Below are 57,671 nucleotides of genomic sequence, written 5' to 3'. Positions count from 1 at the left end.
GCAAGTGAGAGAGTTAACTCAGGCGCAGGTTACCTTTAGTGCCAACTCCGCAGAGTTAGTGTTAGTTGCAGCAGCCAAAGAAGACCCTGACACGTTATTTTTTCAGCGTAAGCTGAATATTGAAGGGGATACAGAATTGGGGCTTGAGGTGAAAAACCTATTACTCAGCATCGAATTTTCAACAATGCCAACGCCGATACGTCTGAGTATCGAAAAGCTGGCAGCGATCATTGAGCGATTACAAATAGAGGCTAAGCCAACGGTGATTCTGAGTAAATCCCCCAGTTTTAACTAGGGCGTGTTGATATTTCGAGATTAATATTGTTTGGTAGGGATAAAGCAAAAGCCCTGAGTTTACTCTCAGGGCTTTTTGATTAGTGGCACCTATGACTAGATCTTTTGTGTTAGCACTGCAAATTTGACTAACAGTTCGTCCTGCGACTCAACATGATTCGGATTGGGGTCGATACAATCAATTGGGCAAACAGAGACGCAGGTCGGTTTATCATAATGACCAACGCATTCAGTGCAGCGATCAGGGTCGATTTCATAGATCTCTTCACCCATAGTGATCGCCTGATTAGGACACTCAGGCTCGCACATGTCGCAGTTGATGCAGCTATCGTCGATCAGTAATGCCATACCTTAACCTAGTTCATGTGGGTTGCGAGTATCCTGACCTTGGGGCAGGTTACGCAGTAAAATACCGTGGCTTAAATCGACTTCCTTCGGTACGGGCAGATATACAGTGTGCCCTGAACCAAGACCTGCTTCAACCGCTTCAGCTTTGCGATTTTCTAGGTGTTCAATTGTTAGGTTCATATTACCCTGCGGCGTCATTAGCTCGACACTGTCACCCACGGAAAACTTATTTTTTACTTCGATTTCAGCAAGGCCTGCTAGGTTACGTTTGCCTGTCAGTTCACCCACAAATTGTTGTGTGTCACTGACCGAGTAACCATAGTCGTAGTTTTGATATTCATCATGCACATGGCGACGTAAAAAGCCTTCGGTATAGCCGCGATGGGCGAGCCCTTCTAACTGGTTCATCAGGCTACGATCAAAGGTCTTACCCGATGCGGCATCTTCAATGGCTTGGCGATAGAGCTGCGCTGTACGTGCGACATAATAGAAAGATTTAGTACGGCCTTCGATTTTAAGAGAGTCTATGCCCATTTTGGTTAGGCGTTCAACGTGTTGAATCGCCCGTAAGTCTTTAGAGTTCATGATATAAGTACCATGTTCATCTTCAAAGGCTGGCATATATTCGCCGGGACGATTGGCTTCCTGTAGTAGGAAGATTTGATCCGTTGGCGCCCCCGCCCCTAAGGTGGTTGGCGTTTCGATTTGTACCGCATTAGGCATAGCAATAATATCGCCACTGTCGTTTTGCTGCGCTTCGTGTACATCGTATTTCCAGCGACAAGCGTTAGTACAAGTGCCTTGGTTAGGATCGCGTTTGTTGATATAACCCGAGAGTAAACAACGGCCAGAATAGGCCATACACAGAGCGCCATGTACAAACACTTCGAGTTCAATATCAGGGCAGCGCTGACGAATTTCTTCAATTTCATCTAAGGACAGTTCGCGAGACAGGATCACGCGCTTAATCCCTTGGGTTTGCCAAAACTTGACCGAGGCCCAGTTGATGGCATTCGCCTGCACGGATAAATGCACCACTTGATCGGGAAAGGCCTCACGCACCATCATGATTAAACCCGGATCGGACATGATCAGCGCATCTGGCTTCATCGCCACTACGGGTTCCATGTCCTTGATATAGGTTTTGAGCTTGGCATTGTGGGGGGCAATATTGCTGACCACATAGAGCTTTTTACCGAGCGCATGGGCTTCTTCAATCCCAGTGGCAAGGTTTTCCATCTTAAAGTCGTTATTACGTACCCTTAAGCTATATCTTGGCTGACCGGCATACACTGCATCTGCACCATAGGCAAAGGCGTAGCGCATATTTTTCAGCGTCCCGGCAGGGGATAGTAGCTCTGGTTTAAACATAATGACTCTCGAATTGATTAGTACGATAGAGGCGCAGTGCGCGGGGGCGGCATTTTACACAATGGGGGTAGGGTTATGCAAATGGCGGCGCCTAACTTTAGTTGTTCTTCACACTTTGCGAATATAAGCGTTTTAATCTTTAAGATATGGGTGAGAAAAGTGTTCTACGGGGAAAATGAATACTGTCATCTTACAAATTATTAACCTCTGCTGCTTTTTCTACCCATCTCATCACAGCCAACTGATATACTCCAACTATCCAATGTTTATGTTGATATGTTGATAGATTGATGGGAGCTAAGATGTCTACTGAACATCTACTGTTAGTCGGACTATTAAAAAAACTAAAAGAGGATGCCCTCGTGTTACCTACCTTGCCAGAAGTGGCAATGCGGGTGCAGGAAGTTGTCGGGCGCCCAGATGCAAGCCTTAAACAAGTGGCTGAAGTGATAGGCCAGGATGCGGCGATTTCAGCTCGTATTATCAAAGTGGCCAATAGTGCTTTATACAGCCGTGGTGTTCCCGCAGAAAGTATTAGTGGCGCGGTTTCCCGAATTGGGTTAATTCAGATCAAAAGTATTGCGACTTCTGTGGCGATGGAGCAACTCTTTATCTCCACCAATGAAATGGTGTGGGAAGTGATGGATGAAGTGTGGCGTACTTCGATTGATGTTACTGCCGCAGCTTGCGCTATATTGCACATGTACAATAAAAGTAAACCCAATAGTGGGCTTAACTTTGACACTCTAACCTTGGCGGGATTAGTCCATAATATTGGTGCTTTACCCGTGCTTACCGAGGCTGAGACACATCCAGAGTTGTTTGCCAGTATCGAACAATTAAGATCTTTAGTGCGAAAAATGCAGGGCCCGCTTGGGCGCGCAGTATTAAAAAGTTGGGATTTTGCACCTGACGTTATGGCCGTAGTTGAACGTTGGGCCGATTTGCCTTATCTACCAGAACATGTCACTTACTTAGATTTTATCCGTGCAGCCGCTTTTTATACTGGTGAATTACGTGCAGGTACCGAGCTTGAACAGCGCCTTGATGTGTTTGTTGCTAGGGGATTACCTGTGACAGCGGATGCGTTAGCCAGTGATGAGTTTATGGAAAAATTCCATTCAATTAGAGAAAGTTACCAATAGCAGTTAGGCTGCGCGCTAAGGTTGAGGCCTAGGTATGATCAGGATGGAATTTATCGCTATAGCATTGCTTATTATCCTGATAGGCGTGCTATATATTCTGCTAGCAAAATATCACTCGCAACGTCTGCAACAACGGTTTTTGGCTCAACTATGTTGTCAACTTGATCAGCAAAAGATTGAGCGTCGGCCCCTTAACATTTCTGCGGTTCCCCAAGAGTTTGCACCGCTTTATGATTCCTTAAATGAGATGCTAACCGCTCTGCCTGCGGGAATGGGTAAAGATAAGCTTACTAGGCTGAGTAATCGAGTGGGCCTAAAACGTACTTTAGCCACTATGATGCCGCTTACTCGAGGGACTATGGTTTTAGTTGATATTTATCGCTTTCGCTATGTTAATGATCTCTTTGGCTTTGTCTTTGGTGACATTTTACTCAAGCAGTTTGCTGAGCGTTTATATTCCCTAAGCCTTAATCCTAGATTCATTGCTCGTTTAAACGGTGATGAATTTTTTCTTTACTATGACCAAAACCTGACGGAAGAACAATTACTGCATTTACGTGGTCGTTTACAAGTGCCTTTTCGTATCAATGATACGCCAGTGAGTGTTCGTGTGCAGATAGGATGTTTGCAGCTTCAATCACATCATGCTGATGCAAGCCAAATGTTACGAAGGCTCGATCTTGCCCTTAAAAAAGCGCGTATAACACGCAGTGCTATTGCCTGTTACAGTGAGAATGATGATATAAGGCAACTGCGAGAACTCAAAATTATTGATAGTCTTCCTAAAGGGTTACAGCAAAATCATTTATATATGGTGTACCAACCTAAGCAAAATATACAAACGGGGTTGTGTACCCAAGTCGAAGCCTTAATACGTTGGCAGCATGAGGAGCTTGGGACTATTTCTCCTGGAGAATTTATTCCTCTGGCTGAATATGCCGGAATGATTGACTTGGTGAGTCAATGGGCCCTTGAACAGGTTTTAGCTCAACAGGCAAAATGGCGTACCGCGGGGATTAATTTATGTGTAGCGGTTAACCTTTCTACACGGGATCTAGACAGTGAAACCTTACCCCAAGAAATTGCATCGCGCCTTGCTTATTATCATTTACCTCCCGAATCTTTAATGATTGAAATTACGGAAAGTACGCTGATGGCTGACTTAAATAAAGCCGTAGAAACCCTAGATAAAATTCGTGCGTTAGGGGTTAGTCTCGCGATTGATGATTTTGGTACGGGCCATTCTTCTTTGGCTTATTTAAAGCATTTGCCCGTCAATGAAGTCAAAATTGATAAAGCCTTTTTACAGGATCTTGAACGGGATAAGGCATCTGAATATATCCTCGAAGCCAGTATCAATATCGCCAAAAAATTAGGTTATCAAGTGACTGTCGAAGGTATTGAAACGCTCGAGATTAGGGATAGGTTAGTGGCGATGGGCGTTGATACCTTGCAAGGTTTATATTACGCAAAGCCCATGAGTGCTGCTGAGCTTGAAATGAACTGGGCACAGTTGCATTATGCGACGTAATTTGCCACTCAATCTAACCAGTTATGTAGTCGTTACTTAATGTCGTAATAGTGCAATATAGTGCACGTTAGTGTTATTCGTTTGAGTCGAAACCAAGGCTTAAGACGGCGATTAAATCTGCGGGCATAGGTGCTAGTTGGCGGGCTTTATTCATACACACCATCTCAATGGTTGCAGTAACCGCAGGCTTTTTACCCTGTGGACGCCAAATCTCTTGCTGCCATACAGTGCGGTACTTGCTTTCAAAATAAAACTGAGTACGCACATCAATAATATCGGCAAACTCTACACCTTCATGGCATACCATATCGGTACGATACACGGCAAAACCCAATTGACTTTGTTGCCATAGTGCATTTAACCGCTCGGCACCAATCACATGCTCACGGGCACGCTCGAAATATTTCAAAAAGTTAGGGTGGTAAACCACGCCAGAAAAATCGGTATCTTCGTAATAGATTTGTACAGGGAAGGAAAACGTAGAGCTAAATTTCGGCATGGGGTTATGGCTATTTTCGAGGGGTTTTATTGCCCGCTAGTTTAGCGGCTTATCTCTTAAAACAAAACCTATAAACAAAACTGCTAATACACAGAGACAAAACCCAGTCACCTATATTTATCACCTTTATCAGTAAGTAAAATCACCGAAAAGTCACACTATCATGCCTAATGTATAAATCCCTTCCTATACTGATCATTAAACATCTTTATCATGTTGATTAGCTAGGTTGAGAGTTTGATATGAACGAAATTAAAAAATCAGAAATATTGACTGAAAGTGGCACTAATGAACTCGAAATTATTGAGTTTCATCTGCATAAAGTCCTGCCTAACGGTGGGCATAAAGTGTGTCATTACGGTATTAATGTCGCCAAAGTGAGAGAAGTGATTAGGGTGCCCGAAACCTCAGATTACCCCAATGCCCAGCGGCATATGGTTGGGGTGTTTTCGCTGCGAGAAAAGCTGATCCCTTTAGTCGATCTTGCTGGTTGGTTAGGGATACCAACCCCTGCGGATTTAAGTCATAAAGTCGTTATTGTTACCGATTTTAATAAAATGATTAATGGTTTTTTAATTGATAGCGTTCGTAGTATTCATCGAGTGTCGTGGGAGCAGGTTGAATCACCGAGTCAATTTTTAGAAGCCGGTGAAAATGATTGTGTCGTTGCCGTAGTTCGTCGTGATGGCATGCTCATTATGATCTTGGATTTTGAGAAAATTATTGCCGACATTAATCCTGAACTGAGTATGGATAAGTACGATGTCACGCTCGATAGGAGTGTCGTGATTAATGACAAAATGCTGGCAAAACGTGAAGCAAAAACGATTTTAATTGTCGATGATTCCGCTTTTATTCGTAAGATGATCGAAAATACCCTTCGCAGCGCAGGTTACAACATTATCACAGCCAAAGATGGTGGTGATGCCCTTGAAATGCTAATGGAATTTGAGACCCTTGCTGATCAAGATAATGCTTCTATTTCTGATTTTGTCAGCGCCATTATTACGGATGTTGAGATGCCTCGCATGGATGGCATGCATTTGGTGAAACGCTTAAGAGAATCTAAGGCGTACCGACAAATGCCGATTGTGATGTTTTCATCTCTTATGAGTGAAGATAACCGTATTAAAGCTATCTCATTAGGGGCAAATGATACTATCACTAAACCCGAAATTGGCCGTTTAGTCGGTATGATGGATAAGTATGTATTTGAAGAGTAATGCCATTTCATTTAGCGGTGATATTTGAATATCAGGGATTCACATAGTTGCTACCAACGTATTGAGTGATTTTTGAATGGTGAATGCTATAAAAGTAAAAAGCCATATTCACCGAGGCGAATATGGCTTTTTTGTAGGGTAAACGCTCGACTAGCGAATGATCATTTGATCACGCTCAGGTCCTACAGAAACCATACTGACGCGCACACCCATTAACTCTTCAATACGTTCAACATAGTGTTGTGCGGCGACAGGCAGGCTTTCGAAAGTACGACAACCGGTAATATCTTCGTTCCAGCATGGCATTTGTTCATACACTGGGCTTAACGCCGCAGTTTGTGGCCAAATTGGGTTCTCAGTGTGTTCACCTTCATAGGCAACACAGATTTTTAGATCTTTCATACCAGAAAGACAATCAATCTTCGTCAGGGCGATTTCGGTTGCCGCTTGTAGTTCAACTCCATTACGGGTGGCAACAGCGTCAAAGTAACCCATATCACGTGGACGGCCTGTTGTTGCACCAAACTCGTTGGCATTTTCGCGGAAGGCGTCTTGCTCTTCCATTGCGGTCACTAAAGTGCCAGTACCCACAGATGAACTAAAGGCTTTCGCGACAGCAATTACACGCTCAGGACGCAGTGCGGGTAAACCGCTGCCGATACCCGCGTAAGCTGCCGTCACGTTTGAAGACGTAGTGTAAGGATATTCGCCGTAGACTAAGTCACGGCCAGCCCCTAATTGTGCTTCAAACAGTAAGCTAGCATCTTGTTTTTGTAATGCTTTTAATGGCTCAGTCACGTTACAAATAAACGGACGCCAAGGGGCTGTCACGTCTAATAACCATGCGGTCATTTCTGCGGCGGTTTGATTAAAATCGCAGCTTGGATAAAGTGCCTTTAACTGTGGCAATTTCCAGTCGAGCATAAATTGAATGCGCTCTTGCAGCACTTCAGGTTGGTTTAACCAGCCGACTAAAATGCCTTTTTTCATCACGCGATCGCCATAGGCTGGTGCAATCCCTTGACGGGTTGAACCATAGGCGAGATCGCCAAGACGTTGTTCTTCTAAGGTATCTTCTAATGCATGCAATGGTAAGCACAGAGTAGCACGGTCAGAAATGCACAGTTTGACTTCAACACCTGTCGCTTGTACTTCAGCAATTTCTACACTGAGTTTTTCAGGGCTGATCACCATGCCTGGGCCTAATACTGCAATGCAGTTAGGGTTGAAAATGCCACTCGGTAATTGGTGTAATTTAAAGGTGCCGTAGTCGTTGACGACGGTATGTCCGGCGTTGTTACCGCCTTGAAAGCGAATACTGGCAGCGGCATCCGCAGCTAAATAATCTACGATGCGGCCTTTGCCTTCATCACCCCAATTTGCACCCACAACCACGATCGACGGCATAACAACATCTCCTCATTGATTAAGCGGTTATGCTAGACCTTCAGTAGGAATAAGAGAAATTAATTATAGTTATCGTGCTGATAAGAATTTCATATATAATTGGCGATAATTAACTCTATTTCTGTCGGGATGGTGGTGCAATGCTCGATCTTCATTGGTTAAAGACTTTTGTCACTTTGGCTGAATGTAAGCATTTTGGTAAGGCAGCCGCTGTGCTACATATGACTCAGCCCAATGTTAGCTTGCATATTAAGCAGTTAGAGCAAACCACTCGGGTAAAGTTGATTGACCGTAATCCCTTTCGATTGACACAGGCGGGGTTTCGTCTGTTAGAAAGCAGCCAAAAAACTCTGATGGAATTACAAATTTGCCAAGCGGATTTGAATGCAATTAACGATCTTAGCCAAGGCACTCTCACCATAGCAGCGAGCGATATTATCTCGCGGTTACTCTTGATCCAACCGTTTCAGCTCTTTAAGGCGGAGTTCCCAGGAATTGACTTTTCACTGCTTAATACCACGTCTTCACAGGCCTCTGAGTTAGTGACCAATGCCGAAGCCGATTTAGGCTTTGTGATCGCGCAAAAGGAGAGTCAACCACTGCATTTTACTGAATTACAACAGATTAAATGGTGCGCAATCGGTGACCATTTGCAGCAATGGCAGCAAACAAAACTGTCCGTGGATACACCCTTAGCCGAGCAACCGACCTTGATTTTATTAGGCCATGATACGCGAACCCGCGAGTTATTGGACCCTGCGCTACCTTCCTTGAACTTACCCAATTATAGGATTATGGAAGTTGGCAGTGTAGACGCACAAATCGATTGGGCAGAGGCGGGATTTGGGGTAGCGATAGTGCCAGAGTTTTCTGTATATACGAAAGCGAATTTGACCACGAAAGTCACCCCTTTGCCGCAATTCCCTACAACGAGTTTAGGTTATATTGTGCGTCAAAATCAGATCTTGTCGAAAGCTATCAAGCAGTTGTTATATTGGGTGAATCAAGAAATTATTCGCTCGCAGCGATAGGACTCAATGAGAATAGTTTTTCATACTGGCCAGTGGCTTTGAGTTGGGATAAACCAGCATCAAGTTGGCTTGCTAGGGTATGTGCCTGTGGATTTTCCTTTGAGAAAGCCAGATAAATATTACTGCTGTGATTAGCAAATATCGGAATGATTTCATCATCAACGCCCATTGTCTGAAGGTTATCCTTCGCGACTAAATCGAACATCAATGCGGTATCTATACGACCAATTAATAGTAAATTAATGAGTTGTAGTTGGTTGGCTACAGCAACAATATTAAGCTGTTGTTGTTTAACGAGCGCAGGAAAATCATCGCCATATTCATAGCTTTTAACGATCCCAACAACTGTACCTCTAGGGAGAGCCCATTTATTGTCTGCCAGAATTGATTTTTGTTTCTTTTGATAAAAAGAGGCTGTTGCAACAAATAAAGGGAACTGTCCAAAAACAAAACGTTGTTCAGTGCTCGCTTCGCGGGTGACATTGAACACACCATCTACATCACCTTTCTCTGCCATCATTAAGGCGCGGGTATAGGGAACGACTAAGCTATTAATTTCAATTTGAGATTGTTTAAAAGCGGCTTTGATTAAGCGATGGGAAATACCTTGACCAAACTGATTAGCAAAAGGAGGCCAGCTATCTTCGGCGGCTAAGATAATAGTCTTGTCTTGAGCGACTAGGGGTATGGCATCTGTTTCTTGAGCCATTGCTATACCATAAAAGTGAGTAAGAGATAGCAAAACGGCGGCGAGTATAAATGAAAAGCGCAAATTATATGCTCGCTGTATTTTCATACTGACGTTACTCCCTATCCGCATTTTGCATCCATTTTACTTTGCTCAAGATAGGGCGTTTATAACATAACTGTTTATAGGTAGGCTAATGATATTAGGGCGGTATATTTATTTTGTGAAATGTATGGCTAATAAAAAATTTCTCATGAGTTTGTGATCTCTGCGGATGATTTTAATTAAATCAATTATTAGTATAATCTGATTGAATAAAATCTAATGGAGTGTTTTGCAATGCCAGATAAAGTCGTAGAAGTCACCACCCATATGGCAAGCGGTTGGAAAGTCACCGCGCAGGTTCGTGAGCATCTTTTAGTGATAGATCAACCGAGTGCGACTAATGAAGGAGCAAATCCCTTAGAGACCTTTCTGTTTTCATTGGGAGGTTGTATTTCTGCGATTGCCAAGATGGTGGCGCGGGAAAGGCATATTGAGTTACGTCAGTTTGATGTGAATGTGCGTGCCCTAATGAACTCTGCAGGTTTACTAGGCCAGCCTTCGGAAGATCCTGTGGGCTTTAAAGACATTACCATTAACGCCAGTATTGATGCTGATCTTTCAGAAGATCAGAAACGAGAGTTTTTAGATATTGTGTGTAATCGTTGCCCAGTGCATGACAATCTATTACGTCCCACACTTGTCACCCATGCGGTTAGAGACTAAAAAGTCGTGGAAAATCCCCTCTGCAAAGGCAGAGGGGATGGTGTTCTAGCAATGGCTCTGAATCCGTTAAGCTCAAGTAGCGTCTTTATCATTATGATTGATGTGATTCCGTGGAAAGTTAGCGAGTGTCAACTCTGCTACCTGACGCAGTTCATTTGGGCAAATTCCATTGGTCGCTTGTACGGCCATGCCTTGTAATACCGTGCCTATGTAACGTGCAAGCAAGAGCGGATCAGCATCCGCGGGTAAATCCCCTTCATCTTTGGCGCGTTGCAGCCGTTCGCACAGGGCGATTTCACCGTCGCGGCGTCGGTTAATTAACGTATCCTTGATAGCTTGCCCTGCTTCACTACAGGTGAGAGCGCCTTGGACAATCAAACATCCCTGAGGATGGCTTTTATCCACCAAAGAATCAGCGGCACCGAGTAGCATGGACTCGACGACCAGATAGGCGGTCTCTTTTTCCAGTGCCGGATAGAAAAATGCACAGGGACGCTGTTCATATAACTCTATTGCTTTGAGAAATAACTGTTCTTTATTGCCGAAGGCGGCATAAAGACTCGGTTTATTTATGCCCATCGCTTGGGTGAGATCGGTTAACGATGTACCTTCAAAGCCTTTGCGCCAGAAGACTTCTAAGGCTTTAGCTAATGCATCTTCAGTGTCAAAAGCTCGTGGGCGACCTACACAGGGCGTCTGGGTGACGGTTGACATCATTAGGCTCCTCCATTCTCAATTGCCCCTAGGATAGACATGGGTTTGGCCCATGTCCAGCCACACTTACTGACAGATGACTGACTAAGAAGAGTTGTTTACTGAGTCATCCAAGGTGTCACCTGAGTCTTGCATTCACTCCATATCAGTTGGTTTCGCTTCAATATTCATAAAAGACTTTGAGGATCAAATGTATGGATTTCTGCCTAATGGAATATTGCAGATGTAATGTAAATGCGTATTTTTAATTTAATACCAGTCGGTACATAAATTTGTTGACAGAGTCATTTTACGCTATATATTACCGTTCAGTACAGAATATTTTTTACCAGTCGGTATTTAATCGGTTTGGTTTGTAACACAGCGGCATGTGTGTGGTTCGAACAGCGTGAAATGCCCGCCACCTTGAGGATAGTAATATGATGAGTAACAAACCTTTACGAATAATGATGTTAACGGCGGTGGCGGCTTTCGTCCTTTCAGCTTGTGGTGAGCAAACAACGCAGCAGGGGCCTGCACCGACTGCACCTAAGGTGGATGTTGCTCAAGTATTGCATGAGCGAGTTACCGAATGGGATGAGTTTACTGGCCGTTTACAGGCACCAGAAAGTGTCACCCTTATCCCACGAGTATCTGGTTACATTGAATCAGTAAATTTTAAAGAAGGCGCCTTAGTGAAGAAAGGTGACGTACTCTTTCGCATCGATCCAAGCGTGTTTGAAGTGGAAGTGGCCCGGTTAAAAGCGGATCTTGCTAGCGCTATTTCTGCTGAGCAACTGGCCACTAATGATTTGGAGCGTGCCCGTAAGTTATTTGATCAAAAGGCAGTTTCTGCAGAATTACTCGATACCCGTGAGTCAAACAAGCGCCAAACTGCGGCGGCGGTTGCGTCGGTGAAAGCAGCACTCATGCGCGCCGAGCTTGATTTAGCTTATACCCAAGTGCAAGCGCCGATTGATGGCCGCGTGTCCTACGCCAACGTCACAACGGGTAACTATGTCACTGCAGGGCAGAGTGTGCTAACCAGCTTGGTTTCTACGGCCAGCATGTATGCCTATTTCGATGTGGATGAACAAACCTACCTTAAATACGTAAAGCTAACAGCCGAGAAGAAACGTAACGATCCTCGTGCTGGTGATAACCCCGTGTATATGGCTTTAGCCAATGAGCGCGATTATCACCATATTGGCATGGTCGACTTTGTTGACAATGCGATGGATAAGCAGACGGGCACAATTCGAGTTAGAGCCACTTTTGACAATGAAGACAATAGATTATTGCCTGGCTTGTTTGCGCGTCTTCGCACCGCGGGCAGCGGCGCCTATGAGGGGATCTTGATCGACGATAAAGCCGTTGGCACAGATCTCAATAATAAGTTTGTGCTGGTCGTCGGTGATGATGGCACGGTCGAATATCGTGGCGTGACCTTAGGTGAGAAAGTTCAAGGGCTTCGTATCGTAACTCAAGGTTTAGCTGCTGAAGACAAGATCGTCGTCAACGGTATGCAGCGTGTTCGCCCTAAGATGCAAATTGAGCCAAATATGGTGGATATGGTCGACAGCGAGAAACTCGAAGCATTGCGCCAAGCCCAGTTAATGCTCGATAAAAACCAAGATCATTTGACGGCGCAAGCGGTTGAAACGGCGAGCCGCGGTTAAGGAATAACACACTATGTTGTCGCAATTTTTCATTAAAAGACCGATATTTGCAGCCGTGCTGTCATTGCTGTTTCTTATCACTGGGGCGATTGCCGTTTGGCAGTTGCCTATTACCGAATATCCAGAGGTGGTACCGCCAACGGTAGTGGTCACCGCAAACTACCCTGGCGCTAACCCTAAAGTGATTGCCGAAACGGTTGCCTCGCCCCTAGAGCAAGAAATCAACGGCGTCGAAGATATGTTGTATATGTCATCCCAGGCGACCTCTGATGGACGGATGACCTTAACCATCACTTTTGCCATTGGCACCGATGTCGATAGGGCACAAACCCAAGTGCAGAGCCGAGTGGATAGGGCTATGCCACGTTTGCCTCAGGAGGTACAACGTCTTGGTATTGTTACTGAAAAATCATCGCCAGACTTAACCATGGTGGTGCATTTGTTATCGCCGGATAACCGTTACGACATGTTGTACCTGTCTAACTATGCGGCGCTAAATGTAAAAGATGAGTTGGCACGCATTAAAGGCGTGGGTGCGGTACGTTTGTTTGGCGCCGGCGAATACAGCCTGAGAATTTGGCTCGATCCGAATAAAGTCTCGGCGCTGGGTTTATCGCCTGCGGACATTATTGCCGCTGTGCGTGAGCAAAACCAACAGGCGGCAGCGGGCAGTTTAGGCGCACAGCCCAGTGGCAGTGCTGACTTTCAACTTTTGATTAACGTGAAAGGCCGTTTAACTGAACTGTCTGAATTTGAAGATATTATCATCAAAGTTGGTCAAAACGCTGAGGTGATCCGCCTTAAGGATGTGGCGCGGGTGGAACTCGGGGCAACGAGCTATGCGCTGCGTTCATTGCTGGATAATAAGGATGCGGTGGCGATTCCGGTATTCCAAGCATCGGGCTCGAATGCGATTCAGATTTCCGACGATGTGCGCGCAGAAATGGCCAGACTCGCCAAGTCCTTCCCTGAAGGACTGCAATACGAGATTGTGTACGACCCTACAGTCTTCGTGCGTGGCTCGATTGAAGCCGTGGTAAAAACCCTGCTCGAAGCCGTGCTGCTGGTGGTGTTAGTGGTGGTGCTATTCCTGCAAACTTGGCGTGCCTCGATTATTCCGCTGGTGGCTGTGCCTGTGTCTTTGGTGGGTACCTTTGCCTTTATGCATCTGCTCGGTTTCTCGTTAAATGCCTTGTCGCTATTTGGGCTGGTGCTCGCCATCGGTATCGTGGTTGATGATGCCATCGTCGTGGTGGAAAACGTTGAGCGTAATATTGCCGCAGGGTTAAGCCCTGTTGCGGCAACGCAAAAGGCGATGAAGGAAGTGACTGGCCCGATTGTGGCAACCACCTTAGTGCTGGCGGCGGTGTTTATTCCAACGGCCTTTATGAGCGGTTTAACCGGGCAGTTCTATAAACAGTTTGCCTTGACTATTACTATCTCGACCTTTATCTCAGCGATTAACTCACTCACTTTGAGTCCGGCATTATCGGCGCTGTTACTCAAGAGTCATGATGCACCTAAGGACGGCTTAACCCGTCTAATGGATAAGTTGTTTGGTGCTTGGTTATTTGTGCCTTTTAATCGTTTATTTAACCGTGCATCCGATGGTTATGGCTACTTAGTGCGTAAGGTGATCCGTTTTGGCGGCATTATTGGCCTAGTGTATTTAGGCATGGTGGCGTTAACGGGAGTGCAATTTGCTAATACACCAACGGGTTATGTGCCCGGCCAAGATAAACAGTATTTAGTGGCCTTTGCTCAGTTGCCCGATGCCGCATCCCTTGAACGTACCGATACAGTGATCAAGAAAATGTCTGAGATTGCGCTAAATCACCCCGGAGTCGCGCACTCGATTGCCTTCCCAGGCCTTAGCATCAACGGTTTTACTAATAGTCCTAACTCAGGCGTGGTGTTTGTCGCACTCGATGATTTTGAGTTACGTAAGAGTCCTGAACTGTCGGCGAATGCCATTGCAGGACAGCTGAATCAGCAATTTGCTGACATTCAGGATGCGTTTATTGCCATCTTCCCGCCGCCACCTGTGCAAGGCCTCGGCACTATAGGAGGGTTCCGTTTGCAAATTCAAGACAGAGCCAACCTTGGTTATGAGGCCTTGTATCAGGTGACCCAACAAGTGATGTACAAGGCGTGGGCCGATCCACAATTAGCGGGGATATTTTCCAGTTATCAAGTGAACGTGCCACAACTTGAATTGGATATCGATCGGACTAAAGCGAAACAGCAGGCAGTGTCGCTCGATCAAATTTTCCAGACATTACAAACCTATATGGGTTCAACCTATGTCAACGATTTCAATCGTTTTGGCCGAACCTATCAGGTGAATATGCAAGCCGACGAGGCGTTCCGTCAAAGCCCGCAGCAGATAAGTCAGTTAAAGGTGCCGAACGTGAATGGCGATATGATCCCACTAGGCTCCTTTATCAATGTGAGCCAGAGTGCGGGGCCCGATCGTGTGATGCACTATAACGGTTTTACGACCGCTGAAATCAACGGTGGCCCAGCGCCCGGTGTGAGCACAGGCCAAGCGCAGGCGGCGATTGAGAAAATCCTCGCCGAGACCTTGCCCATAGGGATGACCTACGAGTGGACTGAGTTGACCTATCAGCAAATCTTAGCGGGCAATACTGGGTTATTGGTGTTCCCTCTGGTGATCCTGCTGGTGTTTATGGTGCTGGCGGCACAATATGAGAGCTTAAGCCTGCCATTGGCGATTATCTTAATCATCCCAATGACACTGCTTTCAGCCCTTAGTGGTGTGCTGATTTACGGTGGGGATAATAATATTTTCACCCAGATTGGTCTGATAGTGCTGGTGGGGCTGGCGACAAAGAATGCGATTTTAATTGTCGAGTTCGCAAAGGAGAAACAAGATCACGGTATGGCACCTATGGAGGCGATATTAGAGGCGGCAAGATTACGTCTACGCCCTATTTTGATGACCTCTATCGCCTTTATTATGGGAGTGGTGCCAATGGTGTTCTCCACTGGCGCGGGTGCTGAGATGCGTCAAGCCATGGGCGTCGCGGTATTCGCCGGTATGATAGGGGTAACAGTGTTTGGTCTTATCCTAACGCCGCTGTTCTACTACGCACTGGCAAAGAGAGGCAGTAAAAATGTCGTGCAGTTAGAAGGTATTTCTACAAACCAACACCATGAAAAAACATAAGCTTCTATCTATGATTTTGATGTGAGTTTATCGTGTTAAAGGCCTGTGAAAACAGGCCTTTTGCTTTGTGGTGCTGATGTCGAATATACAGTCACGGTTTTTAACTTAAAGCAGTAACGCCTCATCTATCGGATGAAATTGAGACGCTGCATCCCTTAAGGATTTTGCCGTCAGGGTAGGGACGCCATACACTTGAGTTTCAACCCCATATTTTTGATGGATTTTTTGCAGTAATAAATCGAAGTCGCCATCCCCAGACAACAAAATTACAGTATCGACTTCACTCGCCGCTTCCATAATATCGATAGTGATCCCGACATCCCAGTCACCCTTGGCCGAACCATCGCTGCGTTGGATAAACGGCTTTAACTTTACCTCAAAACCAATGTGCTTTAGCGCGTCTTGGAATTTCAATTGCCCATCGTCACCTTTGTGGATGGCATAAGCAACAGCTAACACTATGTCTCCTTCATAGCCTAAGTGTTGCCACAATTTACGGTAATTAAATTGACGACCATAGGCTTCGCGGCAGGTGTAATAGATGTTTTGCACATCGACAAATAAAGCGATTTTTTTCAAGGGATTTGTATATTGCTATTTGGGCTAAGAGTCCTTGCACTATAACACAATAAGTCGCTAAAGGCCGCGAAATGGGAGGGTTTGCACTTGGTTAAACGGGTAAACTGCCTCATTTGAGTTGTATTGGAGGGGGGATTTAATATTTCGCTAAACACTAGGAGATTTAAAATATTGCGCTGGTGTGGTGCCAGTATATTGCTTAAAAAAGCTGATAAAGGCACTGTCACTGGAAAATTGTAAATTAAAGCCCACCTGCGCCACCGATACTCCCGCCGCTAATTGTTCAATGGCGGAGAGTAAACGCCATTGCTGGCGCCATGCTTGATAAGCCATTCCCGTCTGTGCGTTAAAAATACGGCTAATCGTGCGTTCACTGGCGCCAATTTCAATGGCCATCTTTTTAAGATTGGCAGGTTGTTTCTTTTGTTGCAGTTGCTTAAGCCAAGTTTTCAAGCGCTTATCCTGCGGTAGAGGTAAGACTAGATTTTCTGCCGTAGCATTTTCCAACTCTTCGCAAAGCAGGGAAAAGGCATTGTGTTGACTTTGTCTGGGTTTGTCCCACGGCCAAAATGACATAGTGTCGATGAGTGCTTTGAGTAACGGATTAACATGGAAAATCGTGACTCGACTCGGCAAAGACGCAACAGTTTCTGGCTCAAAGTAGAGTGAGCGATAGGCAGCCACATTGCGCATGGTGACATGGTGTACAACGCCTGCGGGTAGCCAAGCCGCACGGGTTGGCGGTAGTACAACTTGGGTATCAGCCAAGTAAAACCTCATACAGCCAGCAGAAGCATAAAGCAGTTGAGCTTTGCTGTGGTGATGCGCGCCTGAATCGTGCTCCCCCATATCCGCAGCAATCCCTATCACTAGGTTGTCTAAGGTGTCGGGGTTGAATTGCAGATCGGGTTGAATAAAAGCCATCTTGTCCTATTTTTGATGTTTTTTGTTTAAGTATTATTAATAGTCATGTTTGGATTTTATCTATACTGCGTCCTCTTTGACAAGTATGGAGTGACATTTCGGTAAACCAACTCATTTTGTTTACTAAAATTCAATTGAAATCATGAATATAAAACCCCCTTTAGGGCTCGCTGTGCTGCTAATGATATTTCCGCAAGCTATGGAAACCATCTATAGCCCAGCATTGCCGAATATTGCAGAAAACTTTGCCGTGTCGGTTGCTGGCGCATCGCAAACCTTATCTGTGTACTTTATTGCCTTTGCCATAGGCGTATTTTGCTGGGGCCGCTTAGCCGACATTATTGGTCGCCGCAAAGCTATGCTCGCGGGATTAGTGTGTTATGCCATTGGCTCAGCATTAGCCTTGATGGTGAACGATTTTAGTCTGTTGTTGCTGGCCCGTGTATTGTCGGCCTTTGGTGCAGCAGTGGGTTCTGTGATTACCCAAACTATGATGCGTGACAGTTATAGCGGGGAAGAATTAGCCAAAGTCTTTTCTGTGATGGGAATGTCACTTGGAATTAGCCCTGTTATCGGATTGCTACTGGGCAGTATCCTCAGTGCGTATTGGGGATATCAAGGTGTGTTTGTCGCACTTATGGTTTCTGCCATAGTGCTGTTGTTTTTGTCGATAAAATCGTTACCTGAAACCAAACCCGCACATAGCCAGAAAATAGCGATAGGTGAGTTAGCGATTAAGATGCTTACCGACAGCGGGATTATTAAGAACACCTTCTTGGTGGCAGCGTTTAATCTGATGTGGTTTAGCTACTTCTCACTGGCACCATTTATGTTTGAGGCGCAAGGATTATCGACGCTTGCCTTCGGAACTAGTGGCTTACTATTAGGCTTTGGCGCATTCCTTGGCAGTTATTTTAATAGAATATTGCTAGGTCGAGGCTACACCAGCGTCTGGCTGGTTCGCTTAGCCAGTGCAATCGCACTTGTCGGTGGATTGGGTATTTGGTTATTTCAATCAACTGTAATAGGACTGAATAGTGTTTACTTTTTAGCGCCTATGCTCTTGATTGTGATTGCTTATGGGATCGCGATTCCGAACATACTCAGCTCGGCTCTGGCAAACTACCGTGCTTATGCGGGCTCTGCTGGCGCACTCTTTGGACTGTTTTATTATATTTTGCTCGGAGCGGGATTGGGCTTTGTGGGCATGATTAACCATCTCGGAGGCGTCATTACGTTGGCGGCATTGCTCTGTACTGGGCTCTGTATTCGCGTCAGTACCGAGCAGGTTATTAACTCATCTCAGGCATAAATCAAAAAGCCAAGGTATTTGTACCTTGGCTTTTTATCATCTGAGCTGACGTTTTGTTTCTCTTAGTTTTCGATCACAGTTTTGTTATCAAGCTTTTGCCGTTTGTTCCTGTTGTTTGGCAGCCTCCTGCGCTGCTAATTCTTGGGCCTTAATGGCCGCTTCGAGTTTTGCTTCAACATAACCTGGTGAATGGGTGGCAGCCGAGATTAATCGATACATGGCTGGGATCACAAATAGTGTGACAAAGGTGGCAAATGCCATCCCAAAGAACACCACTGTACCTACGGCAATACGACTTTCTGAGCCAGCACCTGTTGAGAAAATCAGGGGGATAGCACCGACAAGTGTGGTGAAGGCCGTCATTAAGATTGGCCGTAAACGCCGTGTAGATGCATCAATAATGGCTTTATCGAGTTCAAAACCTCTGTCTCGTAATTGGTTAGCAAATTCAACAATTAAAATACCATTTTTAGTCACCATACCAATCAACATGATCATGCCAATTTGGCTGTAGATATTGATACCTTGGCTGGTGATCAGTAGACCTAAGAACCCCCCAAACACGCCCATAGGTACAGTAAACATCACGACTAATGGGTTAATAAAGCTTTCAAATTGAGCCGCTAAGACCAGATATGCTACGAGTAACGCTAAGCCAAATACAATCAGAATACTACTTTGGTTTTCTTTAAATTCTTTGGATTCACCCGTGTAGCCAACGGAAATATCCTTAGGTAATAATTCGACCGCCTTATTTTCCAAAAATGCGAGTGATTCACCTAGGGTATAACCTTCACTGATATTGGCCTTTAGCGTGATTGATTTTTGCTTATTGGTGTGACTGAGTTTTTGCGCTGAAGCCACTTCTTCAATATGAGTCACAGTGTCTAAGGTGACTAATTCACCTTTTGCGGAGCGCATATAGATTTGGCTTAAGTCTCCGACGTTATTAAAGCTGTTTTCATCACCGCGAAGATAGACATCGTATTCTTCACCGCGATCCACATAGGTGGTTTCTGTGCGGCCACCGAGCATGACTTCTAAGGTTTGCGAGACTTCATCAACACTGATCCCAAGTTCCGCGGCGCGTTCTTTATCTACGGTCACAATTAACTCAGGCGTGGTTTCCGCATAATCTAAGTCAGCGCCTTCCATCATAGGGCTCGCGTTTGCTTCCTCTTTTAAGATCTGCGCCCATTTAAATAGCTCAGTATAATCAGAGCCGCCAAGCACAAATTGTACGGGTTCGCTCGATTGCCCTCTAAAGCCCGGCATCATGGGGCGAACCATCACATCGGGAATGTCTTTCAAGGCTGAGCTAATAATACCAAGGGCTTGCTGCGCCGTGACATCTCTGTGTTCCCAATCCTCTAACTGCATGATAACAAAACCGGTTTGATCGCCTGCACGGCCACCAAAAGCGGGGGCTTGTACGCTAAAAGATCGCAATACCCCTTGACCGAGTAGAGGCATGAGTCTGTCTTCGACTATGTCCATATTGGCTGTCATACGGTTATAGCTGGTACCTTCAGCGCCCTTTACAAAGGCGTATAACACGCCGCGGTCTTCCTGTGGCGCGAGTTGTGACGGTACTTGTTGCATTAACCAAGCACTACCACCTATGCAAGCCAAAATCACTAATGGGGCAATAAGACGAAATTGAATCGCTCTTGATACGGCAGCACGGTACACCTTCTCCATTCGTGCAAAACCACTATCGACCCAACGATTAAAGCGATTGGGCTTTACGTTCGCTTTGAGCAATTTGCTGCTAAGGACGGGGGTGAGGGTTAATGCGATAAGGGATGAGAACATAACCGATACGGCAAGCATGACCGAAAATTCGGTAAATAGCAGCCCGACCATACCTTCCATAAATGATATAGGTAGAAAGACCATCACTAATACAGCCGTTGTGGCAACAACCGCAAAACCCACTTCACGGGTGCCTTTATAGGCCGCAAGCAGCGGTTCTTCTCCTTTTTCTATATGGTGGAATATGTTTTCAACCACCACGATGGCATCATCGACAACTAGGCCAATAGCGAGAATTAATGCCATTAAGGTCAATAAGTTAATCGAGTAACCAAACATATTGGCAGCGATAAATGCCGAAATAAGTGATACAGGAACCGTCACTGCAGGGATGAGTGTCGCCCTTGCTTGCCCAATAAAGATATAGAGCACTAATACGACTAAGGCGCCCGTCACAAACAGGGTGTTATAGACTTCGTTAATAGAACGGTCAATAAACACCGTTGAATCGAAATCAACAACGAGGCTTGTTCCTTCTGGAAGAAAATTTTGTACGCGGTCGACTTCTTTGTGTACCTCTTGGGCCACCACTAACGGGTTGGCATCGGACTGAGTAATAATCCCTAAACTGAGGTTTACAATACCATCGCTCTTAAAGGTCGAGTTTTCATTCTGTGCACCAACAGCGACATCGGCGACATCTTTTAAATAAATAGGCGTGCCATCGCTGGCTGTGCGTACCACTAAGTAGTCAAAATCCTTTGGTGTGTAATATAGACGTTTCGTTCTCACTGACATGACAGTGGTGTCATTACGCACTTGCCCACCGGGTGTTTCGACGTTTTCCTTACGTAATGCATTGGTGATATCCGTGACGGTCACGTTACGTCCTGCCATTTGCTCGGGTCTGAGCTTGACGTACATAACCTTATATAAACCACCTGAAATACTAATTGAACTCACACCGCTGATCAGGCTGAACCTATCTTCCAATACGCGCTGGGCATAATCGGTCAATTGTGTACGGTCCATAATACTCGAACTTAAATTGACATAGACAGAGGGTTCTCCTGAACCATTATCCTTAGATACAACGGGGTCCTTCGCATCTTCAGGGAGCCTACGTTGGGCGCGGGCAACCGCATCACGGACATCGCTTACACCTTCTGTTAAATTCCAGCCAAGCAGGAATTTCACCGTGATGCGCGAGCTACCATTACGTGTAGTAGAGGTGATTTCATCTATGCCGCTGATCCCTGTTAATTCATCTTCCAGAGTTTTAGTGATTTGGCTTTCCATAATGGCCGCAGAAGCACCTGAATAGCTGGTGCTGATGGTGACCACTGGGCTTTCGACATCGGGCATTTCACGCACCGATAGCTTAGTGAAAGATACAAACCCGAATACGCATAACAATAGGCTTAATACGATTGCAACGACGGGGCGTTTAACTGAAACATCGGATAGCCACATTATTTGGTCTCCGTCGCTTTAGTATTTGAAGGTGTTGCTGCTCGTTCTGAACTATCGGTATTTTTAGAACCGAGTGTAACCTCATTGATTTTTAAGCCATCGCGCATATTCACTAAGCCCTGCACGACGACTTTATCACCAATCTTTAAACCGTTATCAATAAGCACTTGATCGCCAATACGCGCCCCTAAAATTACCTCAGTACGCTTAGCAATATGGTCGTCGCCAACGACATAGACATAGCGTTTAGTGCCTGAATACTCCAAGGCTTGGACTGGCACTATGGGTGCTGATATGGCGGGAAATGTGATGGTCGATGACATCATCATGCCAGGCTTTAAGCGATCTTTAGGGTTATCAAATTGTACGCGGATCTTAAGGTTTAAGGTTTCTTCGTTTACGCGAGGATCGATTGCCACCACTTTGCCCATAAAGGTTTCGCCAGGCCAAGCGCGACTTGTGGCTGAGACGGGCATACCAATGCTGAGCTGCGCTAAATAATGCTCCGGAACTTGCAGGTCAAGGCGCATGCTGGATAAATCATCCAATGTCATCAACTCTGTTCCCACACTGACCATTTTACCTTCGCTGAAATTAATTAACCCCGTTTTACCTGCAAATGGCGCAATCAGTGAGTGATAATGTAAATCTGCCTGGGCGGAGGTTAAGCGTGCTTGTGCAATATCAACACTGGCTTTTTGTGCGTCAATTTCGGTTTGAGTAATGGCATTACGGCTGATCAGTTTTTCAAATTCTTTAAGTTTACGCTTTTCGTCATTGAGGTATGCGTTGGCTTCGGCCACTGCGGCCTGTGCTTTCATATCATCAAGCTCGATTAAGAGTTGGCCTTTTTTCACGGCTTGGTTGGATGTGACGGCGATTTGTTTTATTTTCCCCGTCACTTGAGGGGCTATCACTACAGCGCGTTCTGCCGCGAGTTTGCCTATAAGCGAAATAGATTGAGTCAGCGGATGTTCAACCACTTCACCTGTCACCACGGGAACGGTACGCATCAGATGTGGTGCGCTCTCGGGTTTAGCCGCTAGAAGGACATCACTAAAACTGACTGCTGTGGCAACAACCGCAAGCAGGGTTATGGCAATAATGGTTTTTTTCATTTGTATGATTATCTCGCACAAAGGCTGTTAAGAGGGCGATAGCACTATGATGGCTATTCTAGTGAATAACGTACGCTTATTGGGTAAAAGTTTGTAAAGTTAAGCTCACGAAAGTGAAAGAAATTGTGTTTTTCATTCAATTAAGGCAATTAATGGAATGACTAGGGTGTTTTTTGTACTATGGCAGTGTTGGTTAAACGCAATATATTGAAAAACTGAATAATACGGTTAAGGTGTTTTAGGTAGCAAGTTACAAGGCAAGCTTATGATATGAGCTTGCCTTGTTATATGATGTTTGTTCTATTATTGCATGGCATTGATAACGGATTGGCTATCCACAAACTGTTCAAAGCTGATGATTTTACCTTGATGTAATTGCCAAAGATGAGCAACTCGTGCGCTAAAGGTTTTGCCCGTTTTTACATAACGACCGCTATAAGTACCGTAGGCAAATACTTTATTTCCTTGAGCGACATAGTCTTCAATAATGACGCGATAGTTATCCCATTCGCTTCCTAGTCTATCAAATACATTGTTGGCTATATCGCTAAAACCTATGTAAGTACCTGCATAGGGAAACCCAGCCGCCTCAGTCCAGCGCGCATCTTCCGCCAACGCTTGTTTCAGATTACGGGCGTTTTCGGCTGAATTTTGTCCTTCGTAGGTACTTTTTACGATGGCGAGATTATCCTCGGTTTGCCTTAATAATATGGCTTCAGTGGTTAAATGTGCCTGTGAGTCCTGTTTTTCAATCATATGCTTTTGGGTTTGCGTGGTTATTGCCGTATCAGGGTTATTCATTTTGATCACCAAATTGATCTTTAAGGTAGCTTAACCACTGGGCGGGTTTGCCATAAAAGCGGTTGATATTAATGGCGATTATTTTGCCGTTATCAGCCTCTATCGCTATCGAAGGAAAGCCTTGGGCACCTATCTGGTTGAGCAGCGCCCGTGATTCGACTATATGCTTATCGAGTTTGCCTTCAGCTTGCGCATATTGTGCTGCGAAGGCGTTGGGGCTAAATCCCTGCACTGTGGCTAATCTTGTGAGATTGCCTTTATCACTAGCACTGTGGCCATCACGGTAATGGGCCAGTTGTACTGAGTGTAGATAGGCCAAACTGTCGCCGCCCATAGCATCGACTGCCAGCATGGCTTTAATGGGCGGCGCCGAGTCGAGTAGGATTGTTGTATCGCGCAGCAAACCATTAAAGTAGTTTTCGCCAAAAGGCTGGCCGGTTAGCTCAGCAATACGCAAATCGTGGGGCATAACATAGTCGCGCCAGTTAGCATCGATTTGTTTGCGTCTTGGGCCCGTGAGCATACCGCCGCCGTGGAGCTTAATGGTAAACCCTGCTTTTGCTGCAGCATCAAGTAGTGGCGCTGCCGCATAACACCAACCACATAAAGGGTCGATAATGGCGTGCAGAGTGCGCGTTTTGGTTTTTGGAGTGCTGTTGGTTGAATTTGCTAAATGAGCCGTTGGGTGAGTCATAGTGTTAAACCTTTTGGGGCTTAAATAGCACTTAAGTTAGTTACTAAAAGCCTTTTAAAATCATCGATTAAAATTGTTAGGTTGGTACAGTGTAAGAGGCACGCAGTTACTTACGTGCCTGTATCTACAAAATGATCTACAAAGTGTGTTGGGCTTACATAGGCCAGGTCATTTCGCCCATGTAAACTTTGGCGCTGATCTCAAGCCCTGCATCGGCTGGCATTTGTGGGTATAGCGCCAGCATCTTTTGGATTAATTCGGCTGAATCTTTCGAGGCTTTTACTGCGACTTCAAAGGCTTTCACATATTCACGGGTAAAACCAATGGCGCGGGTATCAAATCGCGCTTCGCCTAAGTAGTGCCCTGGGATAACGGTAGTCGGCAACAGTTTTTCCATTGCATCTAAATGGGCTAGCCATTCTTGACGCTCAGAGGCAGTTTGAGTGTCAGCCATCCAAACATGCGTGTTATCAAATACTTCTACGCCACCTGTAATGGTTTTTGCCGATGGCACCCACAGGAAAGTGTGTTTAGGGTGTTTATCATTAAAACCTTTGATAATCACTTGCTCACCGTCGATAGTGAAAGTGTCACTGTGAATCGCCTTAGGTAACACTAATTCCTTTGGTGCATTGTCTTTTAAAATCGGTCCCCAGTAAGCGAGCTTGCCCTCCATTGAGGCTTTAATGGCATCGACAGTGGTTTGAGTGGCGACAATTTCTGCATCGGGGAAATTCTTTTTAATCACGGCTAAACCGAAATAAAAGTCAGGATCGCTATGGCTGATATACACCTGAGTCAGTTTTTTACCGCTGGCCTTAATGGTATCAACCAATGTTTGGGCATCGTTATTTTGAAATTGCGCATCGACTAACATCATTTCGTGTTCGCCGCTGATAAAGCTTGATGACACGGCAAAGATGCTATTTTCGCCCGGATTAAAATGGCTCACTTGCAATGGCGCAGCATTGACTGCACTGAGCCCCGCCAGCAGCAAAGTGGCAGCTAGGCTGATGTTAGATGAGGCCTTCAATGTGGCGTTAACTGTGTTGCGTATTGCATAGGTCGATGTGTTCATTTGTGGCTCACTTATATTCAAGATTTAAGTCGTTGATTTGCAGTTGTTGCAAAAGTGAGTAAAGTATAGGTTGCAAAAACCACTAGATAAATGCGTTAAAATGCCCATGTTTGTTGCATCAATCGGACGAATTACCGTGCGTTCTTGAGTCTATAAATGAGTCTTTGAGTGATTGAAAGTGAGTGGAGATAGGTAATGGACAGACTCGAAGCGGCTAAGGTGTTTGTGACTATTGTTGAGCGCGGCAGCATGATCAGCGCCGCTAATGCTTTAGACATGTCACGCTCTATGGTGACCCGTTATTTGAGCGAAATGGAAGACTGGTCTGGTGCTAGGTTGTTGCATCGCTCGACGCGTAGCCTCAGTTTAACGCCTGCGGGTGAGCAAGTGCTGGATTATTGCCATCGGCTGCTCGAACTGGCTAACGAAGTACCGGCGGTCAGTCATGCTGGTGTGACGATCCCGCGGGGATTGCTTCGCATTAGCTGCTCACAATTTATGGCACATCAGATTTTAGCGCCTGTAGTGCGCCAATATTTAGCCAGTTATCCGCAGGCGAGCGTGAATTTCCACGTGAGCAGCCAAACCGTCGATCTGGTTGCTGAGCGAATTGATTTGGCTATTCGTATCACTAATGAGCTTGACCCTAATCTTATCGCGAGGCGCTTGGGTGAATGTGAGTCTGTGGTGTGCGCCGCACCGAGTTATCTTGCCGCGCGCGCCGCCGTGCTGCATCCCGAAGATTTAACTCAGCATAACTGTTTAACCTATTCCTATTTTGGCGATGTGATGTGGCGCTTTTATCAAACCGATGTAGGGGCGAAACAGGTTCAAACGCTGAACTCCGATCCTAAGTTAAACCAAGGGCAGGCGTTTAATGTGCCTGTGAATGGTAATTTTAGCGCCAATGATTCTATGGTGGTGCTTAATGCCACGCTGGCGGGCGAGGGGATTGCGATGCAACCGCTATGGGCGGCGAAACCCTATTTAGACTCGGGTCAGTTAGTGCCTTTATTAACTGAGTTTAAACCTCAGTCCCTCGGTGTGTATGGTGTGTATCAATCCCGCAAACATATGCAGCCCGCCTTAAGAGTGATGATGGATATGCTGGTGGCCTACTTTGCCAGCTTGAATTGAAATAGTGCCAGTTTGAAATAGCGATAAAATTCACGCCCTAAATTGAATGGAATATTGAATGGAATAAAAAGGAGCTTAACCTTTTCGAGTTAAACTCCATTTGTAGGCTTGTAGAACCTAGAACCTAGAACCTAGAACCTAGAACCTTTTATTTAATCATGCGCTTGTATTTCAAGCGGTGTGGCTCAACCACATCGGCGCCATAGGTGTTTTTCAGCCATGCCGAGTATTCTGTGTAGTTACCTTCGTAGAAGTTCACTTGGCCTTCGTCACGATAATCCAGAATGTGGGTCGCGATACGGTCGAGGAACCAACGGTCATGCGAAATCACCATAGCGCAACCTGGGAATTCCAGAATCGCTTCTTCCAATGCGCGCAAGGTTTCAACGTCTAAGTCGTTGGTCGGTTCGTCGAGTAACAAGACGTTACCGCCCGCTTGCAGCAGTTTGGCTAAATGCACGCGGTTACGCTCACCGCCCGATAGTGTGCCGATAATTTTTTGCTGATCCGCACCACGGAAGTTAAAGCGGCCCACATAGGCGCGGCTCGGAATTTCCATGTTGTTGATGCGCATGATGTCTTGGCCACCTGAAATTTCTTGCCAGATAGTGTTCTTATCATTCATCGAATCGCGGAACTGCTCAACCGAGGCCAGTTGTACAGTTTCACCCAGTTCAATCGTGCCGCTGTCAGGCGTTTCAGCGCCCGATAACATGCGGAACAGAGTCGATTTACCCGCACCGTTGGCACCGATAATGCCGACGATAGCGCCCTTAGGTACAGAAAACGACAGATTATCAATAAGGACGCGGTCACCATAGGACTTAGTCAGGTTATTCACTTCAATAACTTTGTCACCTAAACGCGGTCCGGGCGGAATAAACAGCTCGTTGGTTTCGTTGCGTTTTTGGTAATCGTTAGTGTTCAGTTCTTCAAAGCGCGCCATACGGGCTTTGCCCTTAGACTGACGGCCTTTAGCGCCTTGGCGCACCCATTCTAATTCTTTCGCAATGGTTTTTTGACGGGCGCTTTCTGCGGCAGATTCTTGCTTCAGACGGGCGTCTTTTTGCTCAAGCCATGAAGAATAGTTACCTTCCCATGGGATACCTTCACCGCGGTCGAGTTCTAAAATCCAGCCAGCAGCATTGTCGAGGAAGTATCTGTCGTGGGTGATCGCGACCACAGTACCGGCATATTCCTGCAGGAAGTGCTCAAGCCATGCCACGGACTCAGCATCCAAGTGGTTGGTGGGTTCGTCGAGGAGTAGCATTTCTGGCTTTTCAAGCAGCAAGCGACAAATCGCCACGCGGCGACGTTCACCACCCGATAACACTTCGATTTTCTCATCCCAATCTGGCAGACGCAGGGCGTTAGCAGCACGCTCAAGGATATGCTCTAAGTTATGGGCATCTTGGGCTTGAATAATGGCTTCGAGTTCGCCTTGTTCTTTGGCAAGGGCATCGAAGTCTGCATCGGGTTCTGCGTAGGCAGCATAAACTTCGTCTAAGCGTTTTAAGGCGTTTTTGGCTTCAGAAACCGCTTCTTCAATCGCTTCACGCACGGTTTGTGTCGGATCGAGTTTAGGCTCTTGCGGCAGGTAACCAATCTTGAGGCCCGGCATTGGGCGCGCTTCACCTTCAATTTCGGTGTCGATACCCGCCATAATGCGCAGTAGGGTGGATTTACCTGAACCGTTGAGGCCTAATACGCCAATTTTGGCACCGGGGAAAAAGCTTAAAGAAATATCTTTAAGGATCTGCTTCTTAGGTGGAACAACTTTACCCACTCGCAGCATGCTGTAAACAAACTGAGCCATTTTTCTCTATCTTAAGTGACTAATGATGCGGCTAATTCTACTCGATTGCGCGCCGAACTCAACTCGACAATGAGCCAAGTTCAAGCACTATCTGCAGGAATTTCATGTTTCAAATACTGGGATTGTGGTCACGATCCGAGTAGAATACCGCGCAACCCTACCTATAAGAATTGGCAGCTGGAGTAAGCAATGCTGAAAAAAGATATGAATATCGCAGATTATGATCCGGAACTGTTTAACGCAATTCAGAATGAAACTCTGCGTCAAGAAGAGCATATTGAGCTGATTGCTTCTGAAAACTACACCAGTCCACGCGTGATGGAAGCGCAAGGTTCACAGTTAACCAATAAGTACGCTGAAGGCTATCCTGGCAAGCGTTACTACGGTGGTTGTGAGTATGTGGACGTAGTTGAAACCTTAGCGATTGAACGTGCTAAACAACTGTTTGGCGCAACTTACGCTAACGTACAACCTCATTCAGGTTCACAGGCAAACAGCGCTGTTTACATGGCATTGTTAAAACCTGGCGATACCGTACTGGGCATGAACTTAGCTCACGGTGGTCACTTGACCCACGGTTCACCGGTTAACTTCTCTGGCAAACTGTACAACATCATTCCTTACGGTATCGACGAGTCTGGCAAAATCGACTACGACGAGATGGAACGTATTGCCATAGAACATAAGCCTAAGATGATGATCGGCGGTTTCTCTGCCTATTCAGGTATCGTTGATTGGGCAAAAATGCGTGAAATCGCAGATAAAATCGGTGCTTATTTATTTGTAGACATGGCACACGTTGCCGGTCTTATCGCCGCGGGCGTTTATCCAAACCCAGTACCACACGCGCACGTTGTGACGTCAACGACCCATAAAACCTTAGCCGGTCCTCGTGGTGGTGTGATCCTATCTGCTGCCGATGATGAAGAGCTATATAAAAAGCTCAACTCTGCTGTATTCCCTGGTGGTCAAGGTGGTCCATTGATGCACGTTATCGCCGGTAAAGCGGTGGCGTTCAAAGAAGCCCTAGAGCCAGAATTTAAAGTGTACCAACAGCAAGTGGTTAACAATGCTAAAGCTATGGTTGAAGTATTCCTTGAGCGCGGTTACAAAATCGTCTCTGGCGGAACCAGCAACCACTTAATGCTAGTTGACCTGATTGGTCGTGACTTAACGGGTAAAGAAGCCGATGCTGCCTTAGGTAGCGCCAACATTACCGTGAACAAAAATTCAGTGCCAAATGATCCTCGTTCACCCTTTGTGACCTCAGGTGTGCGTATCGGTACGCCAGCCATTACACGCCGCGGCTTTAAAGAAGCGGAAGCAAAACAATTAACTGGCTGGATCTGTGACATTCTCGATGATGCTCACAACCCTGCAGTGATTGAGCGAGTGAAGGGCCAAGTATTGGCACTGTGCGCACGTTTCCCTGTTTACGGTTAATTTGTAAATAGTCTCCTTTTTGTGGTGCTGAGTCTAACCACCATCAGATGGTTAACCTCAGCCCATAAATAGGATAAAATCCCATGGCCGCATCTTGCGGCCATTTTTATTGCTAAAATCTTAGACTTAAATCGAGCAGATTTATGCAAGATTGCACCGTAAAGCTCAGGCTTTATTCCATTGACTGGCAGGAGGCTCAATGCATTGTCCATTTTGCAGCGCGACAGATACTAAAGTCATCGATTCCCGATTAGTGGCAGAAGGCCATCAAGTGCGCCGTCGCCGAGAATGCACCGAATGCCATGAAAGATTTACCACTTTTGAAGGCGCTGAGTTGGTCATGCCTCGAGTGATTAAGCGTGATGGTTCACGCCAACCCTTCGATGAAGAAAAACTCCAAAGTGGAATGTTGCGCGCCGTTGAAAAACGTCCTGTGTCTATGGATGAAATCGAGCAAGCGCTCAGCAAAATCAAGTCCACTCTGCGCGCCACGGGCGAGCGGGAAGTGCCGTCAGAAATGGTGGGTAACTTGATGATGGAACAATTGATGAACCTCGATAAAGTTGCCTATATACGTTTTGCTTCCGTATACCGCGCCTTCGAAGACGTGTCTGAATTTGGCGAAGCCATCGCCAAACTGCAAAAGTAGTTATTCAGCTTTTGTCGCCTTAGAAGGTAGACGTGCAGTTGTCGCAGACGTAAAAAAACAGATTTATAAGACAGGTGAAAGCCGAAACCTTTAACAACAGGGTTGAACATGAGCTTGAACATAACTTGGTCCGCACTCGATATTCAAATGATGAGCCGCGCGATTCAATTGGCACGCAAAGGCTTTTATACCACTCGGCCCAATCCTAGTGTGGGCTGCGTTATCGTTAAAGATAACCAAATCATCGGTGAAGGTTATCATCAAAAAGCGGGTGAACCCCACGCCGAAGTGCATGCGCTACGTATGGCTGGTGAACGCGCCCGCGGCGCAACAGCCTATGTCACCTTAGAACCATGCAGTCATTATGGTCGCACACCGCCCTGCGCCTTGTCGCTGATCAATATTGGCGTTAAACGTGTGGTGGTGGCGGTAGAAGATCCAAATCCGCAAGTGGGGGGGCGCGGTATTCAAATGCTGCGTGACGCCGGCATTGAAGTGGATGTGGGATTACATCGCGATGAAGCCTATGCCTTAAATTTAGGCTTTATGAAGCGGATGGAATCAGGTTTACCCAGAGTTACGGTAAAATTAGCCGCGAGTCTTGATGGAAAAACTGCGCTGTCTAATGGTGTGTCTAAATGGATAACTGGCCCAGAATCCCGCCGTGACGTGCAGCGCTTACGCTTACGTTCCTGCGCGTTGGTCACGGGAATTGAAACCATATTGGCGGACGACCCCTCACTCAATGTGCGTTATCAAGAGCTTGGTAGCTTAAAAGACAGGGTAACCGAGGCGCAATTACTTCAGCCATTAAGAGTCATACTCGACAGTCGCGCCCGTTTGCCGTTATCTGCTGCATGTTTGGCTATTGTATCGCCGATACTCTTGGTCTCGACCGTGGCTTATCCCGCAGAGTTTCAAGCACAATTGCCCTCCCATGTGAGTTGCCTCCTGTTACCTGCAATTGAAGGTCGCGTCTCGCTTCCTGAACTATTAAGCTATTTAGGCCAAAGCTGTAATCACGTGCTGGTGGAAGCGGGGGCAACCTTAGCGGGCGCTTTTTTAGCCGAGGGGCTTGCCGATGAGTTAGTGCTATACCAAGCGATGAAAATCCTCGGTGGGCATGGTCGTAATCTGCTGCAACTGCCCGATTATCAAACCATGGCACACATTCCTGCACTCACGTTGGTCGATGAGCGCAAATTAGGGCCTGATACCCGTTTAACCTTGAGCGTTAAGCTTGATACTTCTTTATTTAATTAAGTGAGTTGACCATGTTTACTGGGATTATTGAAGCCGTTGGCACCCTTCGCAAACTGGAGCGTAAAGGCGATGATATTCGTCTTACCGTGGTGAGCGGCAAACTGGATTTAACCGATGTGCGTTTAGGCGACAGTATTGCCACCAATGGCGTATGCTTAACGGTTGTGCAGCAACTAGCCGACGGTTATGTGGCTGATGTTTCAGCCGAAACAGTGAGTCTAACCGGGTTTGCCAACTATAAAGTGGGCACTAAAGTGAATCTTGAAAAGGCCGTTACTCCCACCACGCGTTTAGGTGGCCATATGGTCAGCGGCCATGTGGACGGTATCGCAACGGTTGAGCAACGCTTAGTGCGTGGTCAAGCCATCGAGTTTTGGTTAGCCGCACCCGCAGAGCTTGGGCGTTACATAGCCCACAAAGGTTCCATTACCATTGACGGCGTGAGTCTGACGGTGAACGAAGTGGATGGCAGTCGATTCCGCTTGACCATAGTGCCCCATACCGCAGGTGAAACCACCTTAATCGACCTGCAAGCGGGCGATAAGGTGAATATCGAAGTAGATTTAATCGCCCGTTATCTTGAACGCTTAATGAATTATGATGGCAAAGACAGCAAGAGCGGTGGCGTCACCATGGAAATGTTAGCCCGTGCCGGGTTTGTGCGTTAGTGCACTGGCAATCGTTTTGCTAAGAGATAAAATTTCATAACAAGTCACATTATAAAGGTCCTACAATGGCGCTGCACAGTATAGAAGAGATCATCGAAGATATTCGTCAAGGCAAAATGGTTATTTTGATGGATGACGAAGACAGAGAAAACGAAGGTGATTTGATCATGGCGGCCGAAATGGTCACGCCAGAAGCGATTAACTTTATGGCCAAATATGGCCGTGGACTCATTTGCCAGACCATGACTAAAGCCCGTTGCCAGCAGTTAAATCTGCCTTTAATGGTGACGAATAATAACGCTCAGTTCTCGACTAACTTTACGGTTTCTATTGAAGCGGCTGAAGGTGTGACAACTGGTATTTCGGCCCACGATCGCGCTGTGACGGTAAAAACGGCCGTGGCTAAAGACGCTAAAGCGGCTGATTTAGTGCAACCTGGGCATATCTTTCCGTTAATGTCACAGGACGGCGGCGTATTAACCCGCGCAGGCCACACTGAAGCGGGTTGTGATTTAGCCCGTCTTGCGGGACTTGAGCCATCGGGCGTTATCGTTGAAATTTTAAACGAAGACGGCACTATGGCACGTCGCCCAGATTTAGAGATTTTCTCCGAGTTGCATGGCATCAAAATCGGCACTATCGCGGCTTTAATCGAGTATCGCAATACCAAAGAAACCACGGTTGTGCGTGAAGCTAAATGCAAACTACCGACCCGTTTCGGTGAGTTCGATATGGTGACTTTTAGAGACACAATCGACAATCAACTGCATTTCGCCTTAGTCAAAGGAGAGGTGAAAGAAGATTGTTTGGTGCGCGTGCATTTGCAAAACACCTTCAACGATTTACTCCACTCAGAGCGCGATCAGCAACGCAGCTGGCCACTCGAAAAGGCGATGGAGCGTATTTCTGCAGAAGGTGGTGTATTGGTTTTACTCGGGAATCAAGAGCATCCCTGTGAAATCCTTTCTAAGGTGAAAGCCTTTGAAGCCGAAGATCAAGGCCAAGCGCCTGCTTCTGCAAAATGGCAGGGGACGTCGCGCCGTGTGGGTGTGGGTTCGCAAATCCTCGCTAGCCTTGGCGTGACTAAGATGCGTCTGCTCAGCTCGCCTAAACGCTACCATTCACTTTCAGGCTTTGGCCTTGAAGTGACTGAGTATGTGGCGGACTGAAACCCCAAAGTGACACTGAAGTAAAATTAACAATTTCTGATAATTTGCATAGGGCTCTGGGCAATTGGCTGTGATATCATGTCGCCACTTTTCGCCCCGAGCTGGGTGCTTTAGCAAAATTTAGGTAAGATAATGAACATAGTTCAAGGTAATATCGAAGCGAAAAATGCCAAAGTTGCGATTGTAATTTCGCGTTTCAACAGCTTTTTAGTTGAGAGCTTGCTTGAAGGTGCACTTGACACGCTGAAACGTTTTGGCCAAGTCAGCGACGACAATATCACTGTTGTCCGTGTACCAGGTGCGGTTGAGTTGCCGCTAGCTGCGCGTCGCGTTGCTGCCAGTGGTAAATTCGACGGTATTATCGCATTAGGTGCGGTGATCCGTGGTGGTACTCCTCATTTTGATTTTGTTGCAGGCGAATGTAATAAAGGTCTAGCTCAAGTTGCTTTAGAATTTGATCTGCCTGTTGCCTTCGGTGTGTTGACCACAGATACCATAGAACAAGCTATTGAACGTTCAGGTACCAAAGCGGGTAATAAAGGCGGCGAAGCTGCTTTAAGCCTGCTTGAAATGGTCAATGTTCTGCAAGAACTTGAACAACAGTTGTAATAGTAGGAAAAATAATGAAGCCTTCTGAGCGCCGCAAGGCCCGCCGTTTAGCCGTTCAAGCCATCTATTCATGGCAACTAAGCGGGAATAATATTGCCGATGTCGAGCATGAGTTTTTAACTGAGCAGAGTCTCGACGGTGTTGATGTAGCTTATTTTCGTGAGCTATTTTCAGGCGTTGCAACGAAGAAAACCCAGTTGGATGAGCTGATCATCCCGCATCTGGAGCGCCCGATTGATGAAGTGTCTCCTGTTGAGAAAGCCATAGTACGTTTAGCGACCTATGAGCTGACTTTCCGTAAAGATGTGCCCTACAAGGTCGCTATTAACGAGGCGATTGAGTTGGCAAAAGCTTTCGGTGCGGACGAGAGTCATAAGTTTGTGAACGGACTGCTCGATAAACTGGTTGCACGCAAGTAATAAAGACAAACGGTATCTTAGGATACCGTTTTTCATTGCTAACAAAGGTGGCCGATGTAAGTCGTGCCAAACTGTACAGTGAAAGAATTCCAATTAATTGAATGTTATTTTAGCAACCGCGGCCCTACTCGCCGTGATGTGAAGCTTGGCATCGGTGACGATTGCGCTTTAGTGCAACCTGCAGAAAACAAGTCGATTGCTATCTCCTGTGACACCTTAGTCGAAAATGTCCACTTCTTCCCCGATATGCCTCCTGCAGCCTTAGGTTACAAAGCCTTAGCGGTAAATTTATCTGATCTGGCAGCCATGGGCGCTGAACCCGCGTGGATGACGCTTGCCTTAACGCTACCCGAAGTGGATGAAACTTGGCTGAGTGGTTTTAGTGAAGGCTTGTTTGAAGCCGCTGAGTACTATGGCATCGCCTTAATTGGTGGTGATACGACTCGTGGTCCACGGGCGATTAACATCACAGTGCACGGCCAAGTCCCACAGGGTAAGGCACTCACGCGCCATGGTGCCAAAGTGGGAGATTGGATCTATGTTACGGGCACACTCGGAGATTCGGCTTTAGGGCTAGATATTATCCGCGGCGTGCAGCAGGCCAGAGCTGAGCATAAAGAATTCCTGATTAATCGCCATTATCGTCCAACACCAAGAGTTTTAGCGGGCCAAGCTTTGCGTTCGCTGGCCTCCAGTGCTATCGACCTTTCCGACGGGTTTATCTCGGATATAGGCCATATTCTTAAGGCTTCTGGTGTGGGAGCCATTGTCGATGTGGCTAATATTCCTCTGTCCCGTGCGATGCAAGATACCGTTAGTGAGGAGCATGCCTTAGGTTATGCGCTGACCGGTGGCGAAGATTATGAACTGCTGTTTACGGTTCCTGAGTCCCAAAAGGGCGCGCTTGAGACCGCCTTGAGTCATGCGGGGACAAAGTTTGTCCGTGTTGGCCAGATTTGTGCGGGCAGTAAACTCAAGTTGCAACGCAATGGTGAGCCGTTTACGCCGCCGTATCACGGTTTCGAGCACTTTTAAGCGAAGAGCATGTTAATGAAATGGTTGTCAAAGGATCAGGTGCTAACGCGCCTGTCATTAAAAAATCCTGTCCACTTTTTGGCACTCGGTTTCGGTAGCGGACTCGCCGCAAAGGCGCCGGGTACTTTTGGTACTTTAGCCGCAATCCCTTTATATTTGCTCTTAGCACCGCTGCCTTTGGGGTGGTATTTAGGTTTGACTGTATTCGGTGCTTTGGCAGGCATTTACATTTGTGGTCAAGCCGCTCAAGATATGGGGGTACACGATCACGGTGCGATTGTGTGGGATGAAGTGGTTGGGCTACTGATCACTATGATAGCGGCACCAGCAGGTTGGGGTTGGTTGTTAGTCGGCTTTGGTCTATTTCGCTTTTTCGACATCATCAAACCTTGGCCTATTCGATGGCTCGATGCCAAAGTTCATGGTGGCTTTGGCATTATGATTGACGATGTCTTAGCGGGTGTATTTGCCTTTATCTGTCTGCAAGGGCTAGTCTGGTGTGTTAGCTAACATTATCGTCAACCTAACATGATAGCTAAGCTGACATGTTAGTTAACATGGCCAACAACTAGCCTTTAGTTTTTGATATATAGTTTTTGATATAGCCCCTTAGCTTTTGATATGGCGTGTGTAGATTCAAACGTGTAGCGACCTTATTCGTTATCTGATCCATACTACTATTGCAGCAGTTCCCTTGCGTTTGCTAGGGTATTGCTGGTGATAGTATCGCCACCTAACAGTCTTGCAAGCTCTTGAATGCGCTGCTCACGATCGAGCGACTTCATTGTGGTCTCAGTACTGCCTGCCTTATTAAATTTATCGACGAACATGTGTTGATGACCATTGCCCGCAACTTGTGGCAAGTGAGTCACGCACAGGACTTGGGTCGATTCCCCTAAGCTGCGTAACATACGGCCTACCACTGCGGCGGTAGGTCCAGAGATGCCGACATCTACCTCATCGAAAATTAATGTCGGTGTGGCAACTTTCTTCGCGGTAATCACTTGTATCCCTAATCCTATGCGTGAAAGCTCACCGCCAGACGCGACTTTCGAAATCGGTTGTAAGGGTTGGCCAGGGTTAGTGGTTACCATAAATTCGATATTGTCACTGCCATTGGCTGACATTTGCTCGGGGTGGAAATTGACTTCGATCGTAAATTTACCCTTAGGCATATTCAGTTCATGGATTGACTGAGTGACCAGTTTGTCGAGTTCCTTGGCGTAACGAGCACGGCTTTGGCTGAGCTTTTGGGCATTGCTAAGGTAAGCTGCTCTGCTCGCCTCGACTTGTTGCTGAACTTCTTCGAGTTTACTTTCATCACTGTCTAAGCTGCTGAGCTCTGTCTTTAATGCTAGATGATGTTCCGCCAGCTTATTCGGGCTGACATGGTGTTTGCGCGCCAGTTGCATGGCTTTTGATAGCCGTTCTTCTAAATAGGCGAAATGGGTCGGATCGAGTTCGAGCTTACTCAAATAGTGCTGTAATTCGCCTGCACTTTCTTGCACTAGGATTAAAGCATCATTGAGCATAGTGTTGATATTGCTTAATGCGGGATCGTAGCTTTGCAGATCTTCGGCGAGGGAAACGACGCGATTGAGCAGTGACTCTATATTGTTCTCTTCACCCTCTGTGAGTATATTTAAGCTCGCCTGACAGGTGGCAATTAACTCAGTGCCATTGGCTAAACGTTTGTGTTCTTGTTCAATTTCTTCGAACTCGTCGACTTTAAGATCAAACTCATCGAGTTCTTCCACTTGATATTGGACTAATTGCTTACGGGCAATACGTTCATGCTGGGAGGCTTCGAGTTGTTTTAGGTCGGCCTCAATTTGCTTGCAGCGTTGAAAGCTAGCGGCAACTGTGTCGATAAGTAATCTGTGGTTGGCATAACTGTCGAGCAAGGTGAGCTGATGTTCACTCTTTAACATTGCATGGTGGGCATGTTGGCCGTGAATACCTATAAGCAACTGACCCAATAATTTGAGTTGCGTCAGCGGGACAGGATTACCATTGATGTAGGCGCGTGATCGGCCATCGCTACTAATGGTTCGGCGTAAAATACACTCATCATCGAGTTCAAGATCGTTATCTTCTAACCAACGCTTTGCTAGCGGAATATCATCTAAGGAAAAGCGGGCGCTGACCTCAGTTTTACTGGCACCAGGGCGAACACAACTGGCATCGGCGCGATTGCCTAGGCATAGACCTAGCGCATCGATGGCGATCGATTTACCTGCACCGGTTTCACCGGTGATGCTGGTCATTCCTGGGCGAAAATCCAGTTCTAAAAAACGGACGATAGCGAAGTTATTAATGCTGAGTTGGCAAAGCATAGTCAATTCCTGTCGAAAAATATACCAAACCACTGTATTGATAAACAGTATATACTGATTTTATATACAGTGAAGTGGATTGGGTAAATAATCGGCATTATCACAGTAAATATTTTTAATTAACTGATTATGCATGAGTTCTTACTAGGCTTTCTAATATTGGCAGACTGAAAAAAGTGACTAAGGTGCCAAATAGAATGCCCTGAGCACTGGTTGAAGCTTGGGTATTGTAACGCTGTGCCAGTAAGTAAACGCTAGCTGCAGTGGGCAGTGCGCTGAGGATAACGCCCATGATCAGATAATCACCATGTACACCGCAGTATCTCAGCATAAAGTAGACTAGCGCGGGCTGTATACCCAGTTTAAAAAGGTTGATTAGACTTAACTCTAAAAAGTTTGAGAGACTAAAAATTTTGCTATCTTTTTGATATCGAATTGCTTTTGCTAATACCATACCAATAGCAAAAAGGGCACAGGGGCTTGAGGTATTGCCTATCTGCTGGATCATTAGCGCGAGACCTGATGGTAATTGAATGCCACTGGCGGATATTGCAACACCAATCAAACTGCCAATTACGATAGGATTTTTACCTACCGCCATTGCCATTATCACTAAGGCATGGTGCTGTCTTTGAGTGTTAGTGGCAAGTTCTAATGATACTAGCGCGACTGCAAACATCAGTACTGATAGCAGGCTAGCAATGGCCGCTGCCACTAATGCACTTTGTTGTTGTGGAAAGATAATCATCAGTAATGGAATACCAATAAACGCGGTATTACCAAAGGTGGCATTTAGGGCTCTAATTGTCGCAATCGCGTGCTTTTTTGGGTTGGCTATCAGTGAAATACCTAAACAAATGAGATAGGTAATTAGCATTGCTGCACTATAGCCTGCAATAAATCCCCATTGTAAGATTTCGTTAATTGGCTGCTGAGCTAGGGCGATTAGCATGATCGCAGGAAAGGCAATGTAGTACACATATTGGTTTAATACTTGATCCGTTTCCACGGGGAGAAGTTTCAATTTTTGTACTAGTGTACCTAGTAGCATGATCCCGAAGACGGCAAACAGCGGGGTTAATAATGTCATTCCCTCACTCATCCTTATGATAGGGTCTTTCCTGTGTAAGACAGACTCATAGCGTACGATTTTTATTCAAAAATATATATCGGTACTGAACATCACTCGTCGCACATAAATACCGATAATGGAATGGGTAATATTCGAGCTAGCGCAGTAAATTATCCAGCAAAATAACATACCATGGGCAGCCGATACTATTAAGCTATGGTCGTATATACCTAAACGACTTTAAAATAGGGTTTTCATAAAGCTTAAGAAGCTTCAATTTAAGCTGGATCAATGACTGAATATCGGCTTTTGAGTTGATGTACCATGGACAGTTTGAATTACAATTCGTTAACTATGTAGACCTAAGTAGCCTATAAAAATTGGGATGTGATATGAGTGATGATTTGGGCAGTGAATTACAACTTCTTTATCTTTTTGTGCACTTAGTGAATGCGGGAAGTTTTTCACAGGCGGCCAAAGAGTTGGATATGCCTATTGCGACCGTGAGTCGTAAGTTAGCCAAATTAGAAGAAAAGCTCGATAAGCAACTCTTTATGCGTAGCACTCGTAAACTGAGGTTGACTGAAGAAGGCTTAGCCTTATTTCAGCGTTATCAGAGTGTCATAGCCCAGTTTGATGAGCTTAGTGGCGTGGGAAGTGATAAACCCGAAGGGACGTTAAGAATTGCCGCGCCGATTTCTATTATCTCTATCATTTTTATCCGAGCTCTTAATGAGTTTGGTCGTTTGTATCCCGATATTCGCCTGCATATATCCCAGAGTAATGAGTTGGTTGATTTGATCGACAAAGGGATTGATGTGGCGATTGTGGGTGGCGCTCAGCCTGATTCTTCATGGGTGTCGAGTACATTAGGTGAGTTAGATTACTGTTTATTTGCTACGCCAGAATATTTAGCACAGGCACCTAAGTTGACCCACCCGAATGATTTAGAAGCGCATCAGCTTATTAAAGTCTGGCCCTTATTTAATTGGCATTTAAAGCATCCGAACGGTGAGTCCTTCTACTTTAATGGTCCAACCAAGCTCACATTGACGGATTTACACGGTGCTATTGAGTCGGCATTGGATCATGGTGGCATTTTGTACGGTCCTGAATTGTTTGTAAAACAGCAGATTAAAGAGGGCCGACTCAAAGTATTATTACCTGAATGGGTGGGTGAGCAGCGACGGATTTCAATCTTGTATCATCAACGCAGCCAACAACCGCTAAAGGTGAGAGTGTTTATTGAGTTTATGCAGTCGAAGGCGCCAGAATTGTTTTCCATGGCTTGAGTTGCCTTTGATATTGAGCATTTGCATCGCTCAAGGTATTGTTTAATGAAAATTATCAGCGATTTGACTTTGTAGGTCTATGGTTTGTTTATGCCTATATAACCTTCGCGAGTCGAGCCTCGATAAGCAATCTTGCTTATCGAGGATTGCTGTTGGATTGTGGTAGTAAGCCAATGATGACTTCTTTATGCCGTGTTATTTTAACGTGGTTTAACACTTTGGAATAACACGGATTAACCTGAACAAATGGGGTCACGGGCGTTAGGCGATGCTAATACCAATATTGGATACACCTGCTTCGATGATGTCTTTGCGTAGACCTTTTACCAATTCCGCAGTGATTTTTGGATTTTCTTCAATAATTTCGAGCAGAGAATTTTGTAACTCTTTCTCTTCTTCCATCACTTCATGGGCGAAGACGAAATCATCTAGGGCATCATCGACAAGATCAACATCACTGATGGCTTCAATATAGTTCGCCACAGTACTGGATGATAACTTACTGATATTAATTATATCTTCTTCATTTTTATCTTGAATTGCACTCAATAATGTTGAAAGTGCCACAACTGCATCCATGGCCGGATAGACGCCATAGGCTTCAAAGTCGACAGGATCAGGTGTGTTATCTTCTAATCGTTGTAGATGGACATCAATATTAAATTTGAGTTTATTGTCGTATTGAGATTGCCATAATAATTCTAATACTGTGTTTAATACTGCGGGATCACCAAATTCGCAGACTTCTGAAAACAGTTGATAGTTGGGCAACATACGCTGACAAAGAGCAATGGCAAAGAGTTGTTTTTGAGGTAGTTCTAACGCTTTAAGGCGCTTAAAGAAGCCCGTTTTTTTGGTCATCTGTTATTTCCGCTGATAGCTGTGATAGCACTTGTTTTACCGCTGATTCTACCTTAGTTAACTCATCAAGTAACTCTAGTATTTCAGGTTCGAGATCTTCCACAGGGGTTTGACGTTTTAACGCGGATTCAATCTCTTGGCATAACCTTTGAGTGGTGGGGACGCCGCAATAGCAGCTTGCGCCATGCAGCTTATGGATTGTACTGAGCATAGTGGCCTGATCATTTTGGCCTAGCGCCGTTTGAATTTTCTCTACCGTTTCAGGTAGTGAGTCCAGCAGCATTTTTAACATCTCAAGGGCGAGGTTCGATTTATGATTTGCTTGAGTTAAGCAAAGATCCCAGTTCAGCGTATGCAGGTCAAAATGGGTGAATTTAGGTCTTGTGATCCAGCGATGAATAACGTCTTTTAGTGCAGCTTCATCGATAGGTTTAGGTAAATAGCCATCCATGCCACTGCCTAAAATCAGCTCACGTTCTTCGGCAATGGCATGGGCTGTCACGGCAATGATCGGCGTGTTGCGGTTCATCGAGCCTTGGCGTATTTGCTTTGTTGCACTAATGCCATCGGTCCCCGGCATTTGGATATCCATAAAAATCAAATCGAAAGTACGAGTTTTAGCCTGTTTGACCGCTTCATCCCCATTATTAACAGCAATAACAGTGGTGACTAATTCATTGAGTAAGGTATCAATCAGTTTTAAATTGGCAAAGTTATCATCTACTGCCAATACCGTTAAGGATTGCCGCGCTGCAGGTGCCGAGATTGTGATGGGAGCCTGTATGTCATATTCGAGTGGAGGATAGAGCATATTACGGGCAAGTTGATGCTCACTGACAGGCAGTGATAGCACGACATCGGCATTAGGTCGTATAAACTTGCTCAAGGCATCTTGCTCTTGGCAATCGTAGAGTACGACTAAACAGTCCGTTTTCGTTTTCGCAAGATTTAAAGTGCCAACCAATTGCGTTGCATCGGTAAAACCATGACAACTTAACAGAATATAATCGTATGCTTCTTCGGTGTTTGCGAGTGTAGTCAATAGGTTAGGGATATGCTGATGATGTGTCACTTTAGTATCCCATAGGCGCAATTGGCGGCTTAAAACAGCATGGGTGAGTACTCTTGGCTCATAAAAAAGAATGGTTTTATCTTTGAGTTTTTCTAATGGTAGCGAATCACCAATTTGGAATTGACCTAACCCCAGTGGCAGAGTGAACCAGAAATTAGAGCCTTTATCGACAGAGGAGGTAAAACCTATTTGTCCCCCCATTTGGTTAACTAAACGCTTAGTGATCACTAAGCCAAGTCCTGTACCACCGAAACGTCGCGAGATCGATGAATCGGCTTGCCCAAAGGCTTGGAATAAAAAGTCCTGTTGGCTTTCATCGATCCCGATACCAGTATCGATGACATCACAACGCAGGATCACTTGTTCCTCCGATTGACTTTGTAATTCAAGCTTTACGAGCACGCTACCTGAGTCGGTAAATTTGATGGCATTACCGACTAAGTTATTGATGATTTGGCATACGCGCATGGCATCACCATTCACATGGTCAGGTACATTAGGGGCGATATCGACCACAAGCTCCAAGCCCTTCGCTTGAGCACTGCCTGAAATCAAGGTCATAGTGTCGCCAAGGGTTTCTCTAAGACCGAAGGGCATATTTTCTAGCACCATTTTTCCCGCTTCGAGTTTCGAAAAATCGAGAATATCATTGATGATAGCAAGTAGATTAGTGGCGCTGCGCTCAATGGTATTGATGTAGTCAACTTGACTTGAATGCAAAGGTGTTTTTACCAATTGGCGAGCAAAACCAATCACACCATTCAGTGGCGTACGTAACTCGTGGGACATATTGGCCAAGAATTCAGATTTAATCCGGCTAGCTTCTAAGGCGCGTTTTTTCGCCAAATCTAGCTCGACGTTCTGGATTTCGATCTGTTCTAAGGTTTCCCGTAAATCTGAGGTAGCTTGGTCGATATTTTGCTGCATCTCATCATGGTATTCCGACAGTGAGCACGCCATGGCATTAATACCGCGTTTAAGTAAATCCAATTCACCAATCAAATTGCCATCTAGACGCGCATCTAATTTTCCTTCACGAATTTTTGCGACAACACGTACCATCTCGGTAATAGGTTGAGTGACATTTTTTACTAACCTAAAAGTAAATAATAGGTTTAATTGAACGCCCAGTAATACCATGATAAAAGCGGCAACGGCGGCTCTATGCTGTTCGAGTAGCGCGCGTTCCTTATTGATAATAACTGAGATATAACCCAGTAATTCACCGTTATCGGTTTGGATGTCTACATTAGCGAGAGTCGCTGAAGGTGTACTCGCAAAAATGGGTGTTCGTAAAATAAGGCTGTCGCCAACATGTTCTATTTCGGTTTTATGTAAATTGGTGAGCGCTTCTTTATAGCGCATCATTTCAAAATCTTTGTGGTAATGGGATGTGACAAACAGTTGATTTTGGATATCGAAAATGGCGATCGATTTGACTAAGGTTGATTTATTGAGTTGTGCCGCGGCGAGTAACCTTTTAGTGGCTTCACGATCATTTCCTATTAATCCCACTTCACTGGCAATTGCTAATGGTTCGATAATATTACTGCCTTGTTCAATCAGCGTATCTTCGAGCTCATAAAAGCGGTTTATGGTAAAGTAGCTGCCCAGAAGAAGACCGACCAAAATTGTTGGCGCGAGCGCCAGCACAAGAACCCAAGAACGTAGGCTGTATTTGGTCATGTTGTTGACAGGGGTCATAGCAGCAGCGGTGTTTCCTGAAACAGATACGATAATAGTGTTATAAGACTGCCAGAAAAAGGCCCGTCTTTGCCAGTTTTTTATTGATTTAGAGGCCGAAATGGCACAATTTTTTAAAGCAAAACCAAATAGTTCCAAACAGTTGTCAGCTAAGTTGTCGCTGAATGTGGATCAGCTCGATCACTTAGGCGCTGGCATTGCTCAGTATCAAGGTAAAGTCGTGTTCATTCCCGGCGCTTTGCCCGATGAAACCGTGACAGTACAGCTCACCGAACAAAAGAAAAATTATGCCCGAGCCAAGTTGATTAAAGTCGATACCCAGAGCTCTGAGCGCGTCGAGCCTGAGTGTCCACACTATCATACTTGTGGCGGCTGCGACTTACAGCATATGTCATTATCGGGTCAACGTGAGCATAAAGAAGCCGCGTTGCTGGATATTATGGCAAAATTTGCAGGTACTGAAGGCGGTGCTTTATCACCCGCATTAACCGGTGAAGGCTGGTTTTATCGCCGCCGCGCCCGTCTTGCAACCTTATTTGATAAAAATACCAAGCACTTAAGTTTAGGCTTTCGCGCGGCGAGCAGCAGTAATGTGGTGCCTATTAGCCAATGCCAAGTATTAGCTAAGCCGTTATCAGACTTGATCGTGCCATTTGCTAAGTTGCTAAATCAATTGTCGGCTAAAGCCAGCTTAGGCCACCTTGAGTTGATTGCCGCTGATAATGGTCACTTCGCCGTGCTGCGGATCACTAAGGCGTTAAACGATAAGGATCTCGCTAAGCTGTCAGCCTTTGCCGAGCAACATCAGATCCATATTTGTCTGCAGGATAACGAAGGCCAATTCCAAGGCGTCGGCGCCGAGTTAGTGTTACCAGTTTATCAACTGTTAGATGAAAATGCGCAGTCGGATGCGGTGAGTTTAAGTTTCACCCCCGGTAACTTTGTGCAAGTCAACGGACAGATTAACAAGGCCATGGTCGCTCAAGCGATGGATTGGTTAGCGCCAGCGCCAGATGAGCGCATTTTGGATTTGTTCTGCGGTATGGGTAATTTCAGTTTGCCCTTAGCGAAAATGGGCGCTGATGTGATTGGCGTCGAAGGGGTTGCCGAGATGGTGATTCAGGCGCGAGTGAACGCGAAAGCTAACAATCTGGATAAATTGACTTTTTACCACGGCGACTTGAGTGCGGATTTATCCCTTGAGCCTTGGATGGGCAAGATTGATAAATTACTGCTCGATCCTGCCCGCGCTGGGGCGTTTGAAAGCTTGCAATGGCTAAAGAAAATGAAGCCGCGTAAAGTTCTGTATGTGTCTTGTAATCCTGCCAGCTTAGCCCGTGACAGTGCTGTACTATTAGAGCGCGGTTACCGATTACAGCGATTGGGACTTATCGACATGTTCCCACAAACACACCATATTGAAGCCATGGCACTGTTTGAATTAACCAAGTAATTTGCGCTGACAAAGTAAGCAAAGCGTTTGAATAACGTAAAAAATGTGAATATTTGGTCAGTTAGGTTTGACAAGTTCGCGCCAATGCTGAAGATAGGAGAGCCGAAGTGGTGCCCACTTTCTCTCTGAGCACGGATAAGGAAACAAATTAGATGGTCTCTGTTCGCGAAGCACACTTTAACGATCCCGATTTTAATCTAGACGATTGGGTGGCTCGTTATGTCAGTCAGGCAGATGAGGCGCAGATGCTGCTCTCCTTGATAGGGCTGGTTGATGCCTTACCTGCCAAGAGTCCTGCGGCGAAGAGAGAACTGCTCGAACGTGCCCGAGAGATGATCGAAATCCTTGCACCGCTAAACATGGACATTGAAACCCTGCAGGCGGCGATTCTTTTTGTGGTGTTCGATGCTGGGTTATTGACTGAAGAAGCTATCAAAGAAAAATTTGGTGAGCCGCTGGCGCGTTTAGTCGCGAGTGTCGTGACCATGAACGCCATCGGCGCCTTGAAAATCAATCCTAATAGTCGTTCAACCGAGCCGCAAATCGACAATATTCGCCGCATGTTGCTGGCGATGGTCGAAGATGTGCGCGCGGTCGTGATTAAACTGGCAGAGCGTGTGTGTTTGCTACGGGCAGTGAAAAATGCCGATGAAGAAACTCGCGTGCTGCTGGCCCGTGAAATTGCCGATATTTACGCGCCGCTGGCTAACCGTTTAGGGATTGGTCAGTTAAAGTGGGAATTAGAAGATATTTCCTTCCGCTATCTGCATCCAGATACCTATAAAGAAATCGCTAAGCAGTTAGATGGCAAACGACTGGATCGTGAAGTTTTTATCGAAAAATTTGTTAGCCAATTACAACAACGACTCGATGAAGATCATATCCGCGCAAAGGTCTACGGCAGGCCGAAACACATCTACAGTATTTGGCGCAAGATGAAGGGTAAGCACCTCAAATTTGATGAGTTATTTGATGTGCGCGCGGTGCGTATCGTGACTGAGCGTTTGCAGGATTGTTATGGTGCATTAGGTGTGGTGCATACGCTTTGGCACCATATTCCGCGGGAATTTGACGATTATGTCGCTAACCCTAAACCTAACGGGTATCAATCGATCCATACCGTAGTGGTGGGGCCAGAGGGCAAAACCGTTGAAATTCAAATTCGTACCCAAGACATGCATGAAGATGCAGAGCTGGGTGTGGCCGCGCACTGGAAATACAAAGAAGGCAATCATTCCGGTAAGCAAAGCGGTTACGAAGAAAAAATTAACTGGCTGCGTAAAATTCTGCAATGGCAGGAAGACGTGGTCGAAAGTGGCAACTTGGTTGAAGAAGTGCGCAGCCAAGTGTTTGAAGACAGAGTCTATGTGTTCACCCCAAGCGGTGAAGTCGTCGACCTGCCACTGGGGTCAACCGTGCTCGACTTTGCCTATTACATTCACTCCCAAGTAGGGCATAAATGTATTGGTGCTAAGGTCGATGGCCGTATTGTGCCGTTCACCTATCAAGTTGAAACGGGTGAGCGAATCGAAATCATCACTTCGAAACAGCCTAATCCCAAGCGTGACTGGCTTAACCCTAACTTAGGTTATATCCGTACGGCGCGGGCGCGCTCGAAAATCCAGCATTGGTTCAAGCAGCAGGACAGAGACAAGAATATTGTCGCCGGCAAAGAAATGCTCGAGTCAGAACTGGCGCGGGTGAGCCTTAAAATTAAAGACGCCGCCATCGCGGTCGAGCGCTTTAATATGGCGAGCATGGATGACTTACTGGCGGCCATTGGCGGCGGTGATGTGCGTCTGCATCAAGTGGTTAACCATATTCAGAGCCGTTTAAGACTCGATGAAGTGTCAGAAGAAGATGCCGTCGAAGAATTAGTTAAGAAAGGCCAACATAAGCCGACCTCCAGTGGCCGTGGTCAGGTTGAAGTCAACGGTGTAGGTAACTTGCTTAACCATATTGCCCGTTGTTGTCAGCCAGTTCCCGGTGATGAGATCTTAGGTTTTATCACTAAGGGCCGTGGCATTTCTGTACATCGCGCCGATTGTGAACAAGTTAAAGAGTTGATGCGGGTTCACCCTGAGCGCGGTGTCGATGTGGTCTGGGGCGAAAATTACTCCGGCGGTTATCGGATGCGTCTGCGGGTATTGGCCCACGATCGCAGTGGCTTATTGCGAGACTTAACCTCAGTGCTGGCGGCTGAAAAATCCAATGTACTGGCCATGAGTTCGTCATCGGATACTAAAAACCAGACCGCCGCGATTGAGTTGGAACTGGAGCTTTATAATCTCGATGGGCTATCGCGGGTTTTATCTAAGTTATCTCAGGTCGATAGCGTGATCGAGGCAAGACGGCTTTAAGTTCCGTAATGCCTTTCGAAGCGAATAGCCTTGAAATCACTAGCAATATAGAAGATATAGAGAAGCTATCTAGAAGCAGAGATAAAGGATTGGGGCAGCAGGGAGGCTCTTCATCGTTCTGAACCATGGTTTGCCATGGCATTTGCTCCCCGACGCGCAGCAAGTCCGTCCTTGGATGCTCGACCGCCCCGTCCATGGGGCGGACGGCCGTCTCGCAAATCACCATGGCTCACCTTTCAAGTATCAGCGTAACCTGTGGATTTAAAAGCCTTACGCAGCACGCTTTTGGACAGAAGCACTTTAAGAATTTCAGGATAGCACTGCTGAGGATCAAACTTTGTCATTTAATTCTTTAAGTGCTGGCTTATGATGAGCCATGGCATTCGCTCACCGACACGCAGCGAGTCCATCCGTGGATGCTCGACCGCCCCGTCCATGGGGCGGATGGTCGTCTCGCTAATCACCATGGCTCACCAGTTTAACATCGGTGTAGCCTGTTTGTTTTAAAGTAGATATGCGACTTGTTTTTGGACAATTCCGAGTTAGACTTTTAGCTCGAATTAGTGAATTTCGAATTAAAATTTCTATGGGCTAACGCTAGCCGTAACCGGAACATAGGTAGTGAGCGCAGCGAACGAAAAATGCATCCGAGTTGACGGCATTGTTAGCTGATTCTTTGCTTCGATAATATCACATGCTATTCGACCCTTGAATACGTTTTCCCTTCAAGAACACGCTCCACTTGAGCAATATTTTTTGCGCCTATATGCGCAAATTTCGCGCTTATTTTTTGCTGATGAATCGCTATCTAACGACTCAAAACTCCAAGAAATAGACCTCCCCTCGGAGTTGCCGCAGGGCGAATAGACAAATTGCGTGAGTCTCGCCATGGATGGCGAGCTAGCTTTCGCAGGTGCAAGGACGCATCCTTCGGAAGCAATAGCAAATTTGTCAATGAGCACAAGGGGCTTTCAACTCCGTTGGGGGCGTCTTGGAGCATCCAAGGAGGATAGGACGAGCAGTCCTCCTTGGTCGGGTGTGGGGTGAAGCCCCACGACTTTGATTTTGATTAAAGCATTCAAACTACGAAACACACTTTGGGGCAATAGCTTTTTAGCTGAACGAACAGCTAGAGGGATAGTCAAGATTGGCATTGTTGCACCAGTGACCGTTGGCGACATGGATGTCGCCGTCGAGCCTATATGGATACTTCTTTTGAAAGAAATAGACGGCGTGTCACTGGGGAAACAGTGACAATTAATCCAGAACACCTGACCACAAAGTCATCTTGCTTAGGGGCAAAAACGTTTTAGCAAAGGCAGCCGTATTGATGAAATCACTGCCATTGAGTGTGATTCTTAATTATTTTGTATAAGACTATATGACTCTCCCACAGCAGCGAATGGCAAAATATCGTATCTGGCTGTTAGAATAAAAAAACGGGATTGGCATATTAAGACCCATCCCGTTTTTCTGACTCTACACTTTGCCGTTACAAGGGGCTAAATCTCTAAGAAGATAAATTCCCTAAGACTAAGCTAAGTCTATATTTGTCAGTTTAACGCTTATTGACTCAGTTTTGGCGTGCGTGGCGGGATCATACGCCTGTCACCTGTTGACTCAAATGCACCTGCAAATTTAAGCAGGTTGTTGTCATCATAGGCGCGGCCTGCAAAGGTCAAACCTACTGGCATGCCAATATCGGCCATCACGCCCATAGGCACAGTCACAGTCGGTACGCCTAAGTGACGAATCGCAAGGTTTCCGTTTGCCACCCAAACTCCGTTGCTCCAAGCGATATCGGCTGAAGCCGGATTCACATCGGCATCGGCAGGGCCGACATCTGCCACGGTTGGGAACAGCACGGCATCAAGCTTAAGATTGTCCATCCAGTCTTCGAGATCGAGCTTACGCGTCTTCTCTAAGCCACGCAGACCATCGGGAATGCTGTCGATCTGGTCATAGGATTTAAGACCACGCTTAGCCATGTTGACGTACTCTTCCATGCCTGCCGCTAAGTCACCTTCACGGTTAGGCAGGGTGCCTAAGTCGTGTGGGAAAATCAGATAGCCGTTAACATTTTCAAGCTTGTTGAGTTTAGGGTCATTGTTAGCACGCAGGAATTCATCGAACGCCCAACCTGAGAGTTCCCATAATTCATCATGGAGGAATTGAGGCGTGACGATACCGCGGTTAAACACTGTCGGCGCACCTGGGCGGTCACCTTCACAATTGGAAACCAGCGGAAAATCGACTTCAATCACTTCGGCGCCAGCGGCTTCTATGGCTCTACGCGCCGCTTCCCACAGTTCGATGACCGAAGCACGGGTATGAATACGTTGACCCGTTGGGCCGCCAATGCCCGGATTTTCGCTGGTGCCCGCCAATTCATCTTTATTGATGTACATGCGCGGCACACCAAAACGCTTACCTTTGAGCGTATCGGCGCTAGCGGCCAGCGCCAGATAAGATTCTGGGCGAACTGTCGATGCTTTAGGGATTTGGACCCAAGGTTGTAGACGCCAGAGATCGCCACGGGTGATAGGATCGTCGGCCACAATCACATCCAGCACTTCAAGCATATCGGCCATAGTGCGGGTATAAGGCACGACGACATCCATAGTCGGCGTTAACGGCCAGTTACCACGCACGGAAATCACGCCGCGAGACGGTGTATAGGCACATAAACCATTATTGGACGCAGGGCCACGGCCACTTGACCACGTTTCTTCTGCAAGACCGAAAGCCGAATAACTTGCTGCCGTGCCCGTGCCCGCTCCATTGGAAGAGCCCGAAGCAAACGGTGCAGTAAGATACTCAGCATTGTATGGGCTTTCAGCGCGGCCATAGTGACCACGCTGCATACCGCCATTGGCCATGGGGGGCATATTGGTTTTGCCTAAGCAAATGGCACCCGCGGCGCGTAGGCGCTCAACGGCAAAGGCATCGTACTGGGCCACTAAATCTTTAAAGGCTGGGCTGCCAGACGCCGCCGTCAGTCCCTTCACCAAATAGCTATCCTTGGCGGTGTAAGGAATACCCTCAAGTGGGCTTAAGGTTTCACCACGGGCGCGGCGAGCATCGGAAGCTTCTGCTTCTTTAAGCGCATCGGGATTGGGCACCACTAACGCATTGAGCTTAGTCTTTGTCGCAGGGCCGTCATAGGCCTCAACCCGCGCGAGAAACGATTTCACCAACTCAACAGCAGTCGTACGGCCAGATTCGAGCGCTGCACGCAACTCGGCAATAGAAACTTCAGTGACTTCAAACATCTTACGCCCTCCCGCTGAAAGCCAATTGTGGTGTAATAACAGTGACATTAATCGTCATGCTGTTCTCCTTGGGTTACTTTCCAGACGGGATTTGCTGAGTAATACAATGGATATTGCCGCCACCTAATAAAATCTCACGGGCTGGCACACCCACAATCTCATGCTCTGGGAAGATTTCCTGCAGTTTTTGGGCGGCGATATCATCGGTTGCAGGATCAAGCAGCGGGAACACAATGCGATGATTGGTGATTAAAAAGTTCACATAAGAACCTGCTAAACGCTCACCCGCCGTGCGTGGCACGCCAGTGCCTTCGGTCACGCCTTTTGATTCTTCTTCGGTGCAATACAGCGGCCCCGGTTGTGGCAACAGATGGATTTTTAACTTACGGCCTTTGGCATCCACGGTATTTTGCAGCACTTCGAGCGCGGCTTTTGAACGTGGATATTGTGGATCGGTCTCATCATCAGTCCAGTGCAGAATGACTTCACCAGGACGGGCAAAACAGCACATATTATCGATATGGCCATCGGTCTCATCCATATACACGCCATCTTGCAACCAGATAAACTGCTTAACATTCAAATAGTCACGCAGTAAGTCTTCAATCTGTTCCTTTGTCAGTTCAGGGTTACGGTTGGCATTGAGCAAACATTCTGCACTCGTCATACAGGTGCCTTCACCATCGACATGGATGGAGCCTCCTTCGAGGATCAGCGGCGCGCTGTAACGGGCAAAACCATGCTGTGCAAGCATTTGCTGCGCGACTTGCTCGTCCTTATCCCATGGGAAATACAGACCACCGTTGTGACCACCCCAAGCATTAAAACCCCAGTCAACACCACGGCATTCGCCATGAGCATTTACAACTACTGTTGGCCCAGTGTCACGAGCCCAGCAATCGTTACTGTCCATTTCAACCAAGGTAACGTGGGATGGCATTACCGCTTTAGCTTCGGCTAAAAAGGCTTTAGGGACACCCATATACACTGGAGTTGCCGCGCCAATGGCATCGGCCACCTTAGCAAAAGTCGCCTGAGCATACGCACCCGCAGCACGCCAGTTATCGGGACGATAGGGCCAAATCATCCACACAGCTTGCTGCGCAGCCCATTCGGCGGGCATATAAAAACCATCTTGTGATGGCTTAGTCGTTAACGGCGTGACATCCACATTCACGTTTGTCATGAGTTTTGTCTCCAGTAATGCTGAAATCTATAGAGGCGTACGCCCTAATATAGGACGATAGAATAGAGAAACGCCTAGTATAATCAAATAAATAGATCGAATAACCGCATTCATCACGCGGCGCTCCTCATGTGTATTCATCACATGTAATAGTTTGGCCGAAATTGTCAGGTCTTCACTCGGTGAGTTTTAGCTTCATTGAAATATTGCTGCGTATCTTATCATTTAAGATGGCTTGCGCTAAATACTTGTATGCAGGACATAGATGAGAATTTGCAGGGGAGGAAGCTTGTCAATTTATTGCTCACGAGATGAGTGAATTACGAAATGGAGCGAACGCTCTTTCGTTAAAATAAGTCTTAGTTGAAATACGGCACTAAAATCTGATCTCAGCATCAAAATAGCGCTTTTATTTTACCTAGCTTATCATCATCGCTTTATTATAGCCTTTCGCTAATAAGCACTGCTGAGGCGTATTCTTTTTGTTCTTCCTGAGTATTAGCCTGTTTTAACATTTATCTTTAAAGGACATCAGCATGACTTCCCACACGGCGCCATTAACCTCATTTTCTACTGAACCTTCTATCACTGAAATTTCTACAACGGAACCATCTACAACGGAACTGTCTATAACAGATGTAGAGCCGCTACTTAAGATAATGGAAAAACTGCGTGATCCGCACACGGGCTGTCCTTGGGATAAAGCGCAAACCTTTCAAACCATAGTGCCTTTTACCTTAGAGGAGGCCTATGAAGTTGCCGATACCATAGAACGTTTAGCCTGGGATGAGTTACCCGATGAACTCGGGGATTTGTTATTTCAAATCGTATTCTATTGTCAGCTCGGCAAAGAGCAGGGGTTATTTGATTTTTCGAGCGTGATTGAGAAAATCAGCGACAAGTTAACCCGTCGTCATCCCCATGTGTTTGGTGAGCAAAATGTACAAATTGGCGATAGCGCCAAAGCGATGAAAGCCAATTGGGAGGCGATTAAGGCGAGTGAACGTGAACAAAAGGCACAGCAAGTGGCGGGTGAAACCCAAGCCGATATTATTGTTTCAGCGCTAGACAATATTCCTCGCTCACAACCCGCGCTGTCACGTTCAATCAAAATTCAGCAAAGGGTGGCGCGAGTCGGGTTTGATTGGGCCGAGCTTGAGCCCGTGGTCGCTAAAATCCATGAAGAAATCGATGAAGTCTTGCATGAGGTGAAGCAACCAGAGCAAGACCAAGCTAAAGTGCAGTCCGAAATGGGCGATTTGCTGTTTGCCGTAGTGAATTTAGCTCGACATCTTAAGGTCGATCCTGAACAAGCGTTGCGCCAAGCCAATCTTAAATTTGAACGCCGTTTTCGCGGCGTTGAACAGTTGGCCAGTGACAGCGGTAAAAGCATGGAAGAGCACACATTAATGGAGCTCGATGTCTATTGGGACCGAGTAAAAGCGATGGAGACGAGATAAACGGCAAATTATCCCGATTGGTGTTTGTCGAATCGCGCCGCCTTTGGTATACTACTGCCCCGTCCTAGTGCTTTCTTACAAGCACGTATTTTCAAACTCATTTTCTCAGGTTCAGCATGACTACAAGGTATATCTTCGTTACTGGTGGCGTTGTTTCATCACTAGGTAAAGGCATTGCAGCAGCATCATTAGCTGCAATTTTAGAGGCCCGCGGTCTCAATGTAACCATCATGAAACTGGACCCTTACATTAACGTTGATCCGGGTACCATGAGCCCAACCCAACATGGCGAAGTATTTGTTACTGAAGACGGTGCAGAAACAGATCTCGACTTGGGTCACTACGAGCGTTTTATCCGTACTAAGATGAATCGTCGTAACAACTTCACTACTGGTCGTATTTACGAAGAAGTACTACGTAAAGAACGTCGTGGCGATTATTTGGGCGCAACCATTCAGGTTATTCCACATATCACTAATGCGATTAAAGAAAAAGTATTAGCAGGTGGCGAAGGCCATGATGTGGCTATCGTCGAAATCGGCGGTACTGTGGGTGATATCGAGTCCTTGCCGTTCCTTGAGTCTATCCGTCAGCTCGGCGTTGAGCTTGGTCGCGATCGTACTCTGTTCATGCATTTAACCTTAGTGCCTTTCTTAGGTGCGGCTGGCGAAGTGAAAACTAAGCCAACTCAACACTCAGTAAAAGAGTTGCGTTCTATTGGTATTGCACCCGATGTGTTGATTTGCCGTGGCGATCGCGCAATTCCAGCAAACGAGCGCGCGAAGATTTCGCTATTCTGTAATGTTGAAGAGCGTGCGGTTATTTCATTAAAAGATGTTGATAGTATTTATAAAATCCCAGCACTGTTGCGTTCACAAGGTTTGGATGACTTAGTGGTTAAGCGTTTCGGTTTAGAATGCCGTGAAGCTGACTTATCTGAGTGGGAAAATGTGATTTACCAAGAAGCTAATCCAAACGGCGAAGTCGTGATTGGTATGGTGGGTAAATACATTGAGCTGCCAGATGCCTATAAGTCAGTCAACGAAGCATTAAAACACGCAGGCCTTAAAAACCGCGTATCTGTGACCATCAAGTATATTGATTCACAAACCGTAGAAGCTAAAGGCGATGAAGTCCTACAGGGCTTAGACGGTATCTTAGTACCAGGTGGCTTCGGCGAGCGTGGTGTTGAAGGTAAGATACTGGCGGCAAAATTTGCCCGTGAAAACAAACTACCTTATTTCGGTATTTGTTTAGGTATGCAAGTTGCTCTGATTGAGTTTGCCCGTAATGTTGCTGGTATGATTGATGCTCATTCAACTGAATTCAATAAAGAAACGCCATTCCCAGTAGTAGGTTTAATCACTGAATGGGTTGATGAGGAAGGTAATGTTGAGCAACGCCATGAGGCGTCTGACTTAGGTGGCACTATGCGTTTAGGCGCACAATTGTGCCATTTACTTGAAGGCTCTAAAGCGGCACAAGCCTACAAAGGCAATAGCTGTATCGAACGCCATCGTCACCGTTACGAAGTGAACAACAAGTACAGAGAACGCTTAGAGCAAGCTGGCATGGTGTTCAGTGGTTTATCTTCCGATCGCAAGCTGGTAGAAATGATCGAATTAAAAGATCACCCATGGTTTGTTGCGGGTCAATTCCACCCTGAGTTCACCTCAACGCCACGCGATGGTCACCCATTGTTCGAAGGCTTTATTGCCGCAGCGAGCGCACACCAAAAACGTGATCTGAAGTAACAATATTTAAGGCCAGAACCGCGACAGTGGGACTGGCCTTTTGTTACACTCAAGCCGCTTTGATATGAAAAGAACTCGTACCCATGTGTATAAATGACACACCGATAGATGGAACAATAAACGACGTTTTTGCCGATATTTTCATCTGTTTATTCCCATAGGTATTGGTTTTTTCTTTTATTTTTAAACTTAAATCGAGGGTAATATGGCTAAGATTATTAACGTGATTGGTCGCGAGATTATGGATTCTCGTGGTAACCCAACTGTTGAAGCCGAAGTGCATTTAGAAGGTGGTTTTGTGGGTATGGCGGCAGCGCCATCTGGCGCATCAACCGGTAGCCGCGAAGCGTTAGAATTACGTGATGGCGATAAGAGCCGTTATTTAGGCAAGGGCGTGTTAACCGCCGTTGCCAACGTCAACGGTGTCATCCGCACTGCGTTACTAGGCAAAGATGCCACTGCACAAGCTGAGCTTGATCAAATCATGATCGACTTAGACGGCACTGAAAACAAAGACAAGTTAGGCGCAAACGCGATTCTGGCTGTGTCTTTAGCGGCAGCCAAAGCAGCCGCAGCATCTAAAGGTATTCCTTTATACGCGCATATCGCTGAATTAAACGGCACTCCTGGCCAATATTCTATGCCTGTGCCTATGATGAACATCTTAAACGGTGGCGAGCACGCGGATAACAACGTTGATATCCAAGAATTCATGGTGCAACCTGTTGGCGCAAAAACCTTCCGTGAAGCACTGCGCATGGGCGCTGAAATTTTCCATACGTTAAAAAAAGTATTACACGACAAAGGCCTAAGCACTTCTGTGGGTGACGAAGGTGGTTTTGCACCTAACTTAGCGTCAAACGCTGATGCGTTAGCTGTGATTAAAGAAGCGGTTGAACTGGCGGGCTACAAGTTAGGTACCGATGTGACTCTGGCACTAGACTGCGCCGCCTCTGAATTCTATAAAGATGGTAAATACGATTTAGCGGGCGAAGGTAAAGTCTTTGACTCGAACGGTTTCTCTGATTTCTTAAAATCATTGGCAGATCAATATCCAATCGTGTCTATCGAAGACGGCTTAGACGAATCAGATTGGGATGGTTGGGCTTACCAAACTCAAATTATGGGCGACAAGATCCAATTAGTGGGCGACGATTTATTCGTAACCAACACTAAAATCTTAACCCGCGGAATCGAAAACGGCATTGCTAACTCAATCCTTATCAAGTTTAACCAAATTGGTTCATTGACAGAGACTTTAGCGGCCATTCGTATGGCGAAAGAAGCAGGTTATACCGCAGTGATTTCACACCGTAGTGGTGAAACTGAAGACGCGACCATCGCCGATTTAGCTGTGGGTACAGCGGCAGGTCAAATCAAAACGGGCTCACTGTGTCGTTCTGACCGTGTGGCTAAATACAACCAATTGCTGCGCATCGAAGAGCAATTAGGTGAAAAAGCCCCATACCGTGGTTTGAAAGAGATCAAAGGTCAGGCGTAATTTAACGTTTGATGCAAAAAGGCCACCACTTGGTGGCCTTTTTTGTTGTACTATCTGCGGTATATTTTATTAATCCAAGATACTGACGCTAATTCCTCCATGAAATTTTTTGTCATTGCACTCATAGTGCTACTCGGTTTATTGCAATATCGGCTATGGTCGGGAAGCAACAGTCTGCCCGAATACTTTGTCTTGCAAAAACATATTGCGGTTCAGCAAGAAGGTAACGATAAGCTCAATGAGCGTAACCAAGTGCTGAAAGAAGAAATTATCGACCTTAAAAGCGGTACTGAGGCCATTGAAGAACGCGCGCGTAACGAGCTCGGTATGGTAAAAGAAGGTGAAACTTTCTACCGTGTGGTGGGTGGTGAACGCTCAGTATCGAGTCCTTCTCAGTGACGGAGTGAATGCGTATGGATATCGCATTAGAAGAAAGACCCCATTTAGAACATCAGCCGCAAATGATGATAAAAGCAAATCCAGATCCCCAAAGCGTTGTCGCGATCGTGCCCGCAGCAGGAATTGGTAGCCGCATGGGG

Annotated in this window: 47 protein-coding genes (2 of these 47 cut by a window edge); 27 read left to right on the top strand and 20 right to left on the bottom strand. The window is 46.2% G+C overall.

Translation table 11 applies throughout. The annotated features are described in order from the left end of the window. Positions 1–295: the 3' portion of a ubiquinone anaerobic biosynthesis accessory factor UbiT gene (gene ubiT / locus MZ182_RS14720; protein WP_011788559.1), read on the top strand. 242 nt of this gene lie to the left of the window's left edge; 295 of the gene's 537 nt are visible here — the last part of the coding sequence; its start codon lies beyond the left edge, outside the window; its stop codon occupies positions 293–295. A gap of 95 nt (positions 296–390) precedes the next feature. On the opposite strand, the gene MZ182_RS14715 is transcribed toward ubiT, so the two are convergent. Next, entirely contained in the window at positions 391–642 is a 252-nt protein-coding gene (locus MZ182_RS14715; protein ID WP_248065763.1) for a YfhL family 4Fe-4S dicluster ferredoxin, read from the bottom strand. A 3-nt stretch (positions 643–645) separates the two neighbouring features. Continuing rightward, positions 646–2,013, bottom strand: coding sequence for a tRNA 5-hydroxyuridine modification protein YegQ (gene yegQ / locus MZ182_RS14710; RefSeq protein WP_011788561.1), 1,368 nt, complete (start codon positions 2,011–2,013; stop codon positions 646–648). Positions 2,014–2,315: 302 nt separating this feature from the next. Here yegQ and MZ182_RS14705 point away from each other — a divergent pair, with 302 nt between their 5' ends. Beyond that, on the top strand, positions 2,316–3,158 hold the full coding sequence (locus MZ182_RS14705) for an HDOD domain-containing protein (RefSeq protein ID WP_011919729.1): 843 nt from the start codon (positions 2,316–2,318) through the stop codon (positions 3,156–3,158). 34 nt (positions 3,159–3,192) lie between these two features. Next, positions 3,193–4,689: a putative bifunctional diguanylate cyclase/phosphodiesterase gene (locus tag MZ182_RS14700; protein ID WP_248065764.1), complete on the top strand. Its 1,497-nt coding sequence runs from the start codon at positions 3,193–3,195 to the stop codon at positions 4,687–4,689. A 73-nt stretch (positions 4,690–4,762) separates the two neighbouring features. On the opposite strand, the gene MZ182_RS14695 is transcribed toward MZ182_RS14700, so the two are convergent. Continuing rightward, on the bottom strand, positions 4,763–5,188 hold the full coding sequence (locus MZ182_RS14695; protein ID WP_011919727.1) for a thioesterase family protein: 426 nt from the start codon (positions 5,186–5,188) through the stop codon (positions 4,763–4,765). Between the two features lie 242 nt (positions 5,189–5,430). On the opposite strand from MZ182_RS14695, the gene MZ182_RS14690 reads away from it, so the two are divergent. Next, entirely contained in the window at positions 5,431–6,411 is a 981-nt protein-coding gene (locus MZ182_RS14690; protein WP_011919726.1) for a chemotaxis protein, read from the top strand. Between the two features lie 150 nt (positions 6,412–6,561). On the opposite strand, the gene MZ182_RS14685 is transcribed toward MZ182_RS14690, so the two are convergent. Then, positions 6,562–7,818 carry an adenylosuccinate synthase gene (locus tag MZ182_RS14685; protein ID WP_011788566.1) on the bottom strand — a complete coding sequence of 419 codons (1,257 nt, stop codon included), beginning with the start codon at positions 7,816–7,818 and terminating at the stop codon, positions 6,562–6,564. Positions 7,819–7,958: 140 nt separating this feature from the next. On the opposite strand from MZ182_RS14685, the gene MZ182_RS14680 reads away from it, so the two are divergent. Continuing rightward, positions 7,959–8,849, top strand: coding sequence for a LysR family transcriptional regulator (locus tag MZ182_RS14680; protein ID WP_011788567.1), 891 nt, complete (start codon positions 7,959–7,961; stop codon positions 8,847–8,849). Here MZ182_RS14680 and MZ182_RS14675 read toward each other — a convergent pair. Next, the gene (locus MZ182_RS14675; protein WP_041420581.1) at positions 8,830–9,669 is read right to left on the bottom strand and encodes a substrate-binding periplasmic protein; all 840 of its coding nucleotides are present in this window, start codon (positions 9,667–9,669) and stop codon (positions 8,830–8,832) included. The genes MZ182_RS14680 and MZ182_RS14675 overlap by 20 nt on opposite strands. Positions 9,670–9,876: 207 nt before the next feature. On the opposite strand from MZ182_RS14675, the gene MZ182_RS14670 reads away from it, so the two are divergent. Next, positions 9,877–10,305 carry an OsmC family protein gene (locus MZ182_RS14670; protein ID WP_248065765.1) on the top strand — a complete coding sequence of 143 codons (429 nt, stop codon included), beginning with the start codon at positions 9,877–9,879 and terminating at the stop codon, positions 10,303–10,305. A gap of 72 nt (positions 10,306–10,377) precedes the next feature. On the opposite strand, the gene MZ182_RS14665 is transcribed toward MZ182_RS14670, so the two are convergent. Then, the gene (locus tag MZ182_RS14665) at positions 10,378–11,022 is read right to left on the bottom strand and encodes a TetR/AcrR family transcriptional regulator (protein ID WP_011919724.1); all 645 of its coding nucleotides are present in this window, start codon (positions 11,020–11,022) and stop codon (positions 10,378–10,380) included. Between the two features lie 416 nt (positions 11,023–11,438). Here MZ182_RS14665 and MZ182_RS14660 point away from each other — a divergent pair, with 416 nt between their 5' ends. Together MZ182_RS14660 and MZ182_RS14655 are read left to right on the top strand one after the other, a co-directional pair. Further along, positions 11,439–12,677 (top strand): efflux RND transporter periplasmic adaptor subunit, encoded by a 1,239-nt coding sequence (locus tag MZ182_RS14660; RefSeq protein WP_011788571.1) that lies wholly within the window; start codon positions 11,439–11,441, stop codon positions 12,675–12,677. Between the two features lie 13 nt (positions 12,678–12,690). Then, a complete protein-coding gene (locus MZ182_RS14655) occupies positions 12,691–15,867 on the top strand; it encodes an efflux RND transporter permease subunit (RefSeq protein ID WP_248065766.1) in 3,177 nt (1,058 codons plus the stop codon). A 105-nt stretch (positions 15,868–15,972) separates the two neighbouring features. On the opposite strand, the gene MZ182_RS14650 is transcribed toward MZ182_RS14655, so the two are convergent. Next, a complete protein-coding gene (locus MZ182_RS14650) occupies positions 15,973–16,446 on the bottom strand; it encodes an NYN domain-containing protein (RefSeq protein ID WP_011919722.1) in 474 nt (157 codons plus the stop codon). 147 nt (positions 16,447–16,593) lie between these two features. After that, positions 16,594–17,370, bottom strand: a complete 777-nt coding sequence (locus tag MZ182_RS14645) for an AraC family transcriptional regulator (RefSeq protein WP_011788574.1) — start codon at positions 17,368–17,370, stop codon at positions 16,594–16,596. 142 nt (positions 17,371–17,512) lie between these two features. Between MZ182_RS14645 and MZ182_RS14640 the strand changes: the two genes are divergently transcribed. After that, positions 17,513–18,682, top strand: coding sequence for a multidrug effflux MFS transporter (locus MZ182_RS14640; protein ID WP_115017549.1), 1,170 nt, complete (start codon positions 17,513–17,515; stop codon positions 18,680–18,682). Between the two features lie 87 nt (positions 18,683–18,769). On the opposite strand, the gene MZ182_RS14635 is transcribed toward MZ182_RS14640, so the two are convergent. From MZ182_RS14635 to MZ182_RS14615, 5 genes are all read right to left on the bottom strand, one after another. Continuing rightward, positions 18,770–21,910 carry a multidrug efflux RND transporter permease subunit gene (locus tag MZ182_RS14635; protein WP_014611087.1) on the bottom strand — a complete coding sequence of 1,047 codons (3,141 nt, stop codon included), beginning with the start codon at positions 21,908–21,910 and terminating at the stop codon, positions 18,770–18,772. Then, on the bottom strand, positions 21,910–23,028 hold the full coding sequence (locus MZ182_RS14630) for an efflux RND transporter periplasmic adaptor subunit (protein WP_011788577.1): 1,119 nt from the start codon (positions 23,026–23,028) through the stop codon (positions 21,910–21,912). The genes MZ182_RS14635 and MZ182_RS14630 overlap by 1 nt, the downstream gene beginning before the upstream one ends. 303 nt (positions 23,029–23,331) lie before the next feature. Beyond that, positions 23,332–23,829 carry a nuclear transport factor 2 family protein gene (locus MZ182_RS14625; RefSeq protein WP_248065767.1) on the bottom strand — a complete coding sequence of 166 codons (498 nt, stop codon included), beginning with the start codon at positions 23,827–23,829 and terminating at the stop codon, positions 23,332–23,334. Then, a complete protein-coding gene (locus tag MZ182_RS14620; RefSeq protein WP_248065768.1) occupies positions 23,822–24,523 on the bottom strand; it encodes a DsbA family protein in 702 nt (233 codons plus the stop codon). Before MZ182_RS14620 ends, MZ182_RS14625 begins: the two co-directional genes overlap by 8 nt. A gap of 154 nt (positions 24,524–24,677) precedes the next feature. Further along, positions 24,678–25,601, bottom strand: coding sequence for an MBL fold metallo-hydrolase (locus MZ182_RS14615; protein ID WP_248065769.1), 924 nt, complete (start codon positions 25,599–25,601; stop codon positions 24,678–24,680). Between the two features lie 195 nt (positions 25,602–25,796). Between MZ182_RS14615 and MZ182_RS14610 the strand changes: the two genes are divergently transcribed. Beyond that, the gene (locus tag MZ182_RS14610) at positions 25,797–26,738 is read left to right on the top strand and encodes a LysR family transcriptional regulator (protein WP_248065770.1); all 942 of its coding nucleotides are present in this window, start codon (positions 25,797–25,799) and stop codon (positions 26,736–26,738) included. A gap of 148 nt (positions 26,739–26,886) precedes the next feature. On the opposite strand, the gene ettA is transcribed toward MZ182_RS14610, so the two are convergent. Continuing rightward, positions 26,887–28,554 (bottom strand): energy-dependent translational throttle protein EttA, encoded by a 1,668-nt coding sequence (ettA, locus tag MZ182_RS14605; protein ID WP_011788582.1) that lies wholly within the window; start codon positions 28,552–28,554, stop codon positions 26,887–26,889. Positions 28,555–28,743: 189 nt separating this feature from the next. On the opposite strand from ettA, the gene glyA reads away from it, so the two are divergent. The 9 genes from glyA to MZ182_RS14560 all read left to right on the top strand — a co-directional run bounded on the left by glyA (position 28,744) and on the right by MZ182_RS14560 (position 36,319). Then, positions 28,744–29,997, top strand: coding sequence for a serine hydroxymethyltransferase (gene glyA, locus MZ182_RS14600; protein WP_011919713.1), 1,254 nt, complete (start codon positions 28,744–28,746; stop codon positions 29,995–29,997). Between the two features lie 199 nt (positions 29,998–30,196). Next, positions 30,197–30,646 carry a transcriptional regulator NrdR gene (nrdR, locus tag MZ182_RS14595; RefSeq protein WP_011788584.1) on the top strand — a complete coding sequence of 150 codons (450 nt, stop codon included), beginning with the start codon at positions 30,197–30,199 and terminating at the stop codon, positions 30,644–30,646. A 108-nt stretch (positions 30,647–30,754) separates the two neighbouring features. Next, positions 30,755–31,909 (top strand): bifunctional diaminohydroxyphosphoribosylaminopyrimidine deaminase/5-amino-6-(5-phosphoribosylamino)uracil reductase RibD, encoded by a 1,155-nt coding sequence (gene ribD, locus MZ182_RS14590; RefSeq protein WP_248065771.1) that lies wholly within the window; start codon positions 30,755–30,757, stop codon positions 31,907–31,909. A gap of 11 nt (positions 31,910–31,920) precedes the next feature. Then, positions 31,921–32,577: a riboflavin synthase gene (locus tag MZ182_RS14585; protein ID WP_248065772.1), complete on the top strand. Its 657-nt coding sequence runs from the start codon at positions 31,921–31,923 to the stop codon at positions 32,575–32,577. A 65-nt stretch (positions 32,578–32,642) separates the two neighbouring features. Next, positions 32,643–33,746, top strand: a complete 1,104-nt coding sequence (gene ribBA, locus MZ182_RS14580) for a bifunctional 3,4-dihydroxy-2-butanone-4-phosphate synthase/GTP cyclohydrolase II (RefSeq protein WP_248065773.1) — start codon at positions 32,643–32,645, stop codon at positions 33,744–33,746. 132 nt (positions 33,747–33,878) lie between these two features. After that, positions 33,879–34,355: a 6,7-dimethyl-8-ribityllumazine synthase gene (ribE, locus tag MZ182_RS14575; protein WP_007646164.1), complete on the top strand. Its 477-nt coding sequence runs from the start codon at positions 33,879–33,881 to the stop codon at positions 34,353–34,355. A gap of 14 nt (positions 34,356–34,369) precedes the next feature. Continuing rightward, positions 34,370–34,774: a transcription antitermination factor NusB gene (gene nusB, locus MZ182_RS14570; protein ID WP_006082638.1), complete on the top strand. Its 405-nt coding sequence runs from the start codon at positions 34,370–34,372 to the stop codon at positions 34,772–34,774. A gap of 78 nt (positions 34,775–34,852) precedes the next feature. Beyond that, the gene (gene thiL / locus MZ182_RS14565; protein WP_041420579.1) at positions 34,853–35,809 is read left to right on the top strand and encodes a thiamine-phosphate kinase; all 957 of its coding nucleotides are present in this window, start codon (positions 34,853–34,855) and stop codon (positions 35,807–35,809) included. A 15-nt stretch (positions 35,810–35,824) separates the two neighbouring features. Then, the gene (locus MZ182_RS14560) at positions 35,825–36,319 is read left to right on the top strand and encodes a phosphatidylglycerophosphatase A (RefSeq protein WP_041420578.1); all 495 of its coding nucleotides are present in this window, start codon (positions 35,825–35,827) and stop codon (positions 36,317–36,319) included. A 167-nt stretch (positions 36,320–36,486) separates the two neighbouring features. Here the strand turns inward: MZ182_RS14560 and recN are convergent, their stop codons facing one another. Then, positions 36,487–38,145: a DNA repair protein RecN gene (recN, locus tag MZ182_RS14555; RefSeq protein WP_115017562.1), complete on the bottom strand. Its 1,659-nt coding sequence runs from the start codon at positions 38,143–38,145 to the stop codon at positions 36,487–36,489. 127 nt (positions 38,146–38,272) lie between these two features. Continuing rightward, positions 38,273–39,235 (bottom strand): AEC family transporter, encoded by a 963-nt coding sequence (locus MZ182_RS14550; protein WP_248065774.1) that lies wholly within the window; start codon positions 39,233–39,235, stop codon positions 38,273–38,275. Between the two features lie 374 nt (positions 39,236–39,609). On the opposite strand from MZ182_RS14550, the gene lldR reads away from it, so the two are divergent. After that, positions 39,610–40,509 carry a LysR family transcriptional regulator LldR gene (gene lldR, locus MZ182_RS14545; RefSeq protein WP_014611076.1) on the top strand — a complete coding sequence of 300 codons (900 nt, stop codon included), beginning with the start codon at positions 39,610–39,612 and terminating at the stop codon, positions 40,507–40,509. A gap of 261 nt (positions 40,510–40,770) precedes the next feature. Here lldR and MZ182_RS14540 read toward each other — a convergent pair whose 3' ends face one another. Both MZ182_RS14540 and barA read right to left on the bottom strand, forming a co-directional pair. Further along, positions 40,771–41,370 carry a YjaG family protein gene (locus MZ182_RS14540; RefSeq protein WP_011788594.1) on the bottom strand — a complete coding sequence of 200 codons (600 nt, stop codon included), beginning with the start codon at positions 41,368–41,370 and terminating at the stop codon, positions 40,771–40,773. Then, entirely contained in the window at positions 41,345–44,146 is a 2,802-nt protein-coding gene (gene barA, locus MZ182_RS14535; protein ID WP_011788595.1) for a two-component sensor histidine kinase BarA, read from the bottom strand. The genes MZ182_RS14540 and barA overlap by 26 nt, the downstream gene beginning before the upstream one ends. Positions 44,147–44,246: 100 nt before the next feature. On the opposite strand from barA, the gene rlmD reads away from it, so the two are divergent. After that, positions 44,247–45,599: a 23S rRNA (uracil(1939)-C(5))-methyltransferase RlmD gene (gene rlmD / locus MZ182_RS14530; RefSeq protein ID WP_248065775.1), complete on the top strand. Its 1,353-nt coding sequence runs from the start codon at positions 44,247–44,249 to the stop codon at positions 45,597–45,599. Positions 45,600–45,751: 152 nt separating this feature from the next. Then, positions 45,752–47,959 (top strand): GTP diphosphokinase, encoded by a 2,208-nt coding sequence (gene relA / locus MZ182_RS14525; RefSeq protein ID WP_248065776.1) that lies wholly within the window; start codon positions 45,752–45,754, stop codon positions 47,957–47,959. Between the two features lie 1,565 nt (positions 47,960–49,524). On the opposite strand, the gene MZ182_RS14520 is transcribed toward relA, so the two are convergent. After that, the gene (locus MZ182_RS14520; protein WP_248065831.1) at positions 49,525–51,231 is read right to left on the bottom strand and encodes an amidase; all 1,707 of its coding nucleotides are present in this window, start codon (positions 51,229–51,231) and stop codon (positions 49,525–49,527) included. 73 nt (positions 51,232–51,304) lie between these two features. Further along, a complete protein-coding gene (gene aguA, locus MZ182_RS14515; RefSeq protein ID WP_248065777.1) occupies positions 51,305–52,417 on the bottom strand; it encodes an agmatine deiminase in 1,113 nt (370 codons plus the stop codon). Positions 52,418–52,953: 536 nt separating this feature from the next. Between aguA and mazG the strand changes: the two genes are divergently transcribed. From mazG to ispD, 5 genes are all read left to right on the top strand, one after another. Then, complete coding sequence (mazG, locus tag MZ182_RS14510) at positions 52,954–53,877, top strand: nucleoside triphosphate pyrophosphohydrolase (protein WP_248065778.1); 924 nt, start codon at positions 52,954–52,956, stop codon at positions 53,875–53,877. Between the two features lie 116 nt (positions 53,878–53,993). Continuing rightward, positions 53,994–55,631: a CTP synthase gene (locus MZ182_RS14505; RefSeq protein ID WP_248065779.1), complete on the top strand. Its 1,638-nt coding sequence runs from the start codon at positions 53,994–53,996 to the stop codon at positions 55,629–55,631. A gap of 205 nt (positions 55,632–55,836) precedes the next feature. After that, positions 55,837–57,132, top strand: coding sequence for a phosphopyruvate hydratase (gene eno / locus MZ182_RS14500; protein WP_011788605.1), 1,296 nt, complete (start codon positions 55,837–55,839; stop codon positions 57,130–57,132). 99 nt (positions 57,133–57,231) lie between these two features. Beyond that, complete coding sequence (ftsB, locus tag MZ182_RS14495; protein ID WP_011788606.1) at positions 57,232–57,531, top strand: cell division protein FtsB; 300 nt, start codon at positions 57,232–57,234, stop codon at positions 57,529–57,531. A 62-nt stretch (positions 57,532–57,593) separates the two neighbouring features. Continuing rightward, positions 57,594–57,671, top strand: the 5' portion of a protein-coding gene (gene ispD / locus MZ182_RS14490; RefSeq protein ID WP_086022290.1) for a 2-C-methyl-D-erythritol 4-phosphate cytidylyltransferase. It continues 630 nt past the right edge of the window; only the first 78 of its 708 coding nucleotides appear in the window; its start codon is at positions 57,594–57,596; the stop codon falls past the right edge of the window.

The organism is Shewanella sp. JNE2, from assembly GCF_023159115.1.
Classification (GTDB): domain Bacteria; phylum Pseudomonadota; class Gammaproteobacteria; order Enterobacterales; family Shewanellaceae; genus Shewanella; species Shewanella putrefaciens.
The sequence above is the reverse complement of the archived record's forward strand: the minus strand, read 5'-3'. Positions and strand labels throughout refer to the sequence as shown.

What these genes read in the sequence shown, in the direction of transcription:
- MZ182_RS14715 (WP_248065763.1), bottom strand. Translation starts at nt 642, where the DNA reads ATGGCATTACTGATCGACGATAGCTGCATCAACTGCGACATGTGCGAG.
- yegQ (WP_011788561.1), bottom strand. Translation starts at nt 2,013, where the DNA reads ATGTTTAAACCAGAGCTACTATCCCCTGCCGGGACGCTGAAAAATATG.
- MZ182_RS14705 (WP_011919729.1), top strand. Translation starts at nt 2,316, where the DNA reads ATGTCTACTGAACATCTACTGTTAGTCGGACTATTAAAAAAACTAAAA.
- MZ182_RS14700 (WP_248065764.1), top strand. Translation starts at nt 3,193, where the DNA reads ATGATCAGGATGGAATTTATCGCTATAGCATTGCTTATTATCCTGATA.
- MZ182_RS14695 (WP_011919727.1), bottom strand. Translation starts at nt 5,188, where the DNA reads ATGCCGAAATTTAGCTCTACGTTTTCCTTCCCTGTACAAATCTATTAC.
- MZ182_RS14690 (WP_011919726.1), top strand. Translation starts at nt 5,431, where the DNA reads ATGAACGAAATTAAAAAATCAGAAATATTGACTGAAAGTGGCACTAAT.
- MZ182_RS14685 (WP_011788566.1), bottom strand. Translation starts at nt 7,818, where the DNA reads ATGCCGTCGATCGTGGTTGTGGGTGCAAATTGGGGTGATGAAGGCAAA.
- MZ182_RS14680 (WP_011788567.1), top strand. Translation starts at nt 7,959, where the DNA reads ATGCTCGATCTTCATTGGTTAAAGACTTTTGTCACTTTGGCTGAATGT.
- MZ182_RS14675 (WP_041420581.1), bottom strand. Translation starts at nt 9,669, where the DNA reads ATGCGGATAGGGAGTAACGTCAGTATGAAAATACAGCGAGCATATAAT.
- MZ182_RS14670 (WP_248065765.1), top strand. Translation starts at nt 9,877, where the DNA reads ATGCCAGATAAAGTCGTAGAAGTCACCACCCATATGGCAAGCGGTTGG.
- MZ182_RS14665 (WP_011919724.1), bottom strand. Translation starts at nt 11,022, where the DNA reads ATGATGTCAACCGTCACCCAGACGCCCTGTGTAGGTCGCCCACGAGCT.
- MZ182_RS14660 (WP_011788571.1), top strand. Translation starts at nt 11,439, where the DNA reads ATGATGAGTAACAAACCTTTACGAATAATGATGTTAACGGCGGTGGCG.
- MZ182_RS14655 (WP_248065766.1), top strand. Translation starts at nt 12,691, where the DNA reads ATGTTGTCGCAATTTTTCATTAAAAGACCGATATTTGCAGCCGTGCTG.
- MZ182_RS14645 (WP_011788574.1), bottom strand. Translation starts at nt 17,370, where the DNA reads ATGGCTTTTATTCAACCCGATCTGCAATTCAACCCCGACACCTTAGAC.
- MZ182_RS14640 (WP_115017549.1), top strand. Translation starts at nt 17,513, where the DNA reads ATGAATATAAAACCCCCTTTAGGGCTCGCTGTGCTGCTAATGATATTT.
- MZ182_RS14635 (WP_014611087.1), bottom strand. Translation starts at nt 21,910, where the DNA reads ATGTGGCTATCCGATGTTTCAGTTAAACGCCCCGTCGTTGCAATCGTA.
- MZ182_RS14630 (WP_011788577.1), bottom strand. Translation starts at nt 23,028, where the DNA reads ATGAAAAAAACCATTATTGCCATAACCCTGCTTGCGGTTGTTGCCACA.
- MZ182_RS14625 (WP_248065767.1), bottom strand. Translation starts at nt 23,829, where the DNA reads ATGAATAACCCTGATACGGCAATAACCACGCAAACCCAAAAGCATATG.
- MZ182_RS14620 (WP_248065768.1), bottom strand. Translation starts at nt 24,523, where the DNA reads ATGACTCACCCAACGGCTCATTTAGCAAATTCAACCAACAGCACTCCA.
- MZ182_RS14615 (WP_248065769.1), bottom strand. Translation starts at nt 25,601, where the DNA reads ATGAACACATCGACCTATGCAATACGCAACACAGTTAACGCCACATTG.
- MZ182_RS14610 (WP_248065770.1), top strand. Translation starts at nt 25,797, where the DNA reads ATGGACAGACTCGAAGCGGCTAAGGTGTTTGTGACTATTGTTGAGCGC.
- ettA (WP_011788582.1), bottom strand. Translation starts at nt 28,554, where the DNA reads ATGGCTCAGTTTGTTTACAGCATGCTGCGAGTGGGTAAAGTTGTTCCA.
- glyA (WP_011919713.1), top strand. Translation starts at nt 28,744, where the DNA reads ATGCTGAAAAAAGATATGAATATCGCAGATTATGATCCGGAACTGTTT.
- nrdR (WP_011788584.1), top strand. Translation starts at nt 30,197, where the DNA reads ATGCATTGTCCATTTTGCAGCGCGACAGATACTAAAGTCATCGATTCC.
- ribD (WP_248065771.1), top strand. Translation starts at nt 30,755, where the DNA reads ATGAGCTTGAACATAACTTGGTCCGCACTCGATATTCAAATGATGAGC.
- MZ182_RS14585 (WP_248065772.1), top strand. Translation starts at nt 31,921, where the DNA reads ATGTTTACTGGGATTATTGAAGCCGTTGGCACCCTTCGCAAACTGGAG.
- ribBA (WP_248065773.1), top strand. Translation starts at nt 32,643, where the DNA reads ATGGCGCTGCACAGTATAGAAGAGATCATCGAAGATATTCGTCAAGGC.
- ribE (WP_007646164.1), top strand. Translation starts at nt 33,879, where the DNA reads ATGAACATAGTTCAAGGTAATATCGAAGCGAAAAATGCCAAAGTTGCG.
- nusB (WP_006082638.1), top strand. Translation starts at nt 34,370, where the DNA reads ATGAAGCCTTCTGAGCGCCGCAAGGCCCGCCGTTTAGCCGTTCAAGCC.
- MZ182_RS14560 (WP_041420578.1), top strand. Translation starts at nt 35,825, where the DNA reads ATGAAATGGTTGTCAAAGGATCAGGTGCTAACGCGCCTGTCATTAAAA.
- recN (WP_115017562.1), bottom strand. Translation starts at nt 38,145, where the DNA reads ATGCTTTGCCAACTCAGCATTAATAACTTCGCTATCGTCCGTTTTTTA.
- MZ182_RS14550 (WP_248065774.1), bottom strand. Translation starts at nt 39,235, where the DNA reads ATGACATTATTAACCCCGCTGTTTGCCGTCTTCGGGATCATGCTACTA.
- lldR (WP_014611076.1), top strand. Translation starts at nt 39,610, where the DNA reads ATGAGTGATGATTTGGGCAGTGAATTACAACTTCTTTATCTTTTTGTG.
- MZ182_RS14540 (WP_011788594.1), bottom strand. Translation starts at nt 41,370, where the DNA reads ATGACCAAAAAAACGGGCTTCTTTAAGCGCCTTAAAGCGTTAGAACTA.
- barA (WP_011788595.1), bottom strand. Translation starts at nt 44,146, where the DNA reads ATGACCCCTGTCAACAACATGACCAAATACAGCCTACGTTCTTGGGTT.
- rlmD (WP_248065775.1), top strand. Translation starts at nt 44,247, where the DNA reads ATGGCACAATTTTTTAAAGCAAAACCAAATAGTTCCAAACAGTTGTCA.
- relA (WP_248065776.1), top strand. Translation starts at nt 45,752, where the DNA reads ATGGTCTCTGTTCGCGAAGCACACTTTAACGATCCCGATTTTAATCTA.
- MZ182_RS14520 (WP_248065831.1), bottom strand. Translation starts at nt 51,231, where the DNA reads ATGTTTGAAGTCACTGAAGTTTCTATTGCCGAGTTGCGTGCAGCGCTC.
- aguA (WP_248065777.1), bottom strand. Translation starts at nt 52,417, where the DNA reads ATGACAAACGTGAATGTGGATGTCACGCCGTTAACGACTAAGCCATCA.
- mazG (WP_248065778.1), top strand. Translation starts at nt 52,954, where the DNA reads ATGACTTCCCACACGGCGCCATTAACCTCATTTTCTACTGAACCTTCT.
- MZ182_RS14505 (WP_248065779.1), top strand. Translation starts at nt 53,994, where the DNA reads ATGACTACAAGGTATATCTTCGTTACTGGTGGCGTTGTTTCATCACTA.
- eno (WP_011788605.1), top strand. Translation starts at nt 55,837, where the DNA reads ATGGCTAAGATTATTAACGTGATTGGTCGCGAGATTATGGATTCTCGT.
- ftsB (WP_011788606.1), top strand. Translation starts at nt 57,232, where the DNA reads ATGAAATTTTTTGTCATTGCACTCATAGTGCTACTCGGTTTATTGCAA.